The 52,861-nt window shown below is 69.1% G+C and carries 58 protein-coding genes (2 of these 58 running past the window's edge); 26 read left to right on the top strand and 32 right to left on the bottom strand.

Features of this window, described 5'->3' with window-relative positions:
* From glyS to ACMGFE_RS11405, 10 genes are all read right to left on the bottom strand, one after another.
* Window positions 1-1,442 carry the 5' portion of a glycine--tRNA ligase gene (gene glyS / locus ACMGFE_RS11450; protein ID WP_436925331.1) on the bottom strand. Its footprint begins 361 nt before the window's first position, so 1,442 of the gene's 1,803 nt are visible here — the first part of the coding sequence; the start codon lies at window positions 1,440-1,442; its stop codon lies off the left edge, out of view.
* Window positions 1,439-2,287: a CBS domain-containing protein gene (locus ACMGFE_RS11445; protein ID WP_436925330.1), complete on the bottom strand. Its 849-nt coding sequence runs from the start codon at window positions 2,285-2,287 to the stop codon at window positions 1,439-1,441. Before ACMGFE_RS11445 ends, glyS begins: the two co-directional genes overlap by 4 nt.
* Window positions 2,288-2,384: 97 nt before the next feature.
* On the bottom strand, window positions 2,385-2,846 hold the full coding sequence (locus tag ACMGFE_RS11440; protein ID WP_436925329.1) for a winged helix-turn-helix transcriptional regulator: 462 nt from the start codon (window positions 2,844-2,846) through the stop codon (window positions 2,385-2,387).
* Window positions 2,847-2,885: 39 nt separating this feature from the next.
* Complete coding sequence (locus tag ACMGFE_RS11435) at window positions 2,886-4,694, bottom strand: ammonium transporter (RefSeq protein ID WP_436925328.1); 1,809 nt, start codon at window positions 4,692-4,694, stop codon at window positions 2,886-2,888.
* Window positions 4,695-5,236: 542 nt separating this feature from the next.
* Window positions 5,237-5,707, bottom strand: coding sequence for a winged helix-turn-helix transcriptional regulator (locus ACMGFE_RS11430; protein WP_436925327.1), 471 nt, complete (start codon window positions 5,705-5,707; stop codon window positions 5,237-5,239).
* A 6-nt stretch (window positions 5,708-5,713) separates the two neighbouring features.
* On the bottom strand, window positions 5,714-6,067 hold the full coding sequence (glnK1, locus tag ACMGFE_RS11425) for a nitrogen regulatory protein GlnK1 (protein WP_436925326.1): 354 nt from the start codon (window positions 6,065-6,067) through the stop codon (window positions 5,714-5,716).
* Entirely contained in the window at window positions 6,060-7,577 is a 1,518-nt protein-coding gene (locus ACMGFE_RS11420; RefSeq protein ID WP_436926087.1) for an ammonium transporter, read from the bottom strand. The genes glnK1 and ACMGFE_RS11420 overlap by 8 nt, the downstream gene beginning before the upstream one ends.
* Before the next feature lie 371 nt (window positions 7,578-7,948).
* Entirely contained in the window at window positions 7,949-8,929 is a 981-nt protein-coding gene (hemB, locus tag ACMGFE_RS11415; RefSeq protein WP_436925325.1) for a porphobilinogen synthase, read from the bottom strand.
* Window positions 8,930-8,993: 64 nt separating this feature from the next.
* Entirely contained in the window at window positions 8,994-11,423 is a 2,430-nt protein-coding gene (locus tag ACMGFE_RS11410; protein ID WP_436925324.1) for a heavy metal translocating P-type ATPase, read from the bottom strand.
* Between the two features lie 93 nt (window positions 11,424-11,516).
* Entirely contained in the window at window positions 11,517-12,263 is a 747-nt protein-coding gene (locus ACMGFE_RS11405) for a helix-turn-helix domain-containing protein (protein WP_436925323.1), read from the bottom strand.
* Window positions 12,264-12,391: 128 nt separating this feature from the next.
* Here ACMGFE_RS11405 and ACMGFE_RS11400 point away from each other — a divergent pair, with 128 nt between their 5' ends.
* The 3 genes from ACMGFE_RS11400 (at window position 12,392) to ACMGFE_RS11390 (ending at window position 14,261) form a co-directional block, all read left to right on the top strand.
* Window positions 12,392-13,039: a DedA family protein gene (locus tag ACMGFE_RS11400; RefSeq protein ID WP_436925322.1), complete on the top strand. Its 648-nt coding sequence runs from the start codon at window positions 12,392-12,394 to the stop codon at window positions 13,037-13,039.
* Between the two features lie 65 nt (window positions 13,040-13,104).
* Window positions 13,105-13,689, top strand: coding sequence for a GNAT family N-acetyltransferase (locus ACMGFE_RS11395; RefSeq protein WP_436925321.1), 585 nt, complete (start codon window positions 13,105-13,107; stop codon window positions 13,687-13,689).
* Window positions 13,689-14,261: a GNAT family N-acetyltransferase gene (locus ACMGFE_RS11390; protein ID WP_436925320.1), complete on the top strand. Its 573-nt coding sequence runs from the start codon at window positions 13,689-13,691 to the stop codon at window positions 14,259-14,261. The genes ACMGFE_RS11395 and ACMGFE_RS11390 overlap by 1 nt, the downstream gene beginning before the upstream one ends.
* Before the next feature lie 46 nt (window positions 14,262-14,307).
* On the opposite strand, the gene ACMGFE_RS11385 is transcribed toward ACMGFE_RS11390, so the two are convergent.
* Complete coding sequence (locus ACMGFE_RS11385; protein ID WP_436925319.1) at window positions 14,308-15,072, bottom strand: competence/damage-inducible protein A; 765 nt, start codon at window positions 15,070-15,072, stop codon at window positions 14,308-14,310.
* Between the two features lie 159 nt (window positions 15,073-15,231).
* On the opposite strand from ACMGFE_RS11385, the gene ACMGFE_RS11380 reads away from it, so the two are divergent.
* Together ACMGFE_RS11380 and ACMGFE_RS11375 are read left to right on the top strand one after the other, a co-directional pair.
* Window positions 15,232-16,029, top strand: a complete 798-nt coding sequence (locus ACMGFE_RS11380; protein ID WP_436925318.1) for a PGF-CTERM sorting domain-containing protein — start codon at window positions 15,232-15,234, stop codon at window positions 16,027-16,029.
* Window positions 16,030-16,199: 170 nt separating this feature from the next.
* Window positions 16,200-16,388 (top strand): hypothetical protein, encoded by a 189-nt coding sequence (locus tag ACMGFE_RS11375; protein ID WP_436925317.1) that lies wholly within the window; start codon window positions 16,200-16,202, stop codon window positions 16,386-16,388.
* Between the two features lie 16 nt (window positions 16,389-16,404).
* Here the strand turns inward: ACMGFE_RS11375 and ACMGFE_RS11370 are convergent, their stop codons facing one another.
* A complete protein-coding gene (locus ACMGFE_RS11370; protein WP_436925316.1) occupies window positions 16,405-18,570 on the bottom strand; it encodes a heterodisulfide reductase-related iron-sulfur binding cluster in 2,166 nt (721 codons plus the stop codon).
* 219 nt (window positions 18,571-18,789) lie between these two features.
* Here ACMGFE_RS11370 and ACMGFE_RS11365 point away from each other — a divergent pair, with 219 nt between their 5' ends.
* Window positions 18,790-19,389: a conditioned medium-induced protein 4 gene (locus ACMGFE_RS11365; RefSeq protein ID WP_436925315.1), complete on the top strand. Its 600-nt coding sequence runs from the start codon at window positions 18,790-18,792 to the stop codon at window positions 19,387-19,389.
* Between the two features lie 96 nt (window positions 19,390-19,485).
* Window positions 19,486-20,139: a CRISPR-associated protein Cas4 gene (locus ACMGFE_RS11360; RefSeq protein WP_436925314.1), complete on the top strand. Its 654-nt coding sequence runs from the start codon at window positions 19,486-19,488 to the stop codon at window positions 20,137-20,139.
* On the opposite strand, the gene ACMGFE_RS11355 is transcribed toward ACMGFE_RS11360, so the two are convergent.
* Entirely contained in the window at window positions 20,136-20,261 is a 126-nt protein-coding gene (locus tag ACMGFE_RS11355) for a hypothetical protein (RefSeq protein WP_436925313.1), read from the bottom strand. The two genes, ACMGFE_RS11360 and ACMGFE_RS11355, sit on opposite strands and share 4 nt — an antisense overlap.
* A 42-nt stretch (window positions 20,262-20,303) precedes the next feature.
* On the opposite strand from ACMGFE_RS11355, the gene ACMGFE_RS11350 reads away from it, so the two are divergent.
* Window positions 20,304-20,528: a hypothetical protein gene (locus tag ACMGFE_RS11350; RefSeq protein ID WP_436925312.1), complete on the top strand. Its 225-nt coding sequence runs from the start codon at window positions 20,304-20,306 to the stop codon at window positions 20,526-20,528.
* Between the two features lie 228 nt (window positions 20,529-20,756).
* Here the strand turns inward: ACMGFE_RS11350 and ACMGFE_RS11345 are convergent, their stop codons facing one another.
* The 4 genes from ACMGFE_RS11345 to ACMGFE_RS11330 all read right to left on the bottom strand — a co-directional run bounded on the left by ACMGFE_RS11345 (window position 20,757) and on the right by ACMGFE_RS11330 (window position 23,629).
* Complete coding sequence (locus ACMGFE_RS11345; RefSeq protein ID WP_436925311.1) at window positions 20,757-21,344, bottom strand: L-threonylcarbamoyladenylate synthase; 588 nt, start codon at window positions 21,342-21,344, stop codon at window positions 20,757-20,759.
* A gap of 74 nt (window positions 21,345-21,418) precedes the next feature.
* Window positions 21,419-22,411, bottom strand: coding sequence for a ring-cleaving dioxygenase (locus tag ACMGFE_RS11340; protein WP_436925310.1), 993 nt, complete (start codon window positions 22,409-22,411; stop codon window positions 21,419-21,421).
* Window positions 22,412-22,844: 433 nt separating this feature from the next.
* A complete protein-coding gene (locus tag ACMGFE_RS11335; RefSeq protein ID WP_436925309.1) occupies window positions 22,845-23,360 on the bottom strand; it encodes a redoxin domain-containing protein in 516 nt (171 codons plus the stop codon).
* The gene (locus tag ACMGFE_RS11330; RefSeq protein ID WP_436925308.1) at window positions 23,360-23,629 is read right to left on the bottom strand and encodes a glutathione S-transferase N-terminal domain-containing protein; all 270 of its coding nucleotides are present in this window, start codon (window positions 23,627-23,629) and stop codon (window positions 23,360-23,362) included. The genes ACMGFE_RS11335 and ACMGFE_RS11330 overlap by 1 nt, the downstream gene beginning before the upstream one ends.
* 89 nt (window positions 23,630-23,718) lie before the next feature.
* Between ACMGFE_RS11330 and ACMGFE_RS11325 the strand changes: the two genes are divergently transcribed.
* Together ACMGFE_RS11325 and ACMGFE_RS11320 are read left to right on the top strand one after the other, a co-directional pair.
* Entirely contained in the window at window positions 23,719-24,336 is a 618-nt protein-coding gene (locus ACMGFE_RS11325) for a type IV pilin domain-containing protein (protein WP_436925307.1), read from the top strand.
* 158 nt (window positions 24,337-24,494) lie between these two features.
* On the top strand, window positions 24,495-25,907 hold the full coding sequence (locus ACMGFE_RS11320; protein ID WP_436925306.1) for a hemolysin family protein: 1,413 nt from the start codon (window positions 24,495-24,497) through the stop codon (window positions 25,905-25,907).
* 197 nt (window positions 25,908-26,104) lie between these two features.
* Here ACMGFE_RS11320 and ACMGFE_RS11315 read toward each other — a convergent pair whose 3' ends face one another.
* The 4 genes from ACMGFE_RS11315 to hisB all read right to left on the bottom strand — a co-directional run bounded on the left by ACMGFE_RS11315 (window position 26,105) and on the right by hisB (window position 29,098).
* Window positions 26,105-26,725 (bottom strand): IMPACT family protein, encoded by a 621-nt coding sequence (locus ACMGFE_RS11315; RefSeq protein ID WP_436925305.1) that lies wholly within the window; start codon window positions 26,723-26,725, stop codon window positions 26,105-26,107.
* 25 nt (window positions 26,726-26,750) lie between these two features.
* The gene (locus tag ACMGFE_RS11310; RefSeq protein ID WP_436925304.1) at window positions 26,751-27,851 is read right to left on the bottom strand and encodes a YhjD/YihY/BrkB family envelope integrity protein; all 1,101 of its coding nucleotides are present in this window, start codon (window positions 27,849-27,851) and stop codon (window positions 26,751-26,753) included.
* Between the two features lie 57 nt (window positions 27,852-27,908).
* The gene (trpY, locus tag ACMGFE_RS11305; protein WP_436926086.1) at window positions 27,909-28,397 is read right to left on the bottom strand and encodes a TrpY family transcription regulator; all 489 of its coding nucleotides are present in this window, start codon (window positions 28,395-28,397) and stop codon (window positions 27,909-27,911) included.
* 113 nt (window positions 28,398-28,510) lie between these two features.
* Window positions 28,511-29,098 carry an imidazoleglycerol-phosphate dehydratase HisB gene (gene hisB / locus ACMGFE_RS11300; protein ID WP_436925303.1) on the bottom strand — a complete coding sequence of 196 codons (588 nt, stop codon included), beginning with the start codon at window positions 29,096-29,098 and terminating at the stop codon, window positions 28,511-28,513.
* Between the two features lie 163 nt (window positions 29,099-29,261).
* On the opposite strand from hisB, the gene ACMGFE_RS11295 reads away from it, so the two are divergent.
* Window positions 29,262-29,435 (top strand): hypothetical protein, encoded by a 174-nt coding sequence (locus ACMGFE_RS11295; RefSeq protein WP_436925302.1) that lies wholly within the window; start codon window positions 29,262-29,264, stop codon window positions 29,433-29,435.
* Between the two features lie 89 nt (window positions 29,436-29,524).
* Here the strand turns inward: ACMGFE_RS11295 and ACMGFE_RS11290 are convergent, their stop codons facing one another.
* Window positions 29,525-30,769, bottom strand: coding sequence for an MFS transporter (locus ACMGFE_RS11290; RefSeq protein ID WP_436925301.1), 1,245 nt, complete (start codon window positions 30,767-30,769; stop codon window positions 29,525-29,527).
* A gap of 137 nt (window positions 30,770-30,906) precedes the next feature.
* Between ACMGFE_RS11290 and ACMGFE_RS11285 the strand changes: the two genes are divergently transcribed.
* The gene (locus ACMGFE_RS11285; protein ID WP_436925300.1) at window positions 30,907-31,980 is read left to right on the top strand and encodes a TrmB family transcriptional regulator; all 1,074 of its coding nucleotides are present in this window, start codon (window positions 30,907-30,909) and stop codon (window positions 31,978-31,980) included.
* Window positions 31,981-31,992: 12 nt separating this feature from the next.
* On the opposite strand, the gene ACMGFE_RS11280 is transcribed toward ACMGFE_RS11285, so the two are convergent.
* Together ACMGFE_RS11280 and hisA are read right to left on the bottom strand one after the other, a co-directional pair.
* Window positions 31,993-32,310 carry a hypothetical protein gene (locus tag ACMGFE_RS11280; RefSeq protein WP_436925299.1) on the bottom strand — a complete coding sequence of 106 codons (318 nt, stop codon included), beginning with the start codon at window positions 32,308-32,310 and terminating at the stop codon, window positions 31,993-31,995.
* Between the two features lie 218 nt (window positions 32,311-32,528).
* A complete protein-coding gene (hisA, locus tag ACMGFE_RS11275; protein WP_436925298.1) occupies window positions 32,529-33,248 on the bottom strand; it encodes a 1-(5-phosphoribosyl)-5-[(5-phosphoribosylamino)methylideneamino]imidazole-4-carboxamide isomerase in 720 nt (239 codons plus the stop codon).
* Between the two features lie 148 nt (window positions 33,249-33,396).
* Here hisA and ACMGFE_RS11270 point away from each other — a divergent pair, with 148 nt between their 5' ends.
* From ACMGFE_RS11270 to ACMGFE_RS11255, 4 genes are all read left to right on the top strand, one after another.
* On the top strand, window positions 33,397-35,031 hold the full coding sequence (locus tag ACMGFE_RS11270) for a globin-coupled sensor protein (RefSeq protein ID WP_436925297.1): 1,635 nt from the start codon (window positions 33,397-33,399) through the stop codon (window positions 35,029-35,031).
* Between the two features lie 78 nt (window positions 35,032-35,109).
* Complete coding sequence (locus tag ACMGFE_RS11265) at window positions 35,110-36,309, top strand: inorganic phosphate transporter (protein ID WP_436925296.1); 1,200 nt, start codon at window positions 35,110-35,112, stop codon at window positions 36,307-36,309.
* A 144-nt stretch (window positions 36,310-36,453) separates the two neighbouring features.
* Entirely contained in the window at window positions 36,454-36,843 is a 390-nt protein-coding gene (gene fer / locus ACMGFE_RS11260) for a ferredoxin Fer (RefSeq protein ID WP_436925295.1), read from the top strand.
* Window positions 36,844-37,070: 227 nt separating this feature from the next.
* Window positions 37,071-38,177, top strand: a complete 1,107-nt coding sequence (locus tag ACMGFE_RS11255) for a prepilin peptidase (protein WP_436925294.1) — start codon at window positions 37,071-37,073, stop codon at window positions 38,175-38,177.
* A 24-nt stretch (window positions 38,178-38,201) separates the two neighbouring features.
* Here the strand turns inward: ACMGFE_RS11255 and ACMGFE_RS11250 are convergent, their stop codons facing one another.
* Window positions 38,202-38,465 (bottom strand): hypothetical protein, encoded by a 264-nt coding sequence (locus tag ACMGFE_RS11250; RefSeq protein WP_436925293.1) that lies wholly within the window; start codon window positions 38,463-38,465, stop codon window positions 38,202-38,204.
* Window positions 38,466-38,643: 178 nt separating this feature from the next.
* On the opposite strand from ACMGFE_RS11250, the gene hisI reads away from it, so the two are divergent.
* Window positions 38,644-39,012 carry a phosphoribosyl-AMP cyclohydrolase gene (gene hisI, locus ACMGFE_RS11245; protein WP_436925292.1) on the top strand — a complete coding sequence of 123 codons (369 nt, stop codon included), beginning with the start codon at window positions 38,644-38,646 and terminating at the stop codon, window positions 39,010-39,012.
* A gap of 4 nt (window positions 39,013-39,016) precedes the next feature.
* Complete coding sequence (locus ACMGFE_RS11240; RefSeq protein WP_436925291.1) at window positions 39,017-40,192, top strand: DUF7118 family protein; 1,176 nt, start codon at window positions 39,017-39,019, stop codon at window positions 40,190-40,192.
* Window positions 40,193-40,339: 147 nt separating this feature from the next.
* Here the strand turns inward: ACMGFE_RS11240 and ACMGFE_RS11235 are convergent, their stop codons facing one another.
* On the bottom strand, window positions 40,340-40,585 hold the full coding sequence (locus ACMGFE_RS11235) for a BolA family protein (RefSeq protein WP_436925290.1): 246 nt from the start codon (window positions 40,583-40,585) through the stop codon (window positions 40,340-40,342).
* Window positions 40,586-40,866: 281 nt separating this feature from the next.
* Here ACMGFE_RS11235 and ACMGFE_RS11230 point away from each other — a divergent pair, with 281 nt between their 5' ends.
* Complete coding sequence (locus tag ACMGFE_RS11230) at window positions 40,867-41,085, top strand: hypothetical protein (protein ID WP_436925289.1); 219 nt, start codon at window positions 40,867-40,869, stop codon at window positions 41,083-41,085.
* Between the two features lie 21 nt (window positions 41,086-41,106).
* Here ACMGFE_RS11230 and ilvA read toward each other — a convergent pair whose 3' ends face one another.
* From ilvA to ACMGFE_RS11215, 3 genes are all read right to left on the bottom strand, one after another.
* The gene (gene ilvA, locus ACMGFE_RS11225; protein ID WP_436925288.1) at window positions 41,107-42,318 is read right to left on the bottom strand and encodes a threonine ammonia-lyase; all 1,212 of its coding nucleotides are present in this window, start codon (window positions 42,316-42,318) and stop codon (window positions 41,107-41,109) included.
* A 125-nt stretch (window positions 42,319-42,443) separates the two neighbouring features.
* On the bottom strand, window positions 42,444-43,409 hold the full coding sequence (locus ACMGFE_RS11220) for a hypothetical protein (protein WP_436925287.1): 966 nt from the start codon (window positions 43,407-43,409) through the stop codon (window positions 42,444-42,446).
* Between the two features lie 62 nt (window positions 43,410-43,471).
* Window positions 43,472-43,879, bottom strand: coding sequence for a gamma-glutamylcyclotransferase family protein (locus ACMGFE_RS11215; protein ID WP_436925286.1), 408 nt, complete (start codon window positions 43,877-43,879; stop codon window positions 43,472-43,474).
* A 107-nt stretch (window positions 43,880-43,986) separates the two neighbouring features.
* Here ACMGFE_RS11215 and ACMGFE_RS11210 point away from each other — a divergent pair, with 107 nt between their 5' ends.
* Both ACMGFE_RS11210 and ACMGFE_RS11205 read left to right on the top strand, forming a co-directional pair.
* Window positions 43,987-45,405 carry an MATE family efflux transporter gene (locus ACMGFE_RS11210; protein ID WP_436925285.1) on the top strand — a complete coding sequence of 473 codons (1,419 nt, stop codon included), beginning with the start codon at window positions 43,987-43,989 and terminating at the stop codon, window positions 45,403-45,405.
* A gap of 65 nt (window positions 45,406-45,470) precedes the next feature.
* A complete protein-coding gene (locus ACMGFE_RS11205) occupies window positions 45,471-45,956 on the top strand; it encodes a dihydrofolate reductase (protein ID WP_436925284.1) in 486 nt (161 codons plus the stop codon).
* Window positions 45,957-46,095: 139 nt separating this feature from the next.
* On the opposite strand, the gene ACMGFE_RS11200 is transcribed toward ACMGFE_RS11205, so the two are convergent.
* Window positions 46,096-47,052, bottom strand: coding sequence for a succinylglutamate desuccinylase/aspartoacylase family protein (locus tag ACMGFE_RS11200; RefSeq protein ID WP_436925283.1), 957 nt, complete (start codon window positions 47,050-47,052; stop codon window positions 46,096-46,098).
* Between the two features lie 202 nt (window positions 47,053-47,254).
* Here ACMGFE_RS11200 and ACMGFE_RS11195 point away from each other — a divergent pair, with 202 nt between their 5' ends.
* The 4 genes from ACMGFE_RS11195 (at window position 47,255) to ACMGFE_RS11180 (ending at window position 51,131) form a co-directional block, all read left to right on the top strand.
* Window positions 47,255-47,560, top strand: a complete 306-nt coding sequence (locus ACMGFE_RS11195; RefSeq protein WP_436925282.1) for a DUF7536 family protein — start codon at window positions 47,255-47,257, stop codon at window positions 47,558-47,560.
* Between the two features lie 356 nt (window positions 47,561-47,916).
* Window positions 47,917-49,053: a citrate synthase gene (gene citZ / locus ACMGFE_RS11190; protein WP_436925281.1), complete on the top strand. Its 1,137-nt coding sequence runs from the start codon at window positions 47,917-47,919 to the stop codon at window positions 49,051-49,053.
* Window positions 49,054-49,497: 444 nt separating this feature from the next.
* Complete coding sequence (locus tag ACMGFE_RS11185) at window positions 49,498-50,580, top strand: threonine synthase (RefSeq protein ID WP_436925280.1); 1,083 nt, start codon at window positions 49,498-49,500, stop codon at window positions 50,578-50,580.
* The gene (locus ACMGFE_RS11180) at window positions 50,577-51,131 is read left to right on the top strand and encodes an NUDIX domain-containing protein (protein ID WP_436925279.1); all 555 of its coding nucleotides are present in this window, start codon (window positions 50,577-50,579) and stop codon (window positions 51,129-51,131) included. Before ACMGFE_RS11185 ends, ACMGFE_RS11180 begins: the two co-directional genes overlap by 4 nt.
* 4 nt (window positions 51,132-51,135) lie before the next feature.
* On the opposite strand, the gene ACMGFE_RS11175 is transcribed toward ACMGFE_RS11180, so the two are convergent.
* Window positions 51,136-51,360, bottom strand: a complete 225-nt coding sequence (locus ACMGFE_RS11175; protein WP_436925278.1) for a hypothetical protein — start codon at window positions 51,358-51,360, stop codon at window positions 51,136-51,138.
* Between the two features lie 165 nt (window positions 51,361-51,525).
* Here ACMGFE_RS11175 and ACMGFE_RS11170 point away from each other — a divergent pair, with 165 nt between their 5' ends.
* A complete protein-coding gene (locus tag ACMGFE_RS11170; RefSeq protein WP_436925277.1) occupies window positions 51,526-51,942 on the top strand; it encodes a VOC family protein in 417 nt (138 codons plus the stop codon).
* Between the two features lie 108 nt (window positions 51,943-52,050).
* On the opposite strand, the gene ACMGFE_RS11165 is transcribed toward ACMGFE_RS11170, so the two are convergent.
* Window positions 52,051-52,861, bottom strand: partial view of a TiaS agmantine-binding domain-containing protein gene (locus ACMGFE_RS11165; protein ID WP_436926085.1) — the 3' portion only. It continues 461 nt past the right edge of the window; the window shows 811 of its 1,272 coding nt (coding positions 462-1,272); its start codon lies beyond the right edge, outside the window; its stop codon occupies window positions 52,051-52,053.

Here is a 52,861-nt window from a genome sequence, read left to right as displayed (position 1 = left end):
TCGAGGAACGTCCGCTCCTCGCCGTCGATCTCGTCCTGCCGATAACAGTGGTCGAGGACGGTGTACAGCGCGCGGTCGATGCCGAGCGACGGCTCGACGACGTGCGGGATAACGTGCTCGCCGGACTCCGTGACTTCCTCGACGGCGAAGCCGGTCTGCCCCACGGGCACCTCGTGCGTCTCGCCGTCGATCTCGACGGCGACGGTGCCGTCACCTTCGGGGTCGTCCGCGGCGTCGCGGAACGCGTCGGGGTCGGACTCGGCGAGGACCGCCAGCGCGTCGGCGACGTCGCCGGCGGCGCCGCCGAACTCCGGCCCGAGGAAGCTCATGTCGGGGTCGACCGTCGGGCGCTCGACGGTGACGGGCTCGTCGTACTGGCGGAAGACGGTGTAGTCCTCGTCGGAGTACTCGTCGTGTTTCGAGAGGTCGTAGTCCGAGCGGTAGGCGAAGCCGGCGAGTTCGATCCAGTCACCGTCGACCTCGGCCTCGGCGTCCCAGCAGTCCGCGGCGTAGTGGGCGCGCTCGCCGGAGAGGTGCTGGCGGAAGCGAAACCGCGACATGTCGACGCCGATGGACTCGTACCACTCGGCGGCCACGCCGAGGTAGTAGGCGATCCACGGGTCCGCGACGAGGCCGCGCTCGTGGGCCTCGCCGACGGTGATCTCCAGGGGTTCGCCCTCCTCGTCCTCCTGCTGGTCGACGCCGTAGAAGGGGGCGACGACGTCCTCGACGCTCGCGAGGTCCGGCCCCTCGCCGTCCTCGGGGTCGACGAACAGTTCGAGTTCGGCCTGCGTGAACTCGCGCACGCGCAGGAGCGACTTCCGGGGGCTGATCTCGTTGCGGTAGGCGCGGCCGATCTGGGTGACGCCGAAGGGAAGCTGATTGCGGGCGTACTCCTTGAGCTGCGGGAACTCGACGAAGATGCCCTGGGCGGTCTCGGGGCGGAGATAGCCCGGCGAGGACGAACCGGGGCCGATGTTCGTCTCGAACATGAGGTTGAAGTCCTCGATGGCCTGACCGGCCAGACCGGTGCCGCACGTCGGACAGACGAGTTCGTACTCTTCGATGATCTCGCCGACGCGCTCGGGGCCCAGCCCCTCCGCTTCCTCGTAGTCGGTGTTGTCCTCGACGACGTGGTCGGCGCGGTGGGACTCGCCGCACTCGGGGCACTCGACGAGCATGTCGTCGAAGCCGTCGAGGTGGCCCGACGCCTCGAAGACGGGCTCGGGCATGATCGTCGGCGCGTCGATCTCCACGTTGCCCTCGCGGACGGTGAACCGGTCGCGCCAGGAGTGCTCGATGTTGTCCTTCAGGCTCGCGCCCTGGGGACCGAAGGTGTAGAAACCGGAGACGCCGCCGTAGGCGCCCGCGCTCTGCAGAAAGAAGCCGCGGCGCTTGGCGAGTTCGGTGAGGTCGGGACCGCGGTCCGCGCCCTCGCTCATCGAAGCGCCTCCAGCAGGTCCATGTCCCGGACGATGCCCTCGAGTTCGTCGCCCGAGACCAGCGGGATCTGCTCGATGTCGTGCTCGATCATCAGCTGGGCGGCGTCCTGGGCGGTGCGCCGGCCGCTGATGGTGACGAGATCGGTGGTCATGAACTCGGAGACGGGGCCGGCCGGGATCTCGACGTTCCGGGTGGGCATGTAGCGGCTACCGACGGCCTTGACGCTCTCCCACTTCCAGTCGTCGTCGTCGGCGGCGAGGCTGTCGCCGGTCTCCTCCTCGCCCTCGACGACGCGGGCGACGTCGATGATGTCGACCTCGGTGATCATCCCGCTGGTCTCGCCGACCTCGTCTAGCGCGACGCCGTAGGGGGCGTTCGCGTGCGAGAGCTCCCGCTCGGCGACCGGGAGCGGCGTCCCCTCGTAGACGCAGTTCACGTCGCGGCCGGCGAGTTCATCGACGGTGACGTCGCCGTTCACGTCGCCGGTGGCGATGGCCCGGACCACGTCGGTGATGGTGACGATGCCTTCGAGGCGGCCGTCGACGACCGGGACCCGTCGGGAGTTCTCGTCGAGCATCAGCCCCGCGAGCTCCTCGAGCGTCGCGTCGGCGGTGGTCGTGGGGACTTCCTCGACGAGCATGGCGAGCTGGTCCTCGTCGGGCTCGTCGATGAGCGCGTCCCGGGAGACGAGGCCGCGGAACTCCTCGCCCTCGTCGCCCTCGGTGACGACGGGGACCGAGGAGAAAGCCCGCTCCTGGAGGTACTCGAGGACGTCGTCTCTGGTGCCGGGTAGCTCGACCGTGACGAGGTCCTCGCGGGGCGTCATTACGTCTGCGACGTTCATAGTACAGCGTACTCCCAGTCCCAAATACTAAGACCTTACACTTCCCCGCTCGCGGGACCGATTCACTCCCGGGTCCAGCAAGCGGCCGGGCCCGTCCTCACTCTTCGGTCGCGAGGGCGATCGGGTCGTGCTCGCAGACGGTTTCCAGCACGACGTTCGTCGAGACGGCCTCGACCCGCGAGTGGGTGAGAACGTCCTTGATCTGGGCGTTCAGGGCGTCAGTGTCCTCGAACTTGCCGATGGCGACGACGTCGTCGCCGCCGGTGACCTCGTAGACGCCGATCATGTGACCTGTCTCGCGGAGGTCGTCGACGACCGCCCCGAGTCCGTCGCCGGCGACGTCGAGCCGGAAGACGGCTGTCACTGCGAACCCGAAGGCCTCGTAGTCGACTTCGGCCCGGTAGCCGTCGATGATTCCGGCGTCTTCGAGCGCCCGGATGCGCTTCGTGGCGGTCGCCGTGGCGATGCCGACGGACTCGGCGAGTTCGTTCGCGCTCGCTCGACCGTCGGCGAGGAGCCCGTCGACCAGCTGCCTGTCGATGTCGTCGATGTCGCTCATTGGTCGCGTTCGTCCTGAGAGAGCGGGGGCACGGGGACCTCAGACCGCGTCGCGCCCGGTCTTGCCGGTGCGGATCTGGGTCGCGCTCTCGACGGGCAGGACGAACACCTTGCCGTCGCCCTTCTCGCCAGTGTTGGCGCCCTCGACGATGGCGTCGACGACGTCCTGTGCGGGGATGTCCGCGACGACGCACTCGATTTTGACCTTCTGGTGCAGGTCGACGACGTACTCCTCGCCGCGCCACTGGCCTTTCTTCGCCGGCTGGGAGCCGCGGCCGGAGACGTTCGTCACCGTCAGCGACGGCGCGCCGATCTCCGCGAGCGCCTGTTTCACGTCGCCCAGCTTGTCCGGGCGCACCATCGCGACGACCATCTTGATCTCTCCGTCGTTCGGTTCTCCTCCGTCCGTGCGGATCTCGTGTTCGGTCTCGTTCATGTCGTAGCCTCCGTCCGTGCGGATCACCTCGTCACCGCGCTGCTCGACACCGCCGTCGGTCCGAATTTCGTGGTCGCTCTCCGAAACCCCTCCGTCCGTTCGCACCGTCCCTCCGTCCGTGACCGCCGCGCCCTCGTCGCCGAACTCGGGGTAGGTCTCGACGCCGTGCTCGCTGACGTCGAGGCCGTCCTGCTCGTGGCCGCGGCTGACGCGAGCCTGACCGAGGGCCTTGAAGGCGCCCCAGATGAGGCCCGTCGTGACGATGGTCCAGCCGGCGATGATGGCGACGCCCGCGAACTGGGCCAGCAACATCTCGACTCTGGTCACGCCAGCGTCGGCGAGGTAGCTCGGTGCGACGACGACCGGGAGCAGCAGCGTCCCGAGGACGCCGGCCGACCCGTGGACGGGGAAGACCGCACAGACGTCGTCGATGTTCAGGCGCTTCTCGACGAACGCGAAGACGACGGGCAGCTGCGCGCCGGAGAGGCCGCCGACGAGGAACGCGCCCCACCACGACGACGCGTGGGGGATGGCGGTGATGCCGACGAGCCCGGCGAGCAGTCCGTTCGCGACGTACAGGGTGTCGACCTTGCCGGTCTTGGCCCACGCGACGGCGCCGGCGCCCATCGCGCCGCAGGCCATCGCGATCGTCGTGTTCATCGCGACGCGACCGAGCTGCTCGCTGAGGAAGGCGCCTTCGGGGCTGAAGATGGCAGAGGTGCCGACGTTGAAGCCGTACCAGCCGAACGCGAGCATCAGCGTCCCGAGCACGGCGAAGGTCATCGAGTGGCCCGGGATGACGTTCGCCGTGCCGTCGTCGTTGAAGCGGCCGATGCGCGGGCCGAGCACCCACGCCGCCGTCAGGCCGGCGATGCCGCCCATCGCGTGGACGACCGTCCCGCCAGCGAAGTCGTCGAACGGCGCGCCGATGGCGGAGCCGACCGCGCCGTCGATGCCGAGCAAGCCGGCGTCGTACCAGGCCATGCCGGAGACGACGGGGTAGATGACCGCCGCCAGCAGGAACGTGTACCCGACGTACGCGCGGAGCTTCGCCCGACCGGCGACGGCGCCGGAGACGATGGTCGCCGCCGTCATCGCGAAGACGGCGCCGTAGAGCCAGCCGATCCAGTCGGCCGCGCTCTCGGCGGCGAACGCCGGCGAGAAGCCCGCCCCCCCGACGAGGCTATCGACGCCCGCGCCGATCAGGAAGAAGACCGTCACCCCGATGCTCCAGGTCAGCAGGTTCTTCGTCAGCTGGTTCGAGACGTTCTTCGAGCGGACCTGCCCCGCCTCCAGCATGGCGAAGCCGGCGTGCATGAAGAAGATCAGGAACGTGACCACCAGTACCCAGGTGGTGTTTATCGCGTCGAGCACCGTCTGCGTCTCGGTCTGCAACGGAGTGAGTCCGATCATGATGTGGTTTCGTTTGGAATTGGGCCTGGATGCTGCGTTATTGTCCATCCGTGGCCGTGTTATCGCTTCGTTTGTAACGGAAGCGTACGGAGAAACTGTGCGGAATCACATCGTATAAGCGTTTGCTTTACAATAACGGAAATTTCAGGAAATATGTAGACGCTCGTCAAAATTACGGTAGAATATTACGTGTTAAAGGTTGTAATTCGTACAGAATTGACTGTCGGTCCACGCCGGATCTGGACGGTCGTCAACCACCAGAGCCGGCAAAAACCGCGAAATCCGGCGTTCACGCTCTCGCGCGGTAGTCGTGACGATCCGATCGGAGTCGGACGAAAAAGTGATCAGGTGCAGCCTCGACGGCTACTCGGCGACGGCGGTATCGCTCGGATATCGGCGAGAACAGGACCGCCCGGTTACCCGGCGAGAACAGGACCGCCCGGTTACCCGGCGAGAACAAGACCGCCCGGCTACTCGGCGGCGGGGGTGCCCGGCTACCCGGCGGCGGGGGTGCCCGGCTACCCGGCGGCGGGGGTGCCCGGCTACTCGGGGTCGGCGGGGCTGACCGGCGGCGGGTCGTGTTCACACACCGTTTCGAGCGCGATGCTCGTCCGGGCCGAGCGGACCTCGGGGTGGGTGAGCAGGTCCTTGATCTGGGCGTTCAGGGCGTCGGTGTCCTCGAACTTGCCGATGGCGACGACGTCGTCGTTCCCGGTGACCTCGTAGACGCCGGTCATGTGACCGGTCGCCCGGAGGTCCGCGACGACCGCTTCGAGGCCCGAGCCGGCCACGTCGAGCCGGAACACGGCTGTCACCTCGTAGCCGAAGGCCTCGTAGTCGATCTCGGGCTGGTAGCCGTCGACGACGTCGGACTCTTCCAGGCGCTGGAGGCGCTTGGTCGCTGTCGCCGTCGCGACGCCGACGGATTCGGCGAGTTCGCTCGCACTCGCCCGGCCGTCGGCCAGCAGGGCGTCGAGGATCCGCCGGTCCGTGTCGTCGATGTCCGTGGACATCGACCGTCAGACCGCTTCCGGCCCCGACTCCTCCGTCCGGACCTGTACCGCGTCCTCGACGGGGAGGACGAATATCTTCCCGTCGCCGGGCTCGCCCGTCTGGGCGGCGTCGGCGATGGCGTCGACGACGTCCTGTGCGGGGATGTCCGCGACGACGCACTCGACTTTGACCTTCTGGTGCAGGTCGACGACGTACTCCTCGCCGCGCCACTGGCCCGTCTTCGCCGGCTGGGAGCCACGACCGGAGACGTTCGTCACTGTCAGCGACGGTGCGCCGGCCTCGGCCAGCGCCTGCTTCACGTCGCCCAGCTTGTCCGGACGGACGACCGCGACGACCATCTTGATGTCGTCGTCACTCATCGGTCTCACCCCCGTCGACTGCGGCGGACGCGTCGACTGCGGCGTCGTCCGCGACGCCGCCGTCAGAGTGGAGCTCTGACGAGGTGTCGTTCGTGTCGCTCGCGAAACCGCCGTCGGTGCGGACCTCACCGCCGTCCGCACTCACAGTCGGTCCCTCCCGGCTGCCGCCGGCGACGAACTCGGGGTACGTCGAGACGCCGTGTTCGCTCTCGTCGAGGCCGATCTCTTCCTCTTCGGTGGAGACGCGCAGCCCGAAGAGGACGTCCGCGATCTTGAACGCGACCGCGGTCGCCAGGACCGTCCAGAGCGCGATGACGGCGACGCCGGCGACCTGCATGATCAGCTGGTCGACGCCGAGGAACGTCCAGGGGTCACCGAGGATAGCGACCCCACCGCTGTCGGCCGCGAGCACCGGGATCAGGATCGTGCCGATCGCGCCCGCGCTCCCGTGGACCGCGAAGACGCCGCAGACGTCGTCGATCTTCAGCGAGTCGACGACCCAGCGGTAGGTCGGCAACACCAGCGCGCCGGCGAGCGCGCCCAGCAGGAGTCCGCCCCACCAGGTGACGTGCGGCACGGCGCCGGTGACGGCGACGAGGCCCGCCAGCAGGCCGTTGGCCGCCCACAGCGGGTCCGGCTTGCCCTGCCAGGCCGAGGAGACGAGCATCGCCGCGACGCCGCCGGCGCCCATCCCCAGCGTCGTGTTCAGGACGACGCGACCGAGCGCACCGCCCATGAAGACGCCTTCAGAGGTGAGCACCGTCGCCTGCGTGCCGACGTTGAAGCCGTACCAGCCGAACGCGAGGAACAGCGTTCCGAGCACGGCGAGCAGCATCGAGTGGCCCGGGATGGGCTGGCTGTCGCCGTTCGCGTCGAAGCGGCCCGTGCGGGCGCCGACCATCTTCGCGCCCACGAGGCCGGCGACGCCGCCGACCATGTGAACGACCGTCGCGCCGGCGAAGTCGAGGTAGCCGACGCCGATGACGTCCGCGAGGTACCCGGGCGTGTCACCGCCCGCGAGCAGGCCGCCGCCCCACGTCAGGCCGGTCACGACCGGGTAGATGACGGCGGTCATCGCCGCGGCGACGAAGACGTACGCCCTGTAGTCCATCCGTTCGGCGACGGCGCCGGAGACGATAGTCGCCGCGGTCATCGCGAAGACGGCGCCGAAGAACCAGTCGATCCAGCCGGTGCCGCTCTCGCCGGGCGCGGACATGTACGCGAACGCACCCGTGAGGTCGAACGCCGCACCCGACGTCAACTGGGCGACGAGCGCGCTGACGCCCGCCCCGACGAGGAAGAAGACGAGCACGCCCAGCGTCCAGTCGGTCATGTTCTTCATCAGGACGTTCCCGACGTTCTTCGCCCGGACCTGCCCGCTCTCCAGCAGCGCGAACCCCGGCTGCATGAAGAAGATCAGGAAACACACGACCAGAATCCAGACGTAGTTCACGCTGTTCGAGACCGGCCCGGGCCCCAGCTGCAGGGCCGCGTCGACCGCCGGCGCCAGCAGTGCGCCCGCCATCAGCGGGTCACCCCCGACCGGTCCGAACGGCCCGTTCTATCTTGGCGATCGTCTACCTTTTCACCGAATCCCACTACGTTCGTAGCTAACATCTCGGTTGGACCTCATGGAACCTCACTACATAAGGCTATGTTTGAAAAAGTAGGAATATGGGGGGCATAATGAGACGCGCGTCAGAACTATCCCATGATATTATGGATAATAGGTTGTCGTCCGTCCAGATAGCGGACGAACGTCCGGTTCGAATTTGACGTTTGTCGACCGGGACTGGACGGATCTGGCGGGATCGGTCCCGCTTTCGCTCGCGCGCGCCGGGCGGTTCGGATCGGGCACGTGGTTGCGCTGGCCCGCCCGCTTCAGAGCCGCTCGGCCACGTCTTCGGCGAAGTACGTGATGACGATGTCCGCCCCCGCGCGCTTGATCGACAGCAACGACTCGTGGGCGACCGCCTCCAGGTCCAGCCACCCCTTCTCGGCGGCCGCGTGGAGCATCGCGTACTCGCCGGAGACGTTGTAGGCGGCGACGGGGTGGTCGAACGACTCGCGCACGTCGGCGACCACGTCGAGGTACGGGAGCGCGGGTTTGACCATCAGGACGTCCGCGCCCTCCTCGACGTCCAGCGCGACCTCGCGCATCGCCTCGCGGCTGTTCGCGGGGTCCATCTGGTAGTGGCGGCGGTCGCCGAACGCCGGCGCGCCGTCGGCGGCGTCGCGGAACGGCCCGTAGAACGCCGACTCGTACTTGGCGGCGTAGCTCATGATCGGCGTCGACTCGTGGCCTCGCTCGTCCAGCGCCTCGCGAATCGCCCCGACCATCCCGTCGGTCATGCTGGAGGGCGCGATCATGTCCGCCCCGGCGTCGGCGTGCGAGACGGCCGTCTCCGCCAGCAGTTCGAGCGTCCGATCGTTTTCGACGGTCAGGTGAGGCTCCTCGCGGGCCTGATCCTCGACGATGCCACAGTGCCCGTGCTCGGTGTACTCGCAGAGGCAGACGTCGGTGACGACGTACGCGTCGGTCTCGTCGGTGATCGCCCGGACGGCCCGCTGGACGACGCCGTCCTCGGCCCACGCCCGCGACCCCTCGGCGTCTTTCGACGCCGGGATCCCGAAGACGATGACGGCCTCGACGCCGGTCTCCCGGACTTCGCGGACGCGCTCGACGGCCCCGTCGACGGGCACCCGCTCGTGGCCGGGCATCGACTCGATCGGGACGCGCTCGTCGGTCGTCGCGTCGACGAACACCGGCGCGACCAGGTCCGACGCCGACAGGTCCGTCTCGCGAACCAGCGGTCGGACGCCGTCGCTCCGGAGCCGACGCGGGCGGCGTGTGAGATCCATACCCCGTTGTCGTCGCCTCTCGGTAATGAGACCACCGCCTCGGCCATACCGTCCCCGCGCTCTCCTACTCGAACCGCTCGGGCGTGATGCGCGACAGGCGCATCGCGTTGCCGGTGACACCGAGGCTCATCCCCATGTCGCCGACGACCACCGCGACGGCGACGGAGACGAGGCCGATGGGCACGCCGACGGCGAGCAGGGCCTTCACCCCGAGACTGGCCACGATGTTCTGGCGGATGACGCCGTTTGCCTCGTGGGACAGCGCGTACAGGTACGGGAGCTTCCCGACGTCGTCGCCCATCAGGGCGATGTCGGCCGTTTCGAGGGCCGTATCGGTTCCGGCCGCCCCCATCGCGACGCCCACGTCGGCCGTCGCGAGCGCGGGCGCGTCGTTGATCCCGTCGCCGACCATCGCCACGCTGCCGTACGCCGCCTGCAGCGACTCGACGGCCGCGACCTTCTCGTCGGGGAGGAGTTCGGCGCGGTAGTCGTCGACGCCGACCTGCTCGGCGATGGCGCGCGCGGTGCCCTCGTTGTCGCCGGTCAGCATCACGACGCGTTCGACGCCCAGTTCGTGCAGGCGCGCGACGGCGCGCTTCGACGCGGGCCGAACCTCGTCGGCGATGGCGACGACGCCCAGCAGGCGCGTCTCCGTCCCGACGACGACGACCGTCTTGCCCTCCCGTTCCAGCGAGGCGAGCGTGTCGGCGGGGAAGCGCCCGTCGCGTTCGGGTTCCTCGGTGACCGTACCGCCGTCGGTCGCGCCGGGGCCGCTCTCGACGTCGAACCCCAGTTCCGCGAACAGCGCGGGCTTGCCCGCGTAGTACGTCTCGCCCTCGAAATCGGCGCGGACGCCCTTCCCGGTCAGGCTCTCGAACCCGTCGGGGTCGGGCAGGTCGTCCACGCCGTCGGCGGCTGCGCGCGCCAGGATCGCGCCGGCGATCGGGTGTTCGCTCCGCCGCTCGATCCCGGCCGCGTACCGGAGCACGTCGGCCTCGGTGGTCTCGCCGGCCGGAACGACGTCGGTGACGGCGAGTTCGCCCTTCGTGAGCGTCCCCGTCTTGTCGAGGGCGACGGCGTCGACCTCGCCCATCGCCTCGAGGTAGTTGCCTCCCTTGATGAGGACGCCGTTCTTCGCGGCGCTGGTGATGCCCGACACGACGGAGACCGGGGTCGAGATGACGAACGCGCAGGGACAGGCGATCACGAGCAGGGTGAGCCCGCGGATGAACCACGTCTCCCAGTCACCGGCGAAGACGAGCGTCTGCCCCGCGAGTCCGACGGTGATCGCCTCGTCGATCAGGAGCGGCGGAATCGCCGCCGTCAGGATCGCCAGCACGACGACCGCGGGCGTGTAGTAGCCCGCGAAGCGGTCGACGAACTGCTCGGTCTCGGTCTGTTTCGCCTGCGCGCCCTGGACCATCTCGATGATCCGCGAGAGCGTCGAGTCCGACGCCAGGGAGGTGACCTCGACTTCGAGGTACCCCTCCTCGTTTATCGCGCCGGCGTACACCTCGTCGCCGGCGGTCTTGTCGACGGGGACGCTCTCGCCGGTGATCGGCGACTGGTCGACCGCGCTCTCGCCCTCGACGACGGTCCCGTCGAGCGGAATCTTCTCGCCCGGGCGGACGACGACGACCTCGCCCACGTCGACGTCGCCGGCCGGAACGGTCACCTCCTCGTCGTCGCGGCTCGCGGGTCGCTCGCGCTCCCCGCTCGATCGTTCGGAGGCCTCGCTCCCGTCGGTCGCTGCGGCCTCCCGCCGGACAGTCGCCTCGTCGGGCGACAGCTCCATCAGTTCCCGCAGCGAGTCGCGGGCCCGGTCCATCGCGTACTCTTCGAGCAGTTCGGCGACGCTGAAGAGGACGGCCAGCGTCGCCGCCTCGACGAAGTAGCCGATGCCGGTCGCGGCGACGATCGCCGTCCCCATCAGCAGGTCGATGTCGAGGCTCAGGTTCTTCGCCGAGTAGTACCCGCTCCGGACGACCGGCGCGCCGCTGACGGCGACGGCACCGAGGAACAGCACGTCCGCGACCGTCAGCGGGACGTCGAGGACGCTCGCGACCGCGACGTTCTGTCCCGTGAGGACGAACTCGACGAGGAGCCCGAGCGCGACCAGCACCGCGCCGATCCACGTCTTGATCGCCCGCGGACTCGTCCAGATCTCCGTCGGCGGGGCGACCTCGACGCCGCCGGCGTCGTTCGATCCGTCCCCGTCGCCCGCTTCGGCCTCGTCGTTGACGACCTCGTAGCCCGCGCCTTTCACGGCGGCCACCACGTCGGCTCTGGAGGCCCGCTCGGCGTCGTAGGTGACAGTCGCCGTCCCCGTCGTCGGCCGCAGGTCGGTCTCGACGACGCCGTCGATCCGCCCGAGACTCTTGTCCACCTTCCCCGCACACGAGGGGCAGTCCATCTCCGGCACGGAGAGCCGGGCGGTCAGCTCCTCTGACTGTCCTCCCGGGCCGCCCCCCGTTCCGCCTGCGTTCTCGGTCATTACTACCGGCTAGGTGCCGGAGCCGGATACGCGTTTATCGGAATATTCCAACTGCTTCGTTGGAGTATTCCAACCGACACGGAGCAGGGCCCATCAGAGTCGCGTCGACGGGGACGCAGTCGAGCGCGATTCGGCCACCCGTCGCTCGGCCAGGTGGGCCTCGGCGCGTCGAAGTCGGTAGGTGAGCGTGGATCGGGGGACGCCGAGCGTCTCGGCGAGGTCGCCGACGTCGACCTCGCGGGGCGTCTCGTAGTAGCCGTGTTCGACCGCCGCGCGGAGTGCTTGGTCCTGTTCGGGCGGCAGGTCGCCCTCGTCGCGGGGCGCATCGCTCGGCGACGCCGCCTCGGTCAGTCGTTCGACCTCGAGGTCGGCGCACTCCCCGACGTTCTCCTCGATGGCGTCGAAGAAGGCCCGCACGTCCCCGTCGCCGGCGTGGACGATCCGCCACGTGTACTGGCGCGCTTCGTTGCGGGTCTCGAAGAGGAGGCCGTCGCCGAGGAAGTCGAGGGCGATGTGGGGGACGGAGGCGCAGGCGGGCGCCCGCTCCCAGTAGGAGTAGAGGACGAGCGTGTCGTCGGCGCTGTCGAGGACCTGCGTCTCCTGTCTGGCGCCGCAGTCCTCGGTCGCGAGGCAGTCCGCGTAGTAGTCGGCGGTCAGGAAGGCGTCCTCGACGGCGGCGAGGGCCTCGGCCGGCCCCGTGACGTGGTCGACCCGCCAGAGGCTCTCGGCGGTGGCGTGCAGCGAGAGCGAGCGGATCCGCGCCTGGGGATGGGCGGCGAGGGCGTCGGCGACCTCGTTGCACCCGGGCTCGTAATCGAGCGAGAACACGAGTTCGCGCATACCACCACGTAGCGGGCAAAGCCGTAAAAACCGTGCCGTGCGACCGTCGGCCGCGCCCCACGCGCTCTCCCCCGCGGACGCGGAGTAGCGGAAGACATTTGGCCCGCACGCTCCGACCCGTCAGACGAATGGCGTCGCTGGAATCGGCCGACCGGTCCCGACTGCGCGGGTTCGCCGAGGACTACGGCCTGATACTCGTCGCCGCGTTCTTCTTCGCACTCGCCATCGCCGGCGTGGTGCTGTTCGTCTTCGGCGACGAGGAGTTCGCCCAGCGGCTCATCGACGACTACGGCCTCCCAGCCCTGCTCCCGATCTTCGTCCTCGAGGGCGCGATGCTCCTGTACTTCGCGCCCAGCGAGGCGCTCGTCCCCGGCGCCATCGAGTTCCTCGCGACCGAGCCCTCGGGGTACGAGTGGGCCACGATCGCCCTCATCATGGTCGTCGCGACGGTCGGCGCGACGCTCGGCCAGGTCTCGTTGTTCCTGCTCGCCAAGCGCGGCGGCCGCGAGTGGCTGCTCCAGAAGCCGTGGTTCCGCATCGAGGAGTCCAAGCTCGACCGCTTCGACCGCTGGTTCGACCGCTGGGGCAAGTGGGCGGTGCTCGCCAGCAACGCGCTCCTGTTCACCCGGGGGATGCTCACCGTCCCCGCCGGCGTCGCCGAGATGGACGTGCGCGAGTTCGCCGCCCTCTCGGCGGTCGGCACGGTCGTCTTCGAGGCGTGGCTCGCGGTGGCGTATCACTACGCCGTCTCGCTCGGCCTCCTGAACTTCTTCTGAGCGGTCGCGGGAACGGCTCTCAGGCCACCCCAACGCTTTCGCCCCGGCCGCGCGACTCGCCGCGTATGCCCGGTCCCGTCTTCCTCCGCGGCGACGGCGTCACGCTCCGCCCCGTCGAGGAGTCCGACTACGAGTTCTTCCGCCGCCACGCGAACCACCCCGACGTTCGGCCCGGCTTCGGCGGCGGCGCGCCGGCCACGGCCGACGATATCGCCGACCGGATCGAAGCGATGCAGGACGACGACGACAGCGAGACGTTCCTCGTCTGCGCCGCCGACGGAGACGACTCGGCGTCCGTCCAGCGAGTCGGCGAGGCGTTCTGTTTCGACCTCTACGAGCAACGCGGGAGCGTCGAGATCGGCTACTGGATCGCGCCCGACCACCAGGGCAACGGCTACGCGACCGCGGCGGCCGAGCGACTGGTCGAGTACTGCTTCGCCGAGCGGCGCCTCCACAAGGTCGACGCGCGCGTCCTGGCGTTCAACGACGGGTCGCGGCGCGTCCTGGAGAAAGTGGGATTCGAGTCCGAGGGTCGACGACGCGACGAGTACTACGTCGACGGGGAGTACGTCGACGCCGAACTGTACGGTCTCGTCGCCGACGAGTGGGGCGGTCCGGACGCGGCACGCGTCGACGGGGGCGACCGCTGATGCCCGGTCCGGTCTTCCTGCGGGGCGACCGCGTCACGCTCAGGCCGCCGGAGGAGGAAGACCTCGACTTCCTCCAGCGGACTCACAACGATCCCGCCGTTCGGCAGTCGATGCCGCGGGTCCACCCACAGGACCGCGAGGCGACCCGCGAAGAGTACGTCGAGGGAGACGACGAGACGGTCGGGCTGCTGATCTGTGACGGCGTCGGCGACGACGGTGAAAGAGGAGAGGAAGAGGCAGCGGCAGATCCCGAACGCCTCGGCTTCTGCGCGTTGTTCCGTATGGACGCGGACTCCGGCCGCGCCGAGGTCGGCGCGTGGCTGGCGCCCGACGCCGAGGGGCAGGGGTACGCCACGGAGGCCCTCTCGCTCCTGATCGACTACGCCTTCGACGAGCGGCGACTCCACCGGCTGAACGCGGGCCGGTTGGCGACCAACGACCGGTCGGCCGCGCTCCTGGAGCGGCTGGGATTCACCGAAGAGGGGCGGCGAGAAGACTTCTATTTCGTCGGCGGTGAGTACGTCGACCGCGTCGAGTACGGCCTGCTGGCGTCCGACTGGGACGGCGCGTAGCGGCGACGTCGCCGGCTGGCGAACTGCTCGTTCTCGGCCAGTGCGCTCAGCCGTCGGCGTCGGCTTCGGGGTCGGTGGCCGCTTCGGGGTCGGCGACCTGGTCGTCCACCCACTCGACGGCTCGCTCGACGGTCGCGGGGTCGGTGCCGGTGACCTTCACCCGTCCCGGTTTCCCGCGGCGGGCCGGGTAGCTGCCGACGGCCACGTCGAAGCGCTCGCGAGCGCCGTCGAGCACGTCCTTCAGTGCGCCCTCGGGCGTCGCCGTCTCGACCGACGCGGAGACGGCGTCGCCCCCGAACTCGTCGGCCACCGAATCGAACATCACCCGCAACTCCTCGGGGAACCCCGGGAAGACGTAGACGTTCTCGACCACGCAGCCCGGGTTGAAGCTCTCGGCCGTCTGCAGGGCGCGAGCGCCCTCCGGGAGCGCCGCCGTCTCGTCCAGGTCGAGGTCGAAGTCGTGGGCCTCGTAGTACTCGGGGTCCTCCTCGCGGAACTGGCGGGCCTTCTCGGCGATCCGGTCGCGCACCTCCGGCTGGACTTCCAGATCACGGTCGAAGGCGTCCGCGACGGCCTCGATCGTCACGTCGTCGGGGGTGTCGCCCAGTCCGCCGGTGACGATCACGGCGTCGAAGGCGTCGGCGTACTCGCGAACTCGCCGGGCGATCAGGGCGCGGTCGTCGGGGATGGTGAGCATCCGGGTGACGGTGGCGCCGCGTTCGGCGAGCTGGCGCGCCAGCCAGGTCGCGTTCGTGTTCTCGGTGTCGCCCGCGAGCAGTTCGTCGCCGACCGTGACGAGCGCGACTTGCATGGACGAACGCAGGGAGTAGAGCGGGTAAACGGTGTCGGGTCTCCGACGATCTTCAGTTCGTCTGAGATTTGCAAGGTGGCCGACAACGACGGGGCATTAACCATGAAGAATATGGAAGATATCGAAGATTATTAATTCGATACTTGGTCAATTGACTCCGTGTCTCAAATAAAACCTCTGTTCCTAGCAATACTCTTGGTAGTTGTGGCAAGTACAGCCGTTGTTCAGCCCGTGACGGCCGATGACGATTACGCGGATCGCTGTGACGATGGCGATATTGTTCGAGGCGGGACGTTCGAGGGGAACATCGGGACGCCAGACGACCGAGACGCTCTACGCGTCAGATTGAACGAGGGCGACTACGTGAACATACGCGTTCTCGTGCCGAAACAGGAGGATAGATTCCACGTGAGTATCGATGGCTTACACGAAAGTATATCTGAGACGAAGAACGCGAAACCGAACGCCAGGAATATCGCTCTCAACGGGTTCAACAGCGGAGTCGTCGGTTCTGCAAAGATATTCGCTGAAGAAGATGGCGTCCTCTGTCTCGGCATGTACGAGTTCGACGAGGAAGATGCCGAGTTCCCCTACTCCTGGAATCTGTCGATTGGGGTCAACAGCGACGCACCCGCGCTGGTCGAGTCAACTCCGACACCGTCACCGACAGCGACACCGACTGACACTCCGACGGTAACAGCGACCGAAACGCCGACGACGACGCCCACTGAGACACCGACGACAGCTCAAAACAGGGACACTGAGACGAGCGAGGGTATACAGGACAGCGATGGCGACGGAGTGATAGACGCTGAAGACTACGCTCCGCGAGATCCCGAAGTTCAGGAGAAAAGTGACATACAGGCCACCGCAACGGGGTCAGGACCGGGATTCGGAGCTGGGATAACGCTCGTCGCTCTACTCGGTGCAGCACTCGTGAGCTTGCGTCGGCGCTGAGGGTATCAGGTGTCCTCGGGGCCCAGGTAGTACTGCCAGGCCACGACGGGCACCAGTCGTCGCTGATCCAGAAAGTCACAGCAGGCGAGTTCCGCTGCTCGGTACGGTCACTGTACTGAACACCGCCGGCCCGGCGACGGTTCAACCGAGATAGTGAGCGACACTCGCCCATGGCGTCGGTCCCCGTCGACGAACGGACGAAAGCACGAATCGGCGAGTCCGCGCTCGTCGAGCGGATGGTCGAACGGGAGTTCGAGTCCCGGGTGTCCCTGGTCGAGTCTGCCGACGATTCCGTCTATGTCGTCGGCGGCCGGGTCGTTGCGAAACGACTCGACCCCGGGACGGTCGCCGCCGAATGACGTTCCCGCAGTGTGCTCAATCGTCGGCCGCCGTCTCCGCGGCACCGGCTTCGTCGGCGGCCACGCCGGCGTTCTCCCGGACCTCGACGGCCTCGATCAGCAACTCGGCCACGTCGACGACCTCGATGTCGTCCTCGAAACCGCCGGTCTTGCGGCCGTCCTCGAACATCGTGGTACACATCGGGCAGGCGACGACGAACTTCTCGACCCGCCCGCCGGCGCTCGTGTCTTCGAGCGCCTCGCGCAGCCGTTCCTCGCTGGGTTTCGGGTCGTCGTCGAACTCCATCCACAGGCCGCCCCCGCCCCCGCCGCAGCAGAAGGAGTCGTCGCGGTTGCGGGGCATCTCGGCGAGTTCGCAGCCGGTCGCGCGGACGAGGTCCCGGGGCGCCTCGTACTCGCCGTTGTACCGACCGAGGTGACAGGGGTCGTGGTAGGTGACGGTGTAGTCGAGTTCGTCGCCGCGGAGACCGAGCCGGCCGTCGGTCACGAGGTCCTCGACGACCTGCGTCCAGTGGAAGACGGGGGCGCCGTCCCAGGACTCCTCGGGCACCTCCATCATCGGGTCGTCGGCGTACTCCGCGAAGTCGACCTCGGGGTACTCGTTTTCGAAGGTGTTGAAGGCGTGGGGGTCGGTGCAGACGATCTTCTCGAAGTCGCAGTCTTCGAAGGCGTCGACGAGCGTCGCGGCCTGCTCGATGAAGAGGAACTCCTCGCCGACGCGGCGCACGTCGTTGCCGTCGTACACCTCGTCGTCGTAGAGGATGCCGTAGTCCACGTCGGCCTCCTCGAACAGTCGAGCGAGCGAGCGGGCGACTTTCTTGTTGCGGTCGTCGAAGCTCGGGTAGTCGCCGACGTACCAGAGGTACTCGACTGATCGCTCGCGGGCGTCCGCGAGCTCGGCGTCCAGCGGGTCGGCCCAGTCGGCGCGGTTGCGCTGGGACTCGCCGAAGGTGTTGCCCTGCTGCATGACGTTCTGGAAGGTGTCCTGGACGTTGCGGTCGAGGTCGCCCTGGTCGACGAGCTGGCGATTCATCCGGGTAAAGGAGTTCAGGTGTTCGATCTCGACGGGGCAGGCGTCCATACAGGCCATGCAGGCCATGCACGACTCCATCGTCTCGGCGGCGATCACCGAGGTACCCCCGTCGGTGACGATGGGGATCTCCTCCGCGCCGGCGTCGCGGGCCTCCCGGTAGTTCTTGAGGTCGAGGATGACGTCGCGCGGGTCGAGCGGGCGGCCGGAGGCCTTGGCCGGGCAGGCCGCGGAACAGCGGCCGCACTTGGTGCAGGCGTCCTGGTCGAGCAGTTCCTTCCAGCTGAAGTCGTCGATGGACTCGGCGTTGGTGGCCTCCAGGTCGGCGGGGACGCCCGGCAGGCGCTTGCCCGCGTCCTCGTCGTGCGTGACGACGTTGGCGTACGAGGAGAGCATGTGGAAGGGCTTGCCCATCGGGATCGCGGCGATAAAGGCGAGCGCGAGGATCGAGTGGCTCCACCAGACGATCGGGTACGTCGCTTCGGCCATCGCCGGGGTCATCCCCGCGCCGTCGAGGGCGACGGCGGTCGCCCAGCCGACGAAGCTCACCGTCTCGAAGTCCGGGTAGCCCTGCCCGAGGATGCGGAAGCCCTCGGTGAGGTAGCCGCCGACGCCCAGCAGGAACAGCGCCCAGACGAACAGATCGTCCTCGGCGCTGGTGTGGCGGCCCCAGAGGCGGCCCTGGCGCGCGGCGTAGCGACGGTAGAGGAGCACGCCGAGGCCGACGACGAACAGCAGCCCCATCGCGTCGACGACGAACGAGTAGGAGAGGTAGAAGTCGCCGACGAAAAAGGAGTCGCCGGTCAGCGGCTGGTAGAAGTCCATGTCGATGCCGAGGATCGTCGTCGCGATGAGCAGGGTGAGAAACCCCCAGAGGACGAATGCGTGGGCGAAGCCCGCGACCACGTCGCGGTCGCGCAGCGTCCGGTTCGAGAGGACGGTCCCGGCGGCGCCGACGATCCGTCCGGGCAGGTCGTCGAGTCGGGGGAAGGGGTCCTCGTCGCCCTCGGCGTAGCGGGCGACGCGGCGGTAGGCGCCGAGCAGGAAGACGACGATGGCGAGGGCGGCGAGATAGTAGAAGGCCGCCTTCCCGACCGGACCGATCCCCCAGAACGTGGGGCGCGTCGGCGCGCCCGACTGGAGCAAGAGCATACTAGATGGCGGGCAACCGCCCGCTTAAAGCTTGCTACGAATTCACACGACAACAGTTCACAATCGTTGCGGAGTTTGTCGATTTCGCGCTGGGCCGGGGCCGCGCTGTGGCGCTGGTCGGGCGCCCGACGGCGTCGATCCGCGGCGTGCGCGAGGGGGTCGTCCGGCCGCAGGTGTCAACAATTATTTATGTGTACGGTCCCGGATTCATGGTCGGGGATGGACGACAAGACCGAAGAACTGCGGGACATCTTCATGGACGTCTCCGACGAGGGGACCGTCACGGAGAGCCAGGAAGAGCAGCGGGGCTCTATCGCGAAGACGGACGACGAGGAGGCGATCCGGGAGCGCCTGCGGGGGGTAATCGAGGCGCTCGCCGGCCGCTACGACTTCGCGACCGATCTCGAGACGGCGACCTACGTCCGGCTCGTGCGCGCGTTCTACGACGACGAGTCCGACGAGGCGATCGCCGACGCACTGGAGATTTCCGAGGACGAGGTGTTCCGCGCACGCATGGACCTGCACCTGCTCCGGGGGGACGACACCGACGCGCCGTTCGACGTCTGCGAGTTGCGACGGCGCCGCGACGCGAGCGACGAGACGCTCGCCGCGGAGTTCGGCGTCGACGAAACGACGGTCCGCCACTACCGGCACGTCGTCGCCGCCCAGGACGCCGCCCGGGCCGCGAACCACCGCTATCAGACCGAATTCGACGAGATCCTCACCGACGCCGCCCTCTCCGGCCACTTCACCGACCAGATCACGGAGGACGGCCTCGACGAGGCCGCCGAGGACATCGAAACCGACGTCTCGTTCTGACCAGCGGCGCTCCGTTTTTTGCGCGAGCGACTGCCGCAGTCGGGGAGCGTTGGGGCTGGCGAGCATTTATGACCGAAAGCGCGGCCACGCCGTCGTATGCACACGTTTCGCGACCTGGCGACGGCGGCGTACTGCCCGCGGAAGCTCTACTACCGCCACCGCGACCCCGCGGCCGACGACGACGTCCCCCAGGAAGTTCGCGCGCGCCGGGACCTGGCCTTCCGCTACCGGGAACTGCTGGAGTCGGACCCCGAGATCCAGGCCGCACCGATCGAGGTGACGCCGACGCAGTACCGCTCGCGGCTGGGCCGCTTGCAGGCGACGCTCGACGCGTGGGACGACCTGGTCGACCCCGCCGGTCGAGAGGTCGTGCTGGAGGGCCGGGAGTGTCGCGGCGTCGCACACAAGGTGCTGGAGGGACCGCCCCGGCCGTCGCTGGTGTTCGCCGGCGCTCCGCCCGAGCAGGGCGTCTGGGAGCCACAGACCGCCCGGCTCGTCGCCGCGGCGAAGGCGCTCGCCTGGGAACGCGAGACGACCGTCGAGACCGCCTTCGCCGAGTACCCCGCCTACGGCGTCGTCCGCGAGGTGCCCCTGACCACCCGTCGGAAGGCGACGTACCGGTCGGCGGTCCGGACGGCCGACGCCATCGACGGCCCGCCCTCCCGCACGTCGAACCGCCAGAAGTGCTCGCCCTGCGAGTACCAGGGCCAGTGCGGCGTCGTCACTCGATCGTTGAAATCGATGCTCTAGCGACCCGCCGTTCGCTCGATCCGGTCGGGGCCAGTCGACAGCGGTGGTCGCTCGTCGTCGACGACGCGATCCGACGAGCGCAGGAGCGAGGGACGGTCGATCGTCCGCGCGTTTTCGGCCAAGGGTTATCCGTATTCAAGGCGTATGATATATCATGGATAATAATGGCTAAATCTACCAGGCCGGTCCCGAACCTCGGGTCGTTTCTGAGTCTCGGCTCCTTGCTGCTAGTCGCGGGCGTTCTCGCTCACGCGCTCTACGGCCTGAACGGGGACTGGCCGGTCGGCCTCGACGGGAGGGTCGGCACGCTCTTCCTCGTCGTCGGGACTGTCTTCGTGGGAATTTCGCTGGTGGCCCAACTCCGCACCCACCGAGCGGCGAGGGAGTAGGCCGACGCGTTCGAGGGCGAACCGACGCAGTTCGTCCACGGCTGGAGGGGCTGAACGGCCGCTCCGCTCGCGATGGAGATCGCCACCCGGAGCCGTTCCTGACGCTCGGTACAGCGTCTGTCTCAGCGGACTTCTGCGCACTGTTCGAGACCCCGACGTGTGCCCCGGGGCTGAACAGACGACTCCCGATCGCTCCCGAAGCCCGCGGGATCACCGAGCGAGGGCGGATCACTCGTGCCTGTCGAGCCACGATTCGATCTCCGCGCTCATCGCGCCGCGGCGATGGATTTCCCCCGTCTCGACGTCCACGACGGTGCTTTCCATCCCGTCGGTCCGACCGCCGTCGAGCACGACGCCTACCGCCTCGCGGACCTCGTCGCTCAGCTCGGCGACCTCGCGAACGCTCCCGGTCCCACTGAGATTCGCGCTCGTGGCCGTCACGGGCGCGTCACTCGCGTCGAGCAGTTCGAGCGCCAACTCGTGGTCCGGCACCCGAACCCCCACGCGGTCGCGTCCGGCCGTGAGAACGTCGGGTACGACTTCCCGTCGCTCGACGACGACGGTGACCGGCCCGGGCAGAAACTCCCGCATGAACGCCAGTTCGCGCTCTGTGGGCTCGGTGTACTCCCGCGCGCGCTCGACGCTCGGGACGCCGAGCGAGACGGGCTTGTCCCGCGCCCGGCCTTTCACGGCGAACACCCGCTCGACGGCGTCGGCGTCGACGGCGTTCGCGCCGAGCCCGTAGACCGTCTCCGTCGGGTAGACGACCAGCTCGCCGTCTTCGATCGCCCGCGCCGCCCGCGCCACGTCGTTCATATCCGAGGATCCGACGCTGGGCGGGAAAAGCGTGACGCGACGGGCGTCTCTCGGGCCCCGACCCCCGTTCGCGCTCAGTCGTCGGCTTCCGCGGTCTCCGCTCGCGGGATCGTCACGTCGGGCAGGTTCGCCTCGATCTGCTCGCGTCGGTCCTCGAACTTCCCGGGGAGGACGAGCCGGCCGCCAAGTTCGTCGAGCGGTTCGTCGCTGTCGTAGCCCGGACCGTTCGTCGCGAGTTCGAAGAGGATGCCGCCGTGCTCCCGGAAGTACACCGACCGGAACCAGTGGCGGTCGATCTGCGTCGTCGGGTTCAACCCCTCCGAACGGGCGACCTTGCGGATCGCCTCCTGGTCCGCGTCGGTCGGCGTCTGGAACGCGACGTGGTGGACCGTGCCCCGTCCCTGTCGCCCGCTCTGGACGGTCGGTAACACGTCGACGTACTTCCCGACCGACCCCGGCGCGGCGAACCGCGTCCGCTGGTCGCCCGGCGTGTCGCCCTCGGCCTCCTCGGTACCGACCTCCTCGAAGCCCATCCGCCGGAGCAGCCCCTCGGTGGGCTCGGGGTCGACGAGCCAGAGCGTCACCGAGTGGAACCCGCGGATCGCCGCGTCTTCGGGCACGAACTCCGTCCACGGGACGGTCGGGTCGTCCTCGGGAATGTCGACTTCGACCAGTTCCACCGGGAGCCCGTCGGGGTCGCGGAACGGCAGTACGGTCTCACCGAATCGCTCGACGCGGTCGTCGTAGTCGACGCCGTAGTCGTCGAACCGATCCTCCCAGTAGTCGAGGCTCCCCTGGGGGACGCGGAACGCCGTGCGGGAGACCTGTCCGGAGCCGACCTTCCCCTGTCCGGTCTGTTCGCCCCAGGGGAAGAACGTCATGCTCGTCCCCGGGTTCCCCTCCGCGTCCGCGAAGAAGAAGTGGTAGGTGCTCGGGTCGTCCTGGTTGATCGACCGCTTGACGAGTCGCAGCCCCAGCGTCTCGACCCAGAAGTCGAGGTTCTGCTGCGGGTCGCTCGCGATACAGGTCACGTGGTGGATGCCCGGCGTCCGTGTGTCGTCTGTCATTGGAACTCTGTATGCGCTGGTCGTACTTCAGTAGGCGCTGACATCAGTGTAACCGGGTTTGTGGGGTGTGAGTGCCCAGCTCGAAAGCCCTCGACCCGCTCGCTAGCAGTTGATTCCGGCAGTGGAGACAGTAAGCGATGAAAGCCCTCGACCCGCTCGCGGCCGCCGAGCGGGATATCCTCACTCCGTTCGGATAGTGCCCGCTCAGGCGACTCCGTTCGCTTCGCTCACCGCGAGCAGGCCTCGCCCTTTCAGTCCACCAGGAAAACGGCCACACCACCGCACAGCACCGCACCACACACCTCCCCAACCGACTGCGGTGCTCGCTCCGCTGCGCTCCTCATCCCTCGCGCGGCTCCGTCGTGGCACGGAGGCCGCAACAGCGCGCGCCACCGCCTAGCAAGGCACAGAATAGCCGAAACGACCCCGCAAGTCACAGTTCTTCGATCGCCTCGCCGACTTCGTCGTAATCGGGGAAGTCGGGCCACTGGGACGCGACCCAGGCGTACTGGACGACCCGTTTCTCGTCGAGGGCGAAAACGGCGGGGCGGGGCTCCTCGATGCCGGCCATGCCGTCCAGGTCGTTGACGATGTCGAACTGCTCGGCGACGTCGTTTCCGGGGTCCGAGTAGAGACGCGCGTCGACCCCTCGTGACTCCAGCAGGTCGGCGTGCTCGTACGGCGAGGAGATGGACAGGCCCACGATCTCGCAGTTGTCGCGGTCGAGCCACCCGCGGTCACGGATCTCGTTCCAGATGTACGTCGCTGGGAACGCGCCGTCCATCGGGTGGAAGACGAGGACGACGGGCCCTTCGTCGGTCAGTGCCGAGAGGGAGACGTCCTCCCAGTACTCCTCGTTGACGAGCGGGCGCTCGAAGTCGGGGACGCGGTCGCCCTCCTCGGGGTGGTCGGTCTCGGGGAGGTCGACGATGTCGAAGTCGAGGTCCATCAGGCACCCCCCATCCCGCGCTCGCCGTAGGTGGCGTCGAGGTACGCGACGATGTTGGCGCTCTCGGACATCGTGACGCCGGTGGACTCGTCGACGATGGCGGGCACGGTGCGCTTGCCCGTGAGTCGCTGGACCACGTCGCGGTCGCTGTGCATCGGTTCGACGAACCGCGAGCGGTAGTCCAGGTCGTACTCCTGAAGCTTCCTGGTCACCCGCTCGCAGAACGGACAGGCCTGCAACCGGTAGAACGTGATGGCTGGCTCGGTCATTCCGACGGGAGATAGGGCCAACGGCCGGGTAAGCGCTTCGCCGCCGCCGACCCCGATCTTTAAGGGCGAACGGGCGACCAGCCCGGCGCGTGACCGACCACCGCCCGTCCGGCGCCGACCGGCCGTCCGCCTCCGGCCCCGGCCGGCCGACCGGCGACCGGTCCCAGATCGACGACCCTCGAACGCCGGATCGAGCGACGAGTCCGGTCGTCGGCGTGGTCGTCCTCGTCGGGGTGACGGCGCTGCTGGCGTCGGTCTCGCTGGCCGTCGTCGGTCTCGACCACGCTCGTCCCGAGGCCGCGCCGCAGGTCCACCTGAGCGCGGAGCTGTCGGCGACGGACGGCTGGCCCGACGGTCAGCGGCTCCGGATCGTTCACGAGGCGGGCGAGACGCTCGCCGTGGAGGACCTGGCGCTGGTCGTCGAACTGGCGCGGACGGGCGAGCGCGCGAGGCTCCGCGGGTTCCCGACGCGACGGCTCACGGACGAACACGTCGACGGCGCGGCCCTGTTCGACCGGACGTACGCCGGCGTCGACGGCGAACTGGACGCCGCCCACGGCGACGGTCGCTGGGAGAGCGGCGAGGCCGCGTCGGTCCGGATCGCACAGCACGAGCACGACGTGCGTCCGGGTGACGGCGCGGAGGTCCGCGTCGTCCACCGGCCGAGCGGCGCGACCCTGGCGCGCGTCGAGGTGGTCGCCTCGTGACCGGACCGGGGTTCGATCGGCAGTCGCAGTGGTGGTCGAGGTCAGCCTGCTCGGGCAGAATACCGATCGAGACCGGCGTGAGCGGCCGTGCTGTCGGGTGGAACGGGGGGTCCGGTATGACAAGCCTTAATTCCGCCCCACGACAAGTCTCGGCGTCGATGGGTATACCCGCAGTGGCGTGGCCAGACGTGGCGCTCGCCGCACAGCAGACGATCGACGTCTACGGATACGTCGTCCCGAAGAGCGCTATCGCGACAGCCGGAGTGCTCCTGATCGTCGTCCTGATCGGACTCTCGGCGTTTTTCTCCTCGTCGGAGATCGCGATGTTCTCGCTCCCGGCGCACAGAGTCGAGGCGCTCGTCGAGGACGGGCGCCGGGGCGCGAACACGCTCAAAGGGCTCAAAGACGACCCACACCGCCTGCTGATCACCATCCTCGTCGGGAACAACCTCGTCAACATCGCGATGTCCTCGATCGCGACGGGACTGTTCGGCCTCTACATGAGCCAGGGACAGGCGGTCCTCGCGGCCACGTTCGGGATCACGGCCATCGTGCTCCTGTTCGGCGAGAGCGCGCCAAAGTCCTACGCCGTCGAGAACAGCGAGTCGTGGTCGCTACGGATCTCCCGGCCACTGAAACTCGCCGAGTACGTCCTGATGCCGCTGATCGTCTTCTTCGACTACCTCACCCGGATCGTCAACAAGGTGACTGGCGGCCGCTCGGCCATCGAGGAGTCCTACGTCACCCGCGAGGAGATCCGCGAGATGATCGAGACGGGCGAGCGCGAGGGCGTGCTCGACGAGGAGGAGCGCGAGATGCTCCAGCGCACCCTGCGGTTCAACAATACCATCGCCAAGGAGGTGATGACGCCGCGGCTGGACATGGACGCCATCTCGACGGACGCCTCCATCTCCGAGGCCATCGAGCAGTGCATCCACAGCGGCCACGCGCGCCTGCCCGTCTACGAGGGGAGCCTGGACAACGTCATCGGCGTCGTCCACATCCGCGAACTCGTCCGCGACCAGAACTACGGCGAGACCGAGGACGGCGACCTCGAACTCGAAGACCTCATCGAACCGACCCTGCACGTCCCCGAGTCGAAGAACGTCGACGACCTGCTCACCGAGATGCGCAACGAGCGCCTGCACATGGTCATCGTCATCGACGAGTTCGGGACGACCGAGGGGCTCGTGACGATGGAGGACCTCACCGAGGAGATCGTCGGCGAGATCCTCGAAGGCGGCGAGGAAGAGCCGATCGACTACGTCGGCGACGACACCGTCGTCGTCAAAGGCGAAGTCAACATCGAGGAGGTCAACGAGGCGCTGGACATCGACATCCCGGAGGGCGAGGAGTTCGAGACCATCGCCGGGTTCATCTTCAACCTCGCTGGCCGCCTCGTCGAGGAGGGCGAAGTGATCGACTACGACGGCGTCGAGATAACCGTCGAAGGCGTCGAGAACACCCGGATCATGAAAGCCCGCGTCACCCGGACCGAGAACTACGATCCCGACGACACTCCGGACGAAGAAGAAGTCGAAGCCGACACCGGCGAAGTCCAGCCCGAGTGACCGCCCCGCCGCCGCCCCGCCGCTGCCCCGCTGTTCTCGTCACTGCCGTTCGACCGACCGAGACCGATCGTTCGTCGCGTTCCGCTCGCCCGAAGGCTACCGTTTCGACTGGAGAGACGTCATCAGACGGCGGTGGACGGTCTCTACCGGAGTAAATCGCTCGACTTCGGCGACCCGCTGGTCCCGGAGAACTGCGGTCACGAGTCGATGTCTGCGCGACCGCTCGTGGCGCTCAGGAGTCGGTCGCGGAGGCCGTCGCCGTCTTCGACGGGGACGCGCACGTCGAAGGAGGCCCGCTCGGCGTAGTCGGCGTCGAACTCGACGCCGGTGCTCTCCAGGATGCCCCGGACGGTGCCCGAGTCGTCGTAGTCGACGGCGACCGAGAACGTCTCGTGGGGCCGTTCGGTCGTCGTGCCGGCGGCGTCGAGGCCGTCTTTGACCGCTCTCGAATACGCGCGAGCCAACCCGCCGACGCCGAGGTTCGTCCCGCCGTAGTAGCGGGTGACGACGGCGACGACGTTCTCGACCTCCTCCTGCTGGAGGACGTTCAGTGCGGGGTCGCCGGCCGACCCGGAGGGCTCGCCGTCGTCGCTGGCCCACTCCCGGAAGGGGTCGGCCCGGACGCGGTAGGCGGGGACGTTGTGGGTCGCGTCGGCGTACTCCTGGCGGACGTCTTCGACGAAATCCTCGGCCTCCTCGACCGTCCGAGCGGAGGCGACGTGGCCGACGAACGCCGAGCCGCGCACCTCGAAGCGGGCCTCCCCGCGGCCGTCGACGGTCCGGTAGGCCTCGTCGGTCGTGCCGGGCGCGTCTGTCACGTCTCGGCGTTCGGGCGGCCCGGTCTTAGCTCTCACCGTCGCGGGGCGGGTCGGTCCCGCCGCCGTCCGTCTCGGCCGCTCCGCTCCCGTCGACTTCTCTGCCGCGGGCCCACGTCATGTCGAGGTGTCCCTGGACTTCCTCGCCGCCGAGTTTCTCCGGGCGGTCCGGGGCCGAGACGTTCGTCTCGTACTCCTCGGGCGGCGGGAGCGTCACCTCGTCGTCGCCGACGCGGACCGTGAGCGACCGGCCGGCCGCGAGGCCGTCGTCGATGGTCTCGAGTTCCTCGGCGAAGGGGGCGCGCTCTTTGGCCTCGCGGTCTTCGCCCCACCCCGCTTCGGAGCGGTCGGCCGACCGGCCCGCGAGGACGGCGTTGAACGCCGCGCCGATCAGGATGACGAAGCCGCTGAAGTACAGCCACGTCACGAGCAGGAGGATCGTTCCGACGATCCCGTAGCGCTCGCCGACGCTCGCGACGGCGACGTAGTACCGGAAGAGGTACTCCAGGAGCGTCCAGCCGACGGCCGCCAGCACCGTCCCCGGGACGACCTCCCGGACGGTGACGTCCTCGTCGGGGAAGAGGTAAAACAGCGGGAGGAAGACGATCACGAGGCTGGCCGTCGAGACGACCCGGTCGAGGAACCCGCCGACCGCCCCGCCGTCGAACGAGACGACCGACCCGATCGCGGCGGCGACGAGGAGGCCGACGCCGACGGCGCCGAGTGCGACGCCGGCGTCCCTGAACGAGTCGACGATCCCCTTCGGGTCGTCGAGGTCGTAGATGCTGGAGAAGGCGGCGTCGAGGCTCCGGAAGATCTTGATCGCTCCCCAGAGGAGCACGCCGACGCCCAGCACCGAGAGGCTGGTGTGCTCGGTCGCCTCGGTGACGGTCTCGGTCAGCAGGCCGCTGGCGTTCGGCGAGAGGTAGGTCCCCATCGCCCGCAGCGCGTCGACCGCCGCCGCCTGGTCCTCGATCCGGGAGATCAACAGGAGGATGACGAGCATGAACGGCAGCAAAGAGACGAACGCGTGGTACGCGATGCTCCCCGCCATGAACGTCAGGCGTTCCTCGCGGGCCTCCCGGGCGACGGCACGAACGAGCGCCCCGGCGCGTCGGAGCCTCGACATGCGTGCGCTACGGGCCGCAGCCGGAAAACCGGGTCGCCGACGGACGCAGGGTGGCCCTCAGCGCAACTCGATCTTGTGGACGAACGCCATCCCGCGGATCTCGTTCAGGAGGTCGCCCGGGAGCTCGCCGTCGGTGATGACGTAGAGCTTCGGTTCGTCGGTGAACTCGGGGTCCTCGCTGATCGTCTGGCGGATGGAGATGTCCCGATCGGCGATGGCGCCCGTGACGGTCGAGACGATGCCCGACTCCTCGGCGTCGCGGACGGTGATCGCCAGCGCCGTCAGGTCGAGGACCGGCGCGAGATCCATCAGGCTCGGGATCGCGGAGATATTCTGGAAGATCCGGCGGAGCTGGTCGTCGGCGAGGATGGCGTCGGTGGTGGCGTCGACGACCCGGCGGTCGACGTCCACCTCGCGGGCGATGCCGGTGTTGGGGATCTCGATGCCGCCGGAGACGACCCGTCCCTCGTCGTTGACGGAGAAGCCGCGTTCGAGGATGAGCCGGATGACGGCCTGCTGGCTGGGCGAGTCGGCGAACTTCTCCATGATCGCGTCGAAGGTCGCCGTCTCGGCGTCCACCTCGTTCACACCCCCGCCCACCTCGTCTGCGCCTTTGCCGGCGTCGCCGTTTCCGACGCCGTCGCGCTCGTCGTCGCTCATTATAGCTCGCCTTTCGTGCTCGCCACGTCGCTGCGGCGCTCGTCGATCCGCGTGGCGTCGTCGAGCGCGCGGGCCAGGCACTTGAACAGCGCCTCGACCTCGTGGTGGGCGTTCTCGCCCTCGACGCCGGCGTGGAGCGTGAGCCCGGCGTTCATCGCCAGCGAGCGCAGGAAGTGCTGGGCCATGTGGCTGGTCATCTCCCCGACGGCGTCCTGCGAGAACTCGCCGTCGAAGTCGAAGTACGGGCGCCCACTCACGTCGACGACGACGCCCGCGACGGCCTCGTCGAGGGGGACCTTCCGGTCGGCGAAGCGGCGGATGCCGCGCTTCTCGCCGAGTGCCTCGGTGAACGCTTCGCCGAGGCTGATCGCCACGTCCTCGACGGTGTGGTGGTCGTCGACCTCCAGGTCGCCGTCGCACTGGACGGTGAGGTCGAACAGGCCGTGCGTGGCGAACGACCCGAGCATGTGGTCGAGAAACCCGATCCCCGTGTCGACGGTGGCGTCGCCGTCGCCGTCGACGTCGAGGGTCACCTCTATCGCCGTCTCGGCGGTCTCGCGGGTCACCGCCGCCGTCCGCTGAGTCATGTCACGACCAAGCGCGCCCGCCTATTTGGCCGTTGTGTTCGTTCGAGCCGCGGTCACAGGCGCGTGGAACGCTCGGCGTCCGCCGCCCGACGGCGGTGCGTCAGTCGAGCGTCAGACGCGCGTCTGCCCGGGCTTTACGTCCGGTTGCATCGATGACACGAGTATGGACCGTCACTGGACGCTCGACCTCGTGGCGCTGTCGGGCATCGCGGCCGGATTCGTCCTCTTCGCGGCCGGCGACGCAGCGCCACTCGCGGGCGTGGTCGCCGCGGCCAGCGCGTACGCGCTCGTCCTCCCCGAGTTCGTCGCGTCCAGCCGACGGACCAGTCCCCGCTGACCCCTCCCGGTCCGGACGCGACTGCGGTCCCGCTGGCCCCGGCGGTAGCGGATTCTTCCGTCCTCCCGCTCGTCGTGAGGACTCCGCCCTCAGTCGTCGACGGCCGCCGTCCCGCCCGCCTCGCGGGCGTCCCGTCGCCCTTCCGCGATCCGCGCGACGGTGACCACCGTCAGCGCGGCCACGACGGGGGCGAGGAGCAGGCGCATGGCCGTCGCCGCGCCCGCGTCGCCGACGACGAAGCCCATGAGCGCGGGCACGCCGCCGACCGAGACGGCGGACACCGCCGACGCGAGCGCGTTGACCGGGCCGCTGTACTCGGGCGCGGCGTCGGTCGCGTAGGCCATCATCGTCGGGAACACGCCCGAGACGAGCAGGCCGATGGCGACCACCCCGGCGAGCACCCACAGGCCGTCGGCGACGAAGAACGTATAGGCGAACGCCGGAACGAGCAGACCGAGGACGCCCACGAGCAGGGTCAGCGGCCCGAGCCGGTCGCTGAGGGCGCCGCAGGCGAACCGCCCGGGGACGTAGGCGACGAGCATCGCCGTCAGGGTCGCCTCCGCCCACCCCGCGGGGAGTTCGGCCCGCGCGTAGTAGGGGAGCCAGGTGAACAGGCCGCCCTCGACGCCGGTCACGAAAAAGAGCATGGCGAGCAGCGCCAGCACCTCGGGCCGGCGGACCAACTCGGCGAGGTCCTCGCGCGTCAGCGGTTCCTCGCTCGACTCGACCGTGGGCGCGCGGAGCGATCGGAACACGAGCGCGAGCGCGAGTACGCCGACCCCGAGCGCGCCGTAGACGAACCGCCACGACCCCGCTCGCAGCGCGAGCACGACCGCCAGCGGGCCGAGAGCGGCGCCGACCGCCCAGGTCCCGTCGTAGAGGTTGTAGACGCGTCCGCGAACGCTCGGGTAATAGTGACTCAGGAGCGGTCTATCGAGCGCGCGGAAGAGCCCGACCGCCGCGCCCTGCACGGTGAGCGCACCGAGGAACACGGTAAACGACGGGGCCAGCCCCATCGCGAGGAGCGCGGTGCCGGTCACGAACGCGCCGAGGGCGATGAGCCGCCGCACGTCGACGCGCCCCGCGCTCGACCCGACGACGAGGATGACCAGCAGGTAGCCGACGGTCCCCGCCGGCGCGACGAGCCCGAGCTGCCACTCGGGCACGGTGAAATACCCCTCCAGCGTCGGGAGCACGGCGCCGCGGGCCTGCATCACGGCGCCCGTGAACGCCATCGTCAGGAAGATCGCGACCGTCCACAACCGGCGGTTCCTCGGGTCGGCGGCGTCGTCGGAGCCCGTCGCCTCGGCGGGGCTGGCGGCCTCCTCACTCACCGGCCGCCCTCCCGCCGCGCCCCGCGGGACGGCTCGCCGGCGCTCGGCCCCCGATCCGCTCGCTCGTCTCGCACATACGGAGGAGTACCGAGTGCCGTCGGAAAACGCTTTTGTAGATAGTCAAAGAACCTGTTCCAATGAGCGAGTCGCGGATCAGGGAGCACCTGGGGGCGTTCGGGCTCTCGGCGACGGAGGTCGAGACGTACCTGGCGGTCGCCCGCCGCGGGGAGGCGACGACGGGGGACGTGGCGGCCGCGGCGGACGTCTCGCAGGGGTACGTCTACGAGGTGGCGGAGACGCTGGTCGACCGGGGGCTGGTGACCGTCGACGAGAGCGCCAGCCCGACGGTCCTGCGGGCGCGGCCGTCGGCCGAGGCCGTCGCGGACCTGTCGACGCGCGTCTCCGACCTGCAGGCGGCTATCGACGACATCTACAGCGAGCCGGCGGCGACCGACGTGGGGTTCGAGGTGGTGCGCTCGCGCCGGACCGTCGAGCGCCGCGCGGAGCGCTTCCTCGACGACGCGGTCCACGAGGCGTTCGTCGTCGTCCCGGCCACCACCTTCGCCGACCTGCGTGAGGCGATGGCCGCCGCCGTCGACCGCGGCGTCTTCGTCTACTGCATGCTGGTCGCGCCCGACACCGGCGTCGTCGCCGACGCCGTCGACGACTTCGGCACCTACGCCCACGTCGTCCGTACCTGGGAGGCCCGCCCGCAGGTGATCGTCCTCCGGGACGCCCGCGCGGGGATCGTCGGCTCACACGGCGTCCTCACCGGTCGCCACGGCGACGAGTACGCCGTCTCGTTCGGCCAGCCGGAGGTCGCCAACGGCTTCTACGGCAACACGGTCAGCAACGTCTGGCCGATGGGCGAGGCGCGCCACGTCACCGAACCGCCGGAACTCCCGGCCACGTTCGAGTACTTCCGCAACGGCGTCACCACCGCCGCCCAGCACCTGGCGGCCGACCGCGACCTCGTCGCCGACGTGACCGTCGCCGACACGGGATCCGACCACGAACTCGACCTGGACGGCGTCCCCGTCCGCGAGGCGAAACAGAGCCTCGTCCCGCCGGTCACGAGCGACTTCCCGGTGGAGAACGCGCTCGTCGTCGAGACGGAGAGCGGCCCCGCCAGCATCGGCGGCGACTCCCCCGGCTTCGACCCCTACTTCGAGGACTTCGCCGCTCGCCGCGTCACGCTGCGGGACGCCTGACGGCCGGTGGGGTCAGTCGCTCGTCTCGGCGAGACCGGCGTCTTCCCGGGCGTCCGCACTGCCACTCCCACTCCCGGCTCCGTCCCCGCCCGCATCGCCGTCGCCCGGGAGCTTCGCGAGCCGGTCGAGACCGAGCGTCGCCAGGAAGCAGACGCTCCCGACGTAGAGGAGCGACTGCGGGTCCGTCACGAGGCGGCCCACGATGCTGTTCCCGTATCCCAGTACGGTCCCGAGAAACCCGAGCGTCGACGTCGTCCATCCCAGTCCGGTGATCCCGGCGAGTTGCTCCGCGGTGTCGGCGTTCGTCGGTAGCGACGGCTTCCAGCTCATTGCGCTACCATTCCCACAGTCTTCAATAATAGCTCGTCTTTCGTGAGTAATCGTGGTGTAAACGTGGTTAACGCGGTAGAGAAGAGGAGTATGTGTGTCGAAGTGACTTGAAATAACAACCTACCGATCCTGGTCTGGTCCCTACTGGTACGTAACCTGCCTGAAAAACGCCCTTCGACGTCGGAAAGTGGGTGGTATTCCGGTCGTCCCCGGACCGCTCACACCGCGTCGATCGCGTCTTCGAGCGTGAACGCGCCCTCGTACAGGGCGCTCCCGACGACCACGGCGCTCGCACCGGCGGCTTCCAGCGCGCGCACGTCGTCCAGGGTGGCGACGCCGCCGCTGGCGACGACAGGGACGTCTACGGCGTCGACCACGCGTTCGACGGGCTCGGTCCGCACGCCCTCCAGTTGGCCCTCCACGTCCACGTCGGTGAAGAGGATCCCTCCGGCGCCCAGGTCCTCGTAGCGGGCGGCGGCCTCGGCGGGGTCGAGGCCCGTCCCCTCGGTCCACCCGGAGACGACGACCTCGCCGCCTTTCGCGTCGAGGCTCACGAGGACGCTGCCGGGGTACTCGTCGCTGATCGCGGCGACGATCTCGGGGTTCTCGACCGCGGCGGTGCCGAGGATGACGCGGTCGACGCCCGCCTCGAGGAGCGCGGTGGCATCGTCGACGGTGCGGATGCCGCCGCCGAGTTGCGTCTCGACGTCGACGGCGTCGACGACGGCCTCGATGGCGGCGGCGTTGGCCCGCTCGCCCTCGAAGGCGCCGTCGAGGTCGACGAGGTGGAGCGTCCGCGCGCCCTGGTCGACCCACCGCTCGGCGGCCGCGACGGGGTCGCCGTACTCCTTCCCGGTGCCGCGCTCGCCGCCGACCAGCTGGACGACCTGCCCGTCCTGCACGTCGACGGCGGGCACGACCTCGAACTCGGGGAACATATCCGTCGATGGGCGAGCGCGGACGTAAAGCGTATCGGTCGAGGGAGCCCGCCGAATCGCCCGACGGCAGTATCACGTGCGAAAATTCGGTGGGTACCGTTAAGGGCGCGACCGGGGAACGCCAACGTACATATTCGGTCACCCACTTATGAGAGACTACGATGACGAATTCGGTCGTGGCGGACTGAACTCCGAACTCGATCTCGGCACGCTCGTACGGGATATCGGCCTCGACGAGGCGGAGATCGCGTGGCGAAAGGAGTTCGTCGGCTTCGACGAAGACGACGCAGAGCGGCTGTCGGCGCTCGAACCGCTGTTCGCCGACCACGCCGACCAGATCGCGGAGGACTTCTACGACAACCTCACGAGTCACGAGGAGACCACCGACGTGTTCGGCCGCTCGCCGAAGACCGTCGAACAGCTCAAGCGCACGCAGTCGGCGTACTTCGCGACCCTCGCGGCCGGGGAGTACGACGAGGAGTACTTCGCCGACCGCGCACGCATCGGCAAGCTCCACGACGTGCTGGAGATGCCGATGAAACACTACATCGGGCAGTACGGCGTCTACTACGACCTCGTTCTCGACTTGCTCCGCGAGCGCCTCCGGGAGAACCTCGTCGACGCGCTCCGCGCGGAACTCGCCGACGCCGCGGCCGACGGCGGTGTCGCGCCCGCTGGCTCCGCCAGTTCCGGGATCGAGCCGTCCGGGGACGGCCCGGACGTCGACATGGAGGCGGTCGAGCGGGTCGTCGAGTCGGAGGTGGATGCGGGGATGGACGAGGTGCTGTCGGTGTTGCGGGTGATCAACCTCGACATGCAGGTGGTCGCGGACACCTACATCCACTCGTACAACGAGCGTCTCGAAACCGAGGTCGAGCGGCGCGAGGAACTCGCGTCGGAGCGCGAGCGCCTCCAGGCACAAGTCCAGGAGGACATCGAGGCCCCGGTCAACCAGTTGCTCGACGCGTCGGAGGACATCGCCGACAGCGCCGGCGAGATGTCCGAACTGACGGACGAACAGGTCGAGCGCGTCGACGGGATTTCGGGCGAGGTCTCGCGGATGAGCGCGACGATCGAGGAGGTCGCGGCGACCGCCGACGAGGTCGAGACCACGAGCCGGCGGGCGCGGTCGCTGGCCGAAGAGGGTCGCGGCGAGGCCGACGGGGCGGTCGACGTGATGGCCACCGTCGGCGAGGCGGTCGACGAGGTGGCCGACGACGTGGAGGGCCTGCAGACCCGCATCGTCGAGATCGACGAGATCGTCGAGATGATCAACGACATCGCGGACCAGACGAACATCCTCGCGCTGAACGCGTCGATCGAGGCCGCCCGCGCGGGCGAAGCGGGGTCGGGCTTCGCCGTCGTCGCCGACGAGGTGAAGTCGCTCGCGACGGAGTCCCAGGAGCGGGCCGGCGAGATCGAGGGGATGGTCGACGAGATCCAGCACGACGCCGACGAGACGGTCGCGAACCTCGCGACGACGACCGAGCGGGTCGACGAGGGGATCGACCGCGTCGAGACGGCGATGGCCAATCTCGACGACATCGTCGACGCCGTCGCCGAGGCCGCACAGGGGGTCGCGGAGGTCGCTGACGCGACCGACGACCAGGCGGCCAGCGCCGAAGAGGTCGCGAGCATGCTCGACGACCTCGTCGACCGGGCGGAGGAGGTCTCCGACGAGGTCGCGGACGTGGCCGCCGCCAGCGAACAGCAGGTCGAGATGGTCCGCGAGATCGATCGGACGGTCGACCGCCTCGGCGTCGACCGGACCGACGCGGCGTAGCCGATCGACCGGACCGACGCGGCGTAGCCGATCGACCGTTCCATCACATTTTACTCGCCGTCGGTCGAGGGAATCGGCATGGTCTCTCTGTTGCTCGTCGTCGGGGTCGCCGTCGCGGTCTTCGTCGGCTTCAACATCGGTGGTTCGTCGACGGGGGTCGCGTTCGGCCCGGCCGTCGGGAGCGACACGATCTCGAAGGTCGTCGCCGCGGGACTGATGACCGTCTTCGCACTGCTCGGCGGCTGGACCGTCGGCCGGGAAGTCGTCGAGACGCTGGGCAGCGACATCGTCACGACGACGTTCACCCTGGAGATCAGCATCGGCGTCCTCTTTTTCATCGGGCTGGCGCTGTTCCTCTCGAACATCGCCGGGGTCCCGGCCTCGACGTCGATGACTGCCGTCGGGTCGATGGCCGGGCTCGGGCTGGCCCGCGGGACGCTCAACTGGGCGGAGATGGGCCAGATCGTCACGTGGTGGCTCGTCTCGCCCGTCCTCGCGTTCTGGGTCAGCGCCGTCGTCGGCCGCTACTACTACCCGCGGCTGGTCGAGTGGTTCGCGGTCACCCAGACCGAGGGGTCGCTGGTCGTCCTCGACCGCTCGGGGGCGCTCCCGCGACCGGAACTCGGGCCGAACACGACCGGACGGGAACTCGTCGGCACCCTCTCGGTCGTCGGAATCGGCTGTTACATGGCGTTCTCGGCGGGCGCGTCGAACGTCGCCAACGCCGTCGCGCCGCTGGTCGGCAGCGAGTCGCTGGGGATGGACACCGCGATCCTGCTGGGCGGGGGCGCCATCGGCCTGGGCGCGTTCACCATCGCGCGGCGGACGATGGACACCGTGGGCAACGACCTCACCGAACTGCCGTTGCTGGCGGCGCTGGTCGTCGCCGCCGTCAGTTCGACCATCGTCACCGGCCTCTCGGCGCTCGGCGTCCCGGCGAGTTTCGTCATCATCGCGACGATGAGCATCGTCGGCCTGGGCTGGGGCCGCGCGACCCGGACGGTCACGCTCTCGGACGCCCGGCGGGGCGACGCCCCGGAGGTGTCCGTCGGCGCGCTGGCCGCCGACGCGCCGGACGCCCCGACCGTCGGCGGCGAGGGCGGGACGCCCGAGAGCAGCGAGTCCCAGCCGATCGGCGACGAGGAGAGTGAGGACATCCCGCGGGCGGCGGACCTGTTCGAACCGGAGACGACCGCGCGGGTCATCTTCCTCCAGAACGTCGTCCCGGGCATCGCGACGGTCGCGTCGTACCTGCTGTTCCGGTTCGTCCCGCTGTGAGCCGCGTCGCTCGCGGCGGGCCGAACGTGTGCGGACGTACGTCCACTGATCGGACCGTTTGCTCGGCAATATCTGCCATCGCACGGTCGAGACGGTAGCGGAAACAGCAAGGTCTAACAGTCAGGAAGGCGAACATCGCAGGTGATGCCCACCGTAGAGTACCTGAATTACGAAGTACTGGATGACCAGGGTTGGGATATGTACGACGAGGAGACCTTCGAGAAGGCCGCCGACGCCGGCCTCGACGACGAGGACTACGGCACGCTGGAGGTCAACGAAGGGGAGTACATCCTCGAGGCCGCCGAGGCCCAGGGCTACGACTGGCCCTTCTCGTGTCGCGCTGGTGCCTGCGCCAACTGCGCAGCCATCGTCGTCGAGGGCGAGATCGACATGGACATGCAGCAGATCCTCTCCGACGAAGAGGTCGAGGACAAGAACGTCCGCCTGACCTGCATCGGCAGCGCCGCCGAGGACGAGGTCAAGATCGTCTACAACGCAAAGCACCTCGACTACCTGCAGAACCGCGTCATATAAGCGTCTCGCGACGCACACGTACTATTCAACTATCGGGACCCGCCCGATTTTCGACGCCGACTCCGTGAGCGACGGCACCGACTGCGGGGGGAGATCGCCAGTCGGGTCCGCGCTCGGTCGTCTCCAAGCCAGTCCGCGGTCGGCGGTCTCCCAGCCAGTCCGCGACCGCTCCGTCCGTCGACGCCCGCGCCGAAACCACTAACTGACTCCATCGCGCTCATCCGGTCGTGATCGAGTGGCTGGCGACGTTCCTGACGAGTTCGCCGAAGCCGGACCTGCTGCGCCTGGTCGCCGTCCCCGTCTTCGCCTGGGCCGCCTACCGCGACGTCCGCACTCGCCGGGTGCCCAACCGAACGTGGCTCCCGCTCGCCCTCCTCGGGATCGCGCTGCTCGCGTGGGACATCTACCGCGCCTCCACGGGGGCCATGATTGGCGGCCTCGCCGAGCGCGAGCGCTTCTACCTCCGCGTGGCGCTCTCGCTCGGGATGGTCGGATCGCTCGGCTACCTCTTCTACTGGTTCGGCGGCTTCGGCGGCGCCGACGCGAAGGCGCTGATCGTCCTCGCCGTGCTCTTCCCGACCTTCCCCGCGTACATGTTCCCGAACACGGCGCTGCCGCTGACGCGCACCACCGTCGGCGTCTTCTCGCTGACGATCCTCTCGAACACGGTACTGGTCGGCGCGGTCTACCCCCTGTTCGTCACGCTCCGTAACGCCCTCTCGGGCCACCGCGCGCCGATCATGTTCATCGGCAAGCCGATCCGGGCCGCCGACGCCGTCAGGGAGTACGGCTCGCTCCTCCAGACCCCCGAGGGGTTCTCCCGCGGCGGCCTCGACCTCGACGCCCTCCGGATGTACCTGCGCTGGCGCGGGGTCACGCTCGCGGCGGTCCGCGAGGACCCCGAACGCTATCGCGACCCCACCAGTCTCCCCGACGACCCCGCCCCGCCCGGTGACGGGTCGATCCCCGACGGCGGCGACGTAGTCGGGCCCGAGACGACGGACGCGACGGCCTCCGGTGGCGACGAGGCCGCTCGCGCCGCCGACTCCACCGTCGCCGACCCCGCTGATCACGCCACCGACGCCGAAGCGGCCGGTGCGGACGCCGACGGATACGACGACCCGTGGGGCGCCGAGGCGTTCCTCGACGACATCGAGGGGTCGGCCTACGGGACGACCGCCGAGGGGCTGCGCGAGGGCCTGAACGTGCTCGCCGCCGAGGACGTGGTCTGGATCTCCCCCGGAATGCCGTTCATCGTCCCGATGTTCGTCGCACTGGTCGTCAGCCTCGTCTACGGCGACCTGTTCTTCGAACTCGTCACCCTGCTCGTCTGAGCGCTCCGTCCCACTCTGGCGTCGCTACGGCTCGGCGGGCTCGACCCGGTCGTAGGCGGGGCCGATGGCGAAGATAGAGACGAGCCAGCCGACGGCGACGGCGATGTACGCGAGCAGAGGAGTCCGCTGAAACCCGGGCGCGTTCGTCACGACCAGCAGCGCGAACGCGCCGACGAGGAGTCCGACCGCGACGACCGTGTTGCCGGCGTTCCAGAGGAGAAACGCCTGCATCGCCCGGCCCTCCTCGCGCCAGGCGGCGACGAACTGCCGGATCCGGTAGCCGATCATCGAACGTGGGTTGTGCGCCGCAGGGCATAAGTGTGGGCGGCCCGCGCAGTCCCGGGAGGCGACCAGCGTGTGGTTCCGGGAGGCGGCCAGCGCGCAGTCCCGGGAGGCGGCCCGTCCCGGGGAGCCGGACGACCGAGCGCGACAAAAGACCTATTCGCCGGTCGCTCCCAGTTGCGATATGACCGACGAAGTGGACCTGGCGTTCGGCGAATCAGAGCGCATCCCCGCCGTCGCCCAGGACGCCGACTCCGGCGAGGTGTTGATGCTCGCGTACGTCACGAGCGAGGCCGTCGAGCGCACCCGCGAGACCGGCCTGGCCCACTACTACTCGCGCAGCCGCGAGGAGCTCTGGCAGAAGGGCGCGAGTAGCGGCCACGTCCAGGAGGTCGAGGAGATCCGCGTCGACTGCGACGGCGACGCCCTCCTCTATCTCGTCGACCAGGAGGGCGGGGCCTGCCACACCGGCTACGAGTCGTGTTTCTACCGCACCATCGACGGCGAGACCGTCGGCGAGCGGGTGTTCGACCCCGACGAGGTCTACGAGTAACAGGATGAGCGACGCCGCCTTCGACCCCGCGACCGACGACCCCCGCGCCGCCGCGGACGCCCTCGTCGCCGACCTCGCCGCGGCCAGCGAAGCCCTCGAACGCGCCCGCGACCGCGTCGACGCCGTCGGCGAGTCGGAACTGCAGGCCGTCGCCGACGTCTACGACGAACTCACGACGCTGTTCGAGCGCTACGAGGAGGAGGTGACCGGCGACGGCGACTTCAAGACGTTCATCGAGTTCCAGAGCCAGATCGCCGCCGTCACCGAGGAACTCCCCGAGGACGTCCGCCACCGGGACGTGTTCGAACGCGTCGACGACCTCCTCCAGCAGCGACGGCTCACCGAGTCGGACTGGCGGAAGGTCCGCTCGGCGCTCGACCCCGTCCGCGACGACGTGGCGCGCATCGAGGACCGCCGCGAAGCCCGCGAACGGTACGCGGACGTCCGATTCACCGTCGAGCGCCGCATCGACGCGATCGAAGACCAGATCGCGGACCTCGAATCCCTCCGGCGCCTCGGCGACGCGGACCTGGACGCGCCGACCGACCGACTGCGCGATCCAATCGAGACGTACAACGACCGCGTGACCGACGCCTTCGCCGCGTTCCGGAGATCCGCCAGTGCCCGCGAACTCCTCGCGTTCGTCGCGAAGACCCGGTCGTACCCGCTCGTCGGCTTCGAGTCGCCGCCCGACGACCTGCGGGAGTACGTCGAGACGCACGAGGCCGGCACGGAGCCGATGGGGCAACTGCTGGAGTACGCCGACTACTCGAAGTCCAAGCTCGACCACTACGTGAACGACCCCGAGGCGCTGAAGCGCAACGTCTCGACGCGGCGGACGTACCTTCGCCGCCTCGGCCCGGAGCCGTTGACTGTGGACTGGCCCCCGCCGGAGGCGGAGACGCTCCGGTTCCGGGCGCGAGAGCTGACGAGCGTCGTCGCCCGGTTCGCCGACGACGTGGAGGACGGCGAAGACGCGCTCGTCGCGTTGCGGCGAGTGCGCGACCTGCCCCGTGAGACGGACTACGAGCGGCTCCGCGACAGCGCACAGGCACGGGCGCAGCTCGGGCCCGACGAGCGCGAGCGCCTGGCCAGCGGCGAGGTCGACGAGGAACTGACGGCCTGTCGCGACGCGAAAGAGCGGCTGGAGGACGCGCTGGAGGAGTACCCCGCGCTGTAGTCTGGATTTCCTGCGGATCGAAGACCGCGACCGCCCCGCCTGCACAGAACCGCTGATCAGCCGAAACGGCCGGGGCTTTCACGCTGTTGTACACTCCGTTCTCGCAGGCGGTCGCAGTAGCAACCCGGCTAACGCGACCGACCGAGACTACTCCTCGCGTTCCTCGGGCGTGTAGGTCTCGACCTCCAGCGCGTGGATGTCGGTGGTCATGCGGTCGCCGAGGGCGTCGTAGACCAGCTGGTGACGGTCGACGAGCGACTCGTCGGCGAAGGCGGGCGAGACGACGGTTGCGGCGAGGTGGTCGTCGTCGTCGGCGCCGCGGGCGCGGGTGACGGTCGCCTCCGAGTCCGGGATGGACTCCTCGATGAGGGCTTCGATGTCGTCGAAGTTCATGCCCGGAGCGAGGCGGGCGAGCGGAAAAACGCTTGCCACTGGCGACACGGGCGTTCGGGGTGAGGCCGGGATCACGGGGGATTCATACGCCCGCGGCGTCTCCCTCCGACCGGCGGCGATGACGATTAGTTACCCCTCCGAGCCCCTTGTGACGACACGGGACTCCGAGCCGCCTCGATTCCGGCCGACGAGCGGTGACTGACGGTTCTCGCGGTCGGACGACGGCGGACCGAACGTGTTTGGGACGACGTTCTTGAAGACGGCGTGATACGTGCCGATAGATGACTCGTTCACCCGGAGGACAGTTCGGGGACACCGACACCGCGATCACCGGGCAGATGGTTCCCTGTCCGGACTGCGGGCGGGCGACGGGCGTTCCGGTTCCGAACGGGTGCACGCTCGTCGACGCCGACGAAGCGGCCGAGGCCTCGTCGACGACGAAGTGCCCGACCTGTGACGCGCGGTTCGAGGTCGGCTACCGGTTCGACGCCGACGACTGAGGTCCGGCCGACGGGGTCGAGTCAGACGAGCACGTCGACGTCGTAGCCCTCGGACCGTAACGCGTCGAGCAGTTCCTCGGCGTGGTCGGGGCCGCGGGTCTCCAGGTCGAGTTCGACCTCGGCGGCGTTCATAGCGACGTCCTTGCCGGCGCGGTCGTGCTCGATGGCGTGGATGTTGGCGCGCGAGTCGCTGATGATCTCGACGAGGCGTTCGAGTTCGCCCGGGCGGTCCTTGAGCGTCGTGCGAAGGCGGAGGTAGCGCCCGGTCTCGACGAGGCCGCGCATGATGACCGTCGTGAGGACGTTCAGGTCGATGTTGCCGCCGCAGAGGCAGGGGACGATCACCTCGTCGTCGTCGTAGTCGAATCGGCCTTCGAGGAGCGCGGCCAGCGGGACGGCGCCGGCGCCCTCGACGAGGGTCTTGCCGCGTTCGAGCAGGGTCGTCAGCGCGACGGCGATCTCGTCGTCGCTGACGGTGACGACCTCGTCGACGCGCTCCCGGATCACGTCGAACGTCTGCGTGCCGACCTTTCGGGTGGCGATGCCGTCGGCGATGGTGTCGACGCTGTCGCGCTCGACGATCTGGCCTTTCTGGAGGGAGTCGGCGACGCTGGAGGCGCCCTCTGCCTGGACGCCGACGACCCGTGCCTCGGGATTTTTCGCCTTGACGGCGGTGGCGATGCCGCTGATGAGGCCGCCGCCGCCGATGGGGACGGCCACCGTCTCGACCTCGGGGAGGTCTTCGAGGATTTCGAGGCCGATGGTGCCCTGGCCGGCCATCACCATCGGGTCGTCGAAGGCGTGGACGTAGACCCGCCCCTCGTCGCGTTCGATCTCGTGGGCCTTCTCGGCGGCCTCGTCGTAGTCGGCGCCGTGGAGGACGACCTCGGCGCCGTAGTTGCGGGTGGCCTTGACCTTCGAGACGGGGGCGTGCTCGGGCATGACGATCTTCGAGTCGACGCCGATTCGCGTGGCGGCGAGCGCGACGCCCTGGGCGTGGTTGCCGGCGGAGGCGGTGACGACGCCCGACGCCTGTTCCGCGTCGGAGAGCGTCGCGATCTTGTTGGTGGCGCCGCGGATCTTGAACGAGCCCGTCCGCTGGAACGTCTCCAGTTTCAGGTGCACGTCGGCGCCCGTCATCGCCGAGAAGGTGTGCGAGTAGTCGATCGGCGTGTGTCGAGCAGTCTCGGCGACTCGCTCGCGCGCGTCCAACACGTCCGCGAGTTCGATCATACCGGTGCTACCGCTCGACGGGAGTTAGAGGTAGGGGAAGATGGCGTGTGACGACAGGGAGTGCACGTGGCTACCACTTGAACCCGAGCCAACCGGAGTGAAAGTGAAATCGAGGGACGGCGCGGTCAGGACGCCGACGGATGTCCGGAGAGGAACGGATCGATGCGGACGCCTTCCTCGGGGAGCGGCAGGTCGAAGGGAAGCGGGCCCGAGAAGTCCCCGCCGAACGGGCGAAACTCGGCCAGTGCGGCGGCGGTGCCCGACAGCGTCTCGGCGTCGGCGGGCGTCGAGACGACCATGACGGCCCAGCGGGAGCCGTACTCGACGCCGCCGGGGCGCTCGTACACCCAGTAGGGGTCCGGTCGATAGTGGTTCATGGCCCTGACGGCGGTGACGGGCGTCGTGAAGGTGACGACCTTCTCGGCGCCGCCCAGCGAGATCTTGCCGGTCGACAGGCTCAGGTCGGGTGCCAGCCAGTACTTGTTGGACACCGTCTTCTGGCCCGCCGGGTCGAGGATCGGACTCTGATCTGGCGCGAGACCGAGAGCGGTCGCGTTCGGCGTGGCCAGGTCGAACTGAACCTCGACGCTCCGGAACTCCCGGAACGACGGCGGTCGCTCGATGGTGAACGGGACTCCGAGGATGTAGTAGTCGAAGCGCGGGTCGGACATGAACGCGAACTGCCGCGGGTCGAGCGCCTCGACGTGGGCGTGACCGAAGTTGATCCGGCCCGAGGGACGCGGCGACGGCGGGCTGGCCGGCGTCGGCCGTACCCGCCTGCCGCCGTGCTCCGGAGCCTGTGCTCCGGTCGTCGTCCTCGCGCCGACCGTCTCGACGTCTTCGCTCGCCGCCCAGTCGGCTGCCTCGACCGGCGTCTGCCAGCCCGTCCCGACCTGGGGCACCTCGACCGTCTCGAAGACGAGGCTGCTGACGGCCGCCTCGGCCGCGATCGGGGCGCCCCCGAAGGTCGTCTCGTCGTGACCCGGAGAGACCAGCCGTCGGGCACCGTACCCGCTCGCGGCCGCTGTACTCGAATCGACCGGACTCGACGCGCTCGCCGGGGCGGTCGATTGCTGTTGTTGCTCAGTCATCTCAACGGAAAGAGACGAACACGTGACGAATCAACCTCCGCGTTGCGATCGCAGGGACCGACTCACCCGAGCGTCACGGTCACGTCGCCGGCCACGTACGACCTGACCCGCTCGGCGAACGGTCCCTCGCCCGGCCACTCGACAGGTGCGTCGAGTCGCTGGGGGTCGCCGACGTAGGTCTCGACGGGACGGTCAGAGTCTGAGGGGGTCTCGTCGCCGTCCCCGTCCGCCAGCGGGACGGTCACTCGAACGTACAGCCCGCTCTCGACGCCTTCGTAGCGGTCGAGCGCCGCTCGGTCGTCGGTCCGGAGAACGCGGCCCCCCACGCTCCCACCGGGCGCGAGCGTCGGGTACTCGCCGTCGACGCGGTGGAGGCCGTCGAGGACGGCCGGCGCGCGGTAGGTGAAGTCGTCCAGCACCGCCTTCGCTCGCGCCGGATCGGTGAGCGTCCCGTAGACGAAGACGTCCATACGTGAGTCGACGGTCGGCCAGCGGTATCGGCGTTGGGGCTCTCGCGCCGTCCCCGGTCGAGGGGCCATCGGTAGCTTCAATCCCGGCGAGTCCGGATGCGGGAGCAATGTCGACGGCGAGCGTGCGGGAGCGCGGGCTATCGGTCTGGCGGCGAGTGCTCTCGCTGTCGTGGCCGATGATGATCCAGCACGTCTTCCGGACGCTCATGCGGACGACCGACGTGATCGTCACCGGCCTGTTCTCGCCGGCGGCGGTCGCGGCGGTCGGCCTCGCGGACCTGTACGCCCGCTTTCCGCTCCGGATCGGCCTCGGCCTGGGGAGCGGCGCCATCGCGCTCTCCAGCCAGGACACGGGCGGCGAGGCCATCGAGAACCGCGACCAGGCGGTCACGCAGGCGGTCCTCCTCGGCCTGCTCTCGGGGATCCCGTTCGTCGCCTTTGGCTTCCTGTTCGGGCAGCAGGCCATCGCGCTGCTGGGCGCGCCCGACGACGTCGCCGAGATGGGCGGGACGTACCTCGCCGTCGTCTTCGCGAGCGCACCGGCGCGACACGTCGCGCTGGTCAGCGCCCGCGCGCTGCAGGGCACCGGCGACACGCGGACGCCGATGTACGTCGACGTGACCTCCTCGATCCTCAACATCGCCGGTTCGCTCGTGCTCGGGCTCGGACTGTTCGGCGCGCCCAGGCTGGCGATCGTCGGCGTCGGCATCGCGACGGCGGTCGGGAACTGCTTCACCGCCGGCGTGCTCACCCTCGCCATCTGGAGTTCGAAGACCGAGGCGTCGTTCGCGCGCCCGCGGGACCTGGTCATCGCGAAGCAACTGCTCGCGGTGAGCGCGCCCCGCATCGGCGAGGGGCTGGTGACGACGCTGGCGGAGTTCCCGTTCAACGCGCTCCTCCTCACGTTCGGGACGGACGTGAACGCCGCCTACCAGATCGGCCGACGGATGTACCAGCAGGTCACGTCGCCGCTGGGTCGGGCGTATCACACCGCCGCGAGCGTGGTCGTCGGGCAGTCGCTCGGCGACGGCGACGTGCCGATGGCCCGCTTCCAGGGGTGGGCGACCACGGCGCTCGCCGTGCTGACGATGGGCGTCATCGGCGTCGTGCTCTTTTTCGGCGCCGACTGGTTCGTCGCCTTCTTCACGAGCGACCCGTCGACCGCCGGGTACGCGACCGGGTTCGCCCGCGCCTACGCCGTCGCCGCGCCGGCCATCGGCGCGTACCTGGCGCTCTCGGGGTCGCTCCAGGGCGGCAGCGACACCCGGACGCCGTTCGTCGCGCGGACGACCGGCCTGTTCGGGTTCCTGCTCGGGTTCGGCTACCTGACGAGCGTCGTCCTCGCGTGGGGTGTAGTCGGCATCTACGCGGGCATCGCGCTCCAGCAGTTCTGGGCGCTCGCGGTCGTCGGGTGGGGATTCGCCCGCGGCGACTGGGCGGCGAAGGCCGCGGCGATGATGGACGAACGCGGGAGCGCCGGCGAGCGCGACGGGGAGTCCGACGCCGACCCGGACCTCACGGATTGAGCGCGGGGTCCGGCGGACGACGCGGAGACACCGTTCGTTATTGTCCGCCCGTCCGAACCGAGGGTATGGAACTCGTCTCGGTCGCGGCCGTCGCCGAGAACGGCGTCATCGGACGGCACGACGAGGTCCCCTGGGACCTCCCGGAAGACAAGAAGCAGTACCGCGAGCGCGTCGCCGGCCACCCCACCGTCTTCGGCCGGCGCACCTACGAGATGTTCGCGGATCCGCCGGGGTCGGCCCAGATCGTCCTCAGCCGCTCTCCGCGGGAGTACGACCGCGAGACCGCCTCTCACGCCTCCGACGTCGCGGAGACGGTCGAGATCGCCGAGTCGCTCGGTACCGACCGCGCCTTCGTCCTCGGCGGCGGCGCCATCTACGACCTCTTCCAGCCTCACCTCGACCGCATGGTCCTGACGCGCGTCCCCGGCGAGTACGAGGGCGACACGTTCTATCCGGAGTTCGACGAGGACGAGTGGCTGCTCGTCGAGACCGAGGCCTACGAGAACTTCACCGTCGAGACGTGGGAGCGGCGGGACGAGCGGAGCGAGTAGGACCGCCCAGCATCCGCGCCGAGCGAAGCGAGGCGCGGTTCAACGCGGCGAGTGCGCGAAGCACACGAGCCGCGCTTTTTCACCCATGTTTTTGGTCGGGGGGTCGCGCGACGCGCGACCCCCCGACGAAAAAGATGGCTCAGTAACTATCCACGTCGGTCCCGACCGAACAGACGTACTCGCCGGTGGCGACCTGCGGGAGGCGCCGGGCGCGCCAGAAGACGCCGCTGGAGTCGGCGGTGACGGTCTCCTTGACGCCGCCGAAGGTGTCGGTGACCTCGAAGAGCACGTCGCCGCGGGAGACGCGCTCGCCGAGGCCGGCGCGGAGCGAGACGAGGCCGCCGGCGGGGGCGCCGTACTGCTCGAAGCCGTTGGCGCGGGTCTGGGGGTTCAGGTCGACCTGGCCGTCGGTGAAGCCGTAGTACGAGAGGACGTTGAACACGCCCTCGACGCCGGTCTGGATGGACTGCTCGTCCCAGCCCACACAACCCCCGAGTTCGGGGTCGATGGTGGGGACGCCCTCGTCGGGGGCGGCGCGGGCGAGCTGGCCGTCGGGGCCCTTCTGGTCGAGGACGTAGCCGCAGTCGAACACCTTCGCGAGTTCGAGGCAGGCGTCGTGGAGGCGGTGGCGGGGGCCACAGCGGACGCGACACTCGTCGATCATGCGGGAGGTCGACCCCTGGTGGAGGTCGAGGATGAGGTCGGCGCGGCGGGCGGCCTGGAAGGTGGCGGCGGCGATGCGTTCGGTGGAGGTGCCCGTCTCGTCGCCGGGGTAGGTGCGGTTGGTCTTCGTGTCGTCGATGGGGTTGCGGTGTTCGGCGACCTGGAAAGCGTGGTAGTTGACGATGCCGACGACGAGGATCGTCCCCGCGATCTCCTGCGGATCGAGTTGCGGGACGACCCGCTGGACGACGCCGACGCCGTTGAGTTCGTCGCCGTCGCTCGCAGCCTGCATGTAGAGGGTATCGCCGTCAGCGGCGCCGTTGATGACCGCCACCGGGAGGCCCACCTGCGTCCCGTCGCGCGTCTCGCCGACCGGCAGACGGCCCGTGTCCAGCTCCCCGGGCGCCGCCTGGGCCGTACCGAGCGTCGTCATTATCACAACTGCAGAACCCGCGTCTCTTTAGCGATTCGGTGTGTCCCAGTTTCCGGGCAGTCGACGGTCGCCGCCCGACGACTACCGTCTTGCTCCGACCGTCGACCCACGGCAACCACCATCCCACGACGGCCGTCGACCCACGACGACCGTCGCAGACACCGATCGACGCGTCTTTGCCGGTCCTGACCGAAGCGCCTCCATGGCCGGCCAGCGACCGGACGGCGGTGAGTCGACGCCGGGCGGGGACCGGAACGCCGAGCAACCCGAGAGCGGTCGCGCGGCCTTCGTCGCCGCGCTTCGCGTCCGGCGCAACGCAAGGTGGGGCCTCGCCGTCGGCGTCGCCGTCGCGCTCGCCGCGTTCGTCCTCTTCGTGGCCCTCCCCGGCGCCCGCCGCTCGCCGCTGTGGTACGTCGCGCTCGGGTTCGTCCTCGCGATGTCGACCGGCGGCCTCGTCGCCTTCCTCCTGACGGTCGGCCGCGCCGTCCGCCTCTCTCGCGAACTCTGACGCCACGACCGGCCGAGGCTTCCCGATCGTCCGCCCTGCCCTGGGACCATTCTCGCCGTGAACTGCTGTTTCAGGTGCTCTCGCCTAGCGACGCGGGACGCGCTACCTCCACCGACTACCCGTTCGGGAGAATCGAACGAATGGAGATCCGAGCGCGCCGATAACGACGAACGTCGAAACGACTATCGACGACTGAAACGCCCTCGTCGCGGTGTGTCGGGTGCAGAGACGTGGGATTCGGCGGCGGGGTGGGCGGGTGTTCGATAGACGTTCGTCCAGAAACGCGTTCGGTGATTCCGTACGCGTCCATCTGCGAACGGTAACCCTTTTGCCCGGGCCAGAACAAGATCGGTGGTATGACTGACGAGCTTCGGAAAGGCCTCGAGGGAGTGCTCGTCGCCGAGTCCGATCTCAGCAAGATCGACGGCGACGAGGGGCGACTCATCTATCGCGGGTACGGTATCGAGGACCTCGCGAAACACGCGAGCTACGAGGAAGTCATCTACCTCCTCTGGCACGGCGACCTCCCCGACGCCGACGAGCTCGCGACGTTCACCGATTCGATGGTCGCCGAGCGGGCCGTCGACGCGGACGTCATCGACACCGTCGGCCAGCTCGCCGCCGCCGACGAGAACCCGATGGCCGCGCTCCGAACGGCGGTCTCGATGCTCTCCGCCTACGACCCCGACGCCGACGCCCCTGCCACGGACGAGGAGGCGACGCTCCGCAAGGGCCGGCGTATCACCGCCAAGATCCCGACGATCCTCGCGGCCTTCGCTCGCATGCGAGACGGTCAGGAGCCCGTCGAGCCCCGCGAGGACCTGGGTCACGCGGCGAACTTCCTCTACATGCTCAACGGCGAGGCGCCCGACGAGGTCCTCGCCGAGACGTTCGACATGGCGCTGGTGCTCCACGCCGACCACGGCCTCAACGCCTCGACCTTCTCGGCTATCACCACCGCCTCCACGCTCTCGGATCTCCACAGTTCGGTCACCTCGGCCATTGGCACGCTGAAAGGCCCGCTCCACGGCGGCGCCAACCAGGACGTCATGGAGATGCTCAAGGAAGTCGACGAGAGCGACCGCGACCCCATCGGCTGGGTCGAGAAGGCCCTCGACGAGGGCCGTCGCATCTCGGGCTTCGGCCACCGCGTCTACAACGTCAAGGACCCCCGCGCGAAGATCCTCGGCGAGCGCTCTCAGGAACTCGGCGAGGCCGCCGGGACGCCCAAGTGGTACGAGTACTCCACCAAGATCGAGGAGTACATGGCCGAGGAGAAGGGCCTCGCGCCCAACGTCGACTTCTACTCGGCGTCGACGTACTACCAGATGGGCATCCCCATCGACATCTACACTCCCATCTTCGCAATGAGCCGCTCGGCCGGCTGGATCGCCCACGCCGTCGAGTACGTCGCGGACAACCGGCTGATCCGCCCGCGCGCCCGGTACACCGGCCCGGAGGACCTGGAGTTCGTCGACGTGGACGAGCGATAAGGGGTTCGAGGAGTTTCTGCTGTCGCGTTCGGTTTTGCCAGTGATCCGTCGTGCGTGTCTGCTCTGGTGCGTTACTGCACCGCGAGTGGGATCGAGCGGATAGAATCTGCCCGGATCGCGGTCGTACCGGTGAGCAGAAAGCTCCGAGCCGTTCACTCCCATCCACCGCACAGCACCGCAGACAGCCTCGTACCTCCCCAGCCGACTGCGATGCTCCCTCGCTTCGCTCGGTGCGCTTCTCATCCACCGGAAGACTCGCTCCGCTCGTCTTCCGAGCCTTCGCTCGTTCTACTCGCGAAGACCTCGCGCGGTTTCGGCGCGGCACCTCGCTTCGCTCGGGCCGCGACAGCGCGCGCCACCGACACAGATCCCCCTTTGGACCTCGTCGCCAATCACAATTCGTCGACCAACACCTACAGGAGCGTACCGCACCACGACACGTCCATGCTCACCTGCGGCGACTGCGGCCGGACCTATCCCGACGACGCCGACGCGCCCTGGCGTTGCGAATGCGGCCACGCGCTGGACTACGCGGACCAGCCGCTTCCAGACTCGGACGACCCGCCCGCGCACCTCGACCGCGACCGCGGGCTGTGGGCGTTCGAGCCGTTTCTCGATACCGAACGGACGGTGACGCTCGGCGAGGGGTGGACGCCAGTCGTCGACGCGCCGGCGTGGGGGGCGCAGTTCAAACTCGAATCGATCTTCCCGACGGGGAGCTTCAAGGACCGCGGCGCGGCACTGACGGTCTCGCGGGCGGTCGAACTCGGCGTCGACCGGCTGGTCGAGGACTCCTCGGGCAACGCGGGACTCGCCATCGCCACCTACGCGGCCCGCGCGGGCATCGACGCGGCGATCTACGTGCCGGCGGACGTCAAGGCGGGGAAGCTCCGGGCGATCGAGCGGACCGGCGCCGACGTGGTGCGCGTCGAAGGGTCGCGCGGCGACGTCACCGACGCGTGCGTCGAAGCGGTAGAACGAGACGAGGGCTGGTACGCCAGTCACGCCTGGAACCCCGCCTTCTTCCGGGGGACGGCGACGGTCGCGCTCGAACTCGCCGCCCAGCGCGACTGGCAAGTCCCGGACGCCTTCGTCACGCCGCTGGGGCACGGGACGCTCCTGCTCGGCGCCTACCGCGGGTTCCAGGCGCTACGCGACGCCGGGTGGACCGACGGGATGCCGAAACTGCTGGGCGTCCAGGCCACCGGCGCGGCCCCCATCGTCGACGCGCTCGATGGAACCGGTTCCGAGGAGCCGAGCAACACCGCCGCCGACGGCATCCAGATCCGCGAACCGGCCCGCGAGGACCAGATCCTCGAAGCCATTAGGGAGACAGACGGGGACGCGGTCGCGGTCGGTCCCGACGCGACCGAGCGCGAGCACGACCGCCTCGCCCGGGCGGGATTCCACGTCGAGTCGACCAGTGCGACGGCCACGGCGGCGCTCGCGGCGTTCCGGGAGCGGGGTACGGTCTCGCCGGACGACGACGTGGTCGTGGCGCTCACGGGGACGGGACTGAAAGGATGACGAAGCGAAAAGCCAGCTACTGCCCGTACTGCGGGGCCGCCCTCGAAACGAAGCGATCGGAAGGCCGCGACAGGCGGTTCTGCCCGGACTGCGGGGAGTTCGTCTATCAGAACCCGATGCCGGGGGCGTCGGTCGTCGTCCTCGACGGGGACTCGGCGCTCATGATCGAGCGCGCTATCCCCCCGGACGTGGGCGCGTGGGCCGTCCCCGGTGGGATCCTCGAAGTCGACGAGTCCGCGCGCGTCGGCGCCGGTCGCGAACTCGAAGAGGAAACCGGACTGTCGGTCGACCCCGACGCGCTCGAACTCGTCCGGACCGGCTTCGACGTCGACGACCCGGACGACGGCTCGTACCTCTCGATCACGTTCGCCGTCGAACGCGAGGCGACCAGGGGCGCGGTCGACCCGGGGCCGGAGGCCACCGACGCGCGGTTCTGGTCGTTCGCGGAACTCCGGGAGGAGCGCGCGGCGGCGCGGTCGGTCGACCTGCGGCGCGTGGAGGCGGCGGTCGAGCGGTTGCGGGGCGAGACGGTCGAGTTCGCGGCGAAGTGACTCTCTATCGCCAGAGTTCGCGGTCGATGACCACGTCGGCGTCGACGGAGAGACGCGACTCGGCGACCCCGTCGCGGTCGGGTGCGTCGGAGTAGAGGATGTAGCGCCGGCTGTCGTCGGTGCGCGTCCTGACGACCGCCGGCAGAACGTCCTCGGGCGCGGCAGTCGGCGGCGGCGGCGGCCCGATCACGACGCGCCCGTCACGGGTTTCCGAGGATTCCTCTGCCATATCCGCTCAGACGGCCTCACCGATCATTGTTACGAGTTAGCTACCCGCTATCAAGCCCGCTTAACGGCGAATTAGGCCCTCCCTCGACGCCGATCCCACCGGAAGACGGCGGTCCGCTCGGCCCCGACCGACACCGTTTACCCCCCGGCAGTCGCTCACTCGGACATGCCCGGAAGCGTCCACCACACCGGTACGACCGTCGCAGACCTGGACCGCGCCGTCGACTTCTACACCGAGGTGTTCGACCTCGACGTCCTCGCCGAGTTCGAGGCCTCCGGCGAGGAGTTCGCCACTGGCGTCGGCGTCGAGAACGCGACCGGCCGGTTCGCCCACCTCGACGGCGACGGCACCCGCGTCGAACTCGTCGAGTACGAACCAGCGGGCGGCGAGGCCGTCGCCGACAGCGTCAACGACCGCGGCGCCAAGCACCTCGGCTTCGGCGTCGAAGACGTCGAGGCCTTCTACGAGGCCCTCCCCGACGACGTCGAGACGCTCAGCGAACCCCAGACCTCCGAGACCGGCACGACCATCCTCTTCGTCCGCGACCCGGAAGGCAACCTGATCGAAGTGCTGGACGCGTAGGCACCGACTAATCGACCGTTTCGGCGCGCGCTGTCGCGAGTTCTCGCTTGCTCGTGAGCGGAGCGAACGGGGGATCCAGCCGCTCACGGTCGTCACCGCGGCGAACTGCTACCGCTCGGGATGCGTCGGCGCGTCGAATCCGCCGCGAACGAGCGGTTTCGCGACGTGGCGGCGGGCACAGGGCGGCACCTCGTACCACCCGGGTTCGAGGTCCCGCTCTACCGGCCGCTCGACTTTCCCGTCGGCGCTCGTCCCACAGTCCCGGCACCGGAAGCCCTGCCCGGCGCCGGCGGAACTCATCGACCGGCCGCACTCCGGGCATGTCGGATTCTCCAGTTCCGTCGTCACCAGATCCCGGACGGCGAACTTCTCCAGTTTCAGCGTCCCGTCGCTCACCTCGCCGCAGACGGTCAGGCGGTCCCCCACGCGCAGCGACCGCACGCGGTCCCGGAACCGCTTCGTGGGCTCGAAGGCGGCGACTTCCAGTCGCTCCCCGTCACCGCTCCGCACCGTGCAGAAGACGTGTCCGCCCTCGCGTGTCTCCGGCGGGTCGACCACCTCGCCGTCGGTGCGGTAGGCTCGCCCGTCGGAGACGGCCGAAAATCCATCGACCGACCGCAGATGCGCGTCCGTCCCCTGGTTGGTCACGAAGAGCGCCCGCCGGACCACGGGCTCGCCCTCGATTGCGTCGGCCACCGACCGCACGGTTTCTGGGTCGTCGCCGCGGATACCGTGCAGGATGGGGCAGGGCGTTCGCGGGACGCAGACGGGATAGCCCTCGCCGCGGTCGACGGTGTCCCAGGCGTCCGGATACGCCCGTTCGGCGGCCGAACGGATCGACTCCCAGTCGACCTCGCGGTCGGTGCCCCAGCGGTCGCGCTCGCGGTAGGAGATGCACTCGTAGGTCCACTCGTCGAAC

Source organism: Halosimplex amylolyticum, from assembly GCF_051414035.1.
GTDB classification, from domain to species: domain Archaea; phylum Halobacteriota; class Halobacteria; order Halobacteriales; family Haloarculaceae; genus Halosimplex; species Halosimplex amylolyticum.
This window is presented reverse-complemented; position numbering and strand designations above follow the sequence as displayed.

What these genes read in the sequence shown, in the direction of transcription:
- ACMGFE_RS11445 (WP_436925330.1), bottom strand. Translation starts at nt 2,287, where the DNA reads ATGAACGTCGCAGACGTAATGACGCCCCGCGAGGACCTCGTCACGGTC.
- ACMGFE_RS11440 (WP_436925329.1), bottom strand. Translation starts at nt 2,846, where the DNA reads ATGAGCGACATCGACGACATCGACAGGCAGCTGGTCGACGGGCTCCTC.
- ACMGFE_RS11435 (WP_436925328.1), bottom strand. Translation starts at nt 4,694, where the DNA reads ATGATCGGACTCACTCCGTTGCAGACCGAGACGCAGACGGTGCTCGAC.
- ACMGFE_RS11430 (WP_436925327.1), bottom strand. Translation starts at nt 5,707, where the DNA reads ATGTCCACGGACATCGACGACACGGACCGGCGGATCCTCGACGCCCTG.
- glnK1 (WP_436925326.1), bottom strand. Translation starts at nt 6,067, where the DNA reads ATGAGTGACGACGACATCAAGATGGTCGTCGCGGTCGTCCGTCCGGAC.
- hemB (WP_436925325.1), bottom strand. Translation starts at nt 8,929, where the DNA reads ATGGATCTCACACGCCGCCCGCGTCGGCTCCGGAGCGACGGCGTCCGA.
- ACMGFE_RS11410 (WP_436925324.1), bottom strand. Translation starts at nt 11,423, where the DNA reads ATGACCGAGAACGCAGGCGGAACGGGGGGCGGCCCGGGAGGACAGTCA.
- ACMGFE_RS11405 (WP_436925323.1), bottom strand. Translation starts at nt 12,263, where the DNA reads ATGCGCGAACTCGTGTTCTCGCTCGATTACGAGCCCGGGTGCAACGAG.
- ACMGFE_RS11400 (WP_436925322.1), top strand. Translation starts at nt 12,392, where the DNA reads ATGGCGTCGCTGGAATCGGCCGACCGGTCCCGACTGCGCGGGTTCGCC.
- ACMGFE_RS11395 (WP_436925321.1), top strand. Translation starts at nt 13,105, where the DNA reads ATGCCCGGTCCCGTCTTCCTCCGCGGCGACGGCGTCACGCTCCGCCCC.
- ACMGFE_RS11390 (WP_436925320.1), top strand. Translation starts at nt 13,689, where the DNA reads ATGCCCGGTCCGGTCTTCCTGCGGGGCGACCGCGTCACGCTCAGGCCG.
- ACMGFE_RS11385 (WP_436925319.1), bottom strand. Translation starts at nt 15,072, where the DNA reads ATGCAAGTCGCGCTCGTCACGGTCGGCGACGAACTGCTCGCGGGCGAC.
- ACMGFE_RS11375 (WP_436925317.1), top strand. Translation starts at nt 16,200, where the DNA reads ATGGCGTCGGTCCCCGTCGACGAACGGACGAAAGCACGAATCGGCGAG.
- ACMGFE_RS11370 (WP_436925316.1), bottom strand. Translation starts at nt 18,570, where the DNA reads ATGCTCTTGCTCCAGTCGGGCGCGCCGACGCGCCCCACGTTCTGGGGG.
- ACMGFE_RS11365 (WP_436925315.1), top strand. Translation starts at nt 18,790, where the DNA reads ATGGACGACAAGACCGAAGAACTGCGGGACATCTTCATGGACGTCTCC.
- ACMGFE_RS11360 (WP_436925314.1), top strand. Translation starts at nt 19,486, where the DNA reads ATGCACACGTTTCGCGACCTGGCGACGGCGGCGTACTGCCCGCGGAAG.
- ACMGFE_RS11350 (WP_436925312.1), top strand. Translation starts at nt 20,304, where the DNA reads ATGGCTAAATCTACCAGGCCGGTCCCGAACCTCGGGTCGTTTCTGAGT.
- ACMGFE_RS11345 (WP_436925311.1), bottom strand. Translation starts at nt 21,344, where the DNA reads ATGAACGACGTGGCGCGGGCGGCGCGGGCGATCGAAGACGGCGAGCTG.
- ACMGFE_RS11340 (WP_436925310.1), bottom strand. Translation starts at nt 22,411, where the DNA reads ATGACAGACGACACACGGACGCCGGGCATCCACCACGTGACCTGTATC.
- ACMGFE_RS11335 (WP_436925309.1), bottom strand. Translation starts at nt 23,360, where the DNA reads ATGGACCTCGACTTCGACATCGTCGACCTCCCCGAGACCGACCACCCC.
- ACMGFE_RS11330 (WP_436925308.1), bottom strand. Translation starts at nt 23,629, where the DNA reads ATGACCGAGCCAGCCATCACGTTCTACCGGTTGCAGGCCTGTCCGTTC.
- ACMGFE_RS11320 (WP_436925306.1), top strand. Translation starts at nt 24,495, where the DNA reads ATGGGTATACCCGCAGTGGCGTGGCCAGACGTGGCGCTCGCCGCACAG.
- ACMGFE_RS11310 (WP_436925304.1), bottom strand. Translation starts at nt 27,851, where the DNA reads ATGTCGAGGCTCCGACGCGCCGGGGCGCTCGTTCGTGCCGTCGCCCGG.
- trpY (WP_436926086.1), bottom strand. Translation starts at nt 28,397, where the DNA reads ATGGAGAAGTTCGCCGACTCGCCCAGCCAGCAGGCCGTCATCCGGCTC.
- hisB (WP_436925303.1), bottom strand. Translation starts at nt 29,098, where the DNA reads ATGACTCAGCGGACGGCGGCGGTGACCCGCGAGACCGCCGAGACGGCG.
- ACMGFE_RS11295 (WP_436925302.1), top strand. Translation starts at nt 29,262, where the DNA reads ATGGACCGTCACTGGACGCTCGACCTCGTGGCGCTGTCGGGCATCGCG.
- ACMGFE_RS11285 (WP_436925300.1), top strand. Translation starts at nt 30,907, where the DNA reads ATGAGCGAGTCGCGGATCAGGGAGCACCTGGGGGCGTTCGGGCTCTCG.
- ACMGFE_RS11280 (WP_436925299.1), bottom strand. Translation starts at nt 32,310, where the DNA reads ATGAGCTGGAAGCCGTCGCTACCGACGAACGCCGACACCGCGGAGCAA.
- hisA (WP_436925298.1), bottom strand. Translation starts at nt 33,248, where the DNA reads ATGTTCCCCGAGTTCGAGGTCGTGCCCGCCGTCGACGTGCAGGACGGG.
- ACMGFE_RS11270 (WP_436925297.1), top strand. Translation starts at nt 33,397, where the DNA reads ATGAGAGACTACGATGACGAATTCGGTCGTGGCGGACTGAACTCCGAA.
- ACMGFE_RS11265 (WP_436925296.1), top strand. Translation starts at nt 35,110, where the DNA reads ATGGTCTCTCTGTTGCTCGTCGTCGGGGTCGCCGTCGCGGTCTTCGTC.
- fer (WP_436925295.1), top strand. Translation starts at nt 36,454, where the DNA reads ATGCCCACCGTAGAGTACCTGAATTACGAAGTACTGGATGACCAGGGT.
- ACMGFE_RS11250 (WP_436925293.1), bottom strand. Translation starts at nt 38,465, where the DNA reads ATGATCGGCTACCGGATCCGGCAGTTCGTCGCCGCCTGGCGCGAGGAG.
- hisI (WP_436925292.1), top strand. Translation starts at nt 38,644, where the DNA reads ATGACCGACGAAGTGGACCTGGCGTTCGGCGAATCAGAGCGCATCCCC.
- ACMGFE_RS11240 (WP_436925291.1), top strand. Translation starts at nt 39,017, where the DNA reads ATGAGCGACGCCGCCTTCGACCCCGCGACCGACGACCCCCGCGCCGCC.
- ACMGFE_RS11235 (WP_436925290.1), bottom strand. Translation starts at nt 40,585, where the DNA reads ATGAACTTCGACGACATCGAAGCCCTCATCGAGGAGTCCATCCCGGAC.
- ACMGFE_RS11230 (WP_436925289.1), top strand. Translation starts at nt 40,867, where the DNA reads ATGACTCGTTCACCCGGAGGACAGTTCGGGGACACCGACACCGCGATC.
- ilvA (WP_436925288.1), bottom strand. Translation starts at nt 42,318, where the DNA reads ATGATCGAACTCGCGGACGTGTTGGACGCGCGCGAGCGAGTCGCCGAG.
- ACMGFE_RS11220 (WP_436925287.1), bottom strand. Translation starts at nt 43,409, where the DNA reads ATGACTGAGCAACAACAGCAATCGACCGCCCCGGCGAGCGCGTCGAGT.
- ACMGFE_RS11215 (WP_436925286.1), bottom strand. Translation starts at nt 43,879, where the DNA reads ATGGACGTCTTCGTCTACGGGACGCTCACCGATCCGGCGCGAGCGAAG.
- ACMGFE_RS11210 (WP_436925285.1), top strand. Translation starts at nt 43,987, where the DNA reads ATGTCGACGGCGAGCGTGCGGGAGCGCGGGCTATCGGTCTGGCGGCGA.
- ACMGFE_RS11205 (WP_436925284.1), top strand. Translation starts at nt 45,471, where the DNA reads ATGGAACTCGTCTCGGTCGCGGCCGTCGCCGAGAACGGCGTCATCGGA.
- ACMGFE_RS11200 (WP_436925283.1), bottom strand. Translation starts at nt 47,052, where the DNA reads ATGACGACGCTCGGTACGGCCCAGGCGGCGCCCGGGGAGCTGGACACG.
- ACMGFE_RS11195 (WP_436925282.1), top strand. Translation starts at nt 47,255, where the DNA reads ATGGCCGGCCAGCGACCGGACGGCGGTGAGTCGACGCCGGGCGGGGAC.
- citZ (WP_436925281.1), top strand. Translation starts at nt 47,917, where the DNA reads ATGACTGACGAGCTTCGGAAAGGCCTCGAGGGAGTGCTCGTCGCCGAG.
- ACMGFE_RS11185 (WP_436925280.1), top strand. Translation starts at nt 49,498, where the DNA reads ATGCTCACCTGCGGCGACTGCGGCCGGACCTATCCCGACGACGCCGAC.
- ACMGFE_RS11180 (WP_436925279.1), top strand. Translation starts at nt 50,577, where the DNA reads ATGACGAAGCGAAAAGCCAGCTACTGCCCGTACTGCGGGGCCGCCCTC.
- ACMGFE_RS11175 (WP_436925278.1), bottom strand. Translation starts at nt 51,360, where the DNA reads ATGGCAGAGGAATCCTCGGAAACCCGTGACGGGCGCGTCGTGATCGGG.
- ACMGFE_RS11170 (WP_436925277.1), top strand. Translation starts at nt 51,526, where the DNA reads ATGCCCGGAAGCGTCCACCACACCGGTACGACCGTCGCAGACCTGGAC.